Source organism: Plesiomonas sp. ZOR0011 (assembly GCF_000800945.1).
GTDB classification, from domain to species: Bacteria; Pseudomonadota; Gammaproteobacteria; order Enterobacterales; family CAMTGL01; genus Plesiomonas; species Plesiomonas shigelloides.
The window spans coordinates 115343-173013 of the sequence record NZ_JRKB01000035.1 but is presented as its reverse complement, the minus strand read 5'-3'; the positions used below and the strand labels follow the sequence as shown (position 1 = coordinate 173013).

The 57671-nt window shown below is 49.2% G+C and carries 50 protein-coding genes and 1 pseudogene (1 of these 51 cut by a window edge); 18 read left to right on the top strand and 33 right to left on the bottom strand.

The window, feature by feature from the left end; translation table 11 throughout:
• Positions 1-489: 489 nt before the first annotated feature.
• Both L975_RS07015 and L975_RS07010 read left to right on the top strand, forming a co-directional pair.
• Positions 490-1158, top strand: a complete 669-nt coding sequence (locus L975_RS07015; RefSeq protein ID WP_039046723.1) for a VWA domain-containing protein — start codon at positions 490-492, stop codon at positions 1156-1158.
• Positions 1155-2237 (top strand): hypothetical protein, encoded by a 1083-nt coding sequence (locus L975_RS07010; protein ID WP_052181321.1) that lies wholly within the window; start codon positions 1155-1157, stop codon positions 2235-2237. The genes L975_RS07015 and L975_RS07010 overlap by 4 nt, the downstream gene beginning before the upstream one ends.
• Before the next feature lie 150 nt (positions 2238-2387).
• On the opposite strand, the gene L975_RS07005 is transcribed toward L975_RS07010, so the two are convergent.
• From L975_RS07005 to L975_RS06985, 6 genes are all read right to left on the bottom strand, one after another.
• Positions 2388-2927 (bottom strand): DUF1097 domain-containing protein, encoded by a 540-nt coding sequence (locus L975_RS07005; protein WP_052181320.1) that lies wholly within the window; start codon positions 2925-2927, stop codon positions 2388-2390.
• Positions 2928-3097: 170 nt separating this feature from the next.
• Positions 3098-3640 carry a cell division protein ZapC gene (locus L975_RS07000; RefSeq protein ID WP_010863983.1) on the bottom strand — a complete coding sequence of 181 codons (543 nt, stop codon included), beginning with the start codon at positions 3638-3640 and terminating at the stop codon, positions 3098-3100.
• Between the two features lie 123 nt (positions 3641-3763).
• Complete coding sequence (gene pyrD / locus L975_RS06995; RefSeq protein ID WP_010863984.1) at positions 3764-4774, bottom strand: quinone-dependent dihydroorotate dehydrogenase; 1011 nt, start codon at positions 4772-4774, stop codon at positions 3764-3766.
• A 219-nt stretch (positions 4775-4993) separates the two neighbouring features.
• Complete coding sequence (locus tag L975_RS18710; protein ID WP_010863985.1) at positions 4994-5209, bottom strand: DUF2835 family protein; 216 nt, start codon at positions 5207-5209, stop codon at positions 4994-4996.
• An 85-nt stretch (positions 5210-5294) separates the two neighbouring features.
• Positions 5295-7901: an aminopeptidase N gene (pepN, locus tag L975_RS06990; RefSeq protein ID WP_369795319.1), complete on the bottom strand. Its 2607-nt coding sequence runs from the start codon at positions 7899-7901 to the stop codon at positions 5295-5297.
• A gap of 189 nt (positions 7902-8090) precedes the next feature.
• The gene (locus L975_RS06985) at positions 8091-8642 is read right to left on the bottom strand and encodes an NUDIX hydrolase (RefSeq protein ID WP_047707881.1); all 552 of its coding nucleotides are present in this window, start codon (positions 8640-8642) and stop codon (positions 8091-8093) included.
• Positions 8643-8867: 225 nt separating this feature from the next.
• Between L975_RS06985 and pncB the strand changes: the two genes are divergently transcribed.
• Both pncB and L975_RS06975 read left to right on the top strand, forming a co-directional pair.
• Entirely contained in the window at positions 8868-10073 is a 1206-nt protein-coding gene (pncB, locus tag L975_RS06980; protein WP_010863988.1) for a nicotinate phosphoribosyltransferase, read from the top strand.
• 141 nt (positions 10074-10214) lie between these two features.
• Entirely contained in the window at positions 10215-11558 is a 1344-nt protein-coding gene (locus tag L975_RS06975; RefSeq protein ID WP_047707879.1) for a DEAD/DEAH box helicase, read from the top strand.
• A 147-nt stretch (positions 11559-11705) separates the two neighbouring features.
• On the opposite strand, the gene pntB is transcribed toward L975_RS06975, so the two are convergent.
• The 6 genes from pntB to L975_RS06945 form a co-directional block, all read right to left on the bottom strand.
• Positions 11706-13082 (bottom strand): Re/Si-specific NAD(P)(+) transhydrogenase subunit beta, encoded by a 1377-nt coding sequence (gene pntB / locus L975_RS06970; protein WP_010863990.1) that lies wholly within the window; start codon positions 13080-13082, stop codon positions 11706-11708.
• A 10-nt stretch (positions 13083-13092) separates the two neighbouring features.
• Positions 13093-14628, bottom strand: a complete 1536-nt coding sequence (gene pntA, locus L975_RS06965) for a Re/Si-specific NAD(P)(+) transhydrogenase subunit alpha (protein ID WP_010863991.1) — start codon at positions 14626-14628, stop codon at positions 13093-13095.
• 434 nt (positions 14629-15062) lie between these two features.
• A complete protein-coding gene (locus L975_RS06960; protein ID WP_010863992.1) occupies positions 15063-15734 on the bottom strand; it encodes a hypothetical protein in 672 nt (223 codons plus the stop codon).
• A 391-nt stretch (positions 15735-16125) separates the two neighbouring features.
• The gene (gene prc / locus L975_RS06955) at positions 16126-18147 is read right to left on the bottom strand and encodes a carboxy terminal-processing peptidase (RefSeq protein ID WP_039046728.1); all 2022 of its coding nucleotides are present in this window, start codon (positions 18145-18147) and stop codon (positions 16126-16128) included.
• 20 nt (positions 18148-18167) lie between these two features.
• The gene (gene proQ / locus L975_RS06950) at positions 18168-18839 is read right to left on the bottom strand and encodes an RNA chaperone ProQ (RefSeq protein WP_010863994.1); all 672 of its coding nucleotides are present in this window, start codon (positions 18837-18839) and stop codon (positions 18168-18170) included.
• Positions 18840-18919: 80 nt separating this feature from the next.
• A complete protein-coding gene (locus L975_RS06945; protein WP_010863995.1) occupies positions 18920-19390 on the bottom strand; it encodes a GAF domain-containing protein in 471 nt (156 codons plus the stop codon).
• A 172-nt stretch (positions 19391-19562) separates the two neighbouring features.
• On the opposite strand from L975_RS06945, the gene yebS reads away from it, so the two are divergent.
• Complete coding sequence (yebS, locus tag L975_RS06940) at positions 19563-20801, top strand: membrane integrity lipid transport subunit YebS (protein ID WP_047707877.1); 1239 nt, start codon at positions 19563-19565, stop codon at positions 20799-20801.
• Positions 20773-23421 (top strand): PqiB family protein, encoded by a 2649-nt coding sequence (locus L975_RS06935; protein WP_156121120.1) that lies wholly within the window; start codon positions 20773-20775, stop codon positions 23419-23421. Before yebS ends, L975_RS06935 begins: the two co-directional genes overlap by 29 nt.
• Before the next feature lie 675 nt (positions 23422-24096).
• Here L975_RS06935 and L975_RS06930 read toward each other — a convergent pair.
• Positions 24097-24417 carry a phage holin, lambda family gene (locus L975_RS06930; RefSeq protein ID WP_039046575.1) on the bottom strand — a complete coding sequence of 107 codons (321 nt, stop codon included), beginning with the start codon at positions 24415-24417 and terminating at the stop codon, positions 24097-24099.
• Between the two features lie 637 nt (positions 24418-25054).
• Here L975_RS06930 and L975_RS18705 point away from each other — a divergent pair.
• Entirely contained in the window at positions 25055-25132 is a 78-nt protein-coding gene (locus L975_RS18705) for an IS1-like element transposase (RefSeq protein ID WP_369795318.1), read from the top strand.
• A gap of 986 nt (positions 25133-26118) precedes the next feature.
• Here the strand turns inward: L975_RS18705 and L975_RS18100 are convergent.
• The 4 genes from L975_RS18100 to L975_RS06915 form a co-directional block, all read right to left on the bottom strand.
• On the bottom strand, positions 26119-26541 hold the full coding sequence (locus L975_RS18100; RefSeq protein WP_039046578.1) for a DUF6201 family protein: 423 nt from the start codon (positions 26539-26541) through the stop codon (positions 26119-26121).
• A gap of 64 nt (positions 26542-26605) precedes the next feature.
• Complete coding sequence (locus L975_RS18095) at positions 26606-27025, bottom strand: DUF6201 family protein (protein ID WP_156121118.1); 420 nt, start codon at positions 27023-27025, stop codon at positions 26606-26608.
• Positions 27022-27888 (bottom strand): DUF6402 family protein, encoded by an 867-nt coding sequence (locus tag L975_RS06920; protein ID WP_039046579.1) that lies wholly within the window; start codon positions 27886-27888, stop codon positions 27022-27024. Before L975_RS06920 ends, L975_RS18095 begins: the two co-directional genes overlap by 4 nt.
• Entirely contained in the window at positions 27888-28412 is a 525-nt protein-coding gene (locus tag L975_RS06915; RefSeq protein ID WP_047707873.1) for a type VI secretion system PAAR protein, read from the bottom strand. The genes L975_RS06920 and L975_RS06915 overlap by 1 nt, the downstream gene beginning before the upstream one ends.
• A 600-nt stretch (positions 28413-29012) precedes the next feature.
• Here L975_RS06915 and L975_RS17920 point away from each other — a divergent pair.
• Positions 29013-29725: pseudogene (locus L975_RS17920) on the top strand (IS1 family transposase).
• Positions 29726-29778: 53 nt separating this feature from the next.
• Here the strand turns inward: L975_RS17920 and L975_RS06905 are convergent.
• Complete coding sequence (locus L975_RS06905) at positions 29779-30321, bottom strand: hypothetical protein (protein ID WP_039045678.1); 543 nt, start codon at positions 30319-30321, stop codon at positions 29779-29781.
• Between the two features lie 115 nt (positions 30322-30436).
• Positions 30437-31153, bottom strand: coding sequence for a hypothetical protein (locus tag L975_RS06900; protein WP_156121116.1), 717 nt, complete (start codon positions 31151-31153; stop codon positions 30437-30439).
• A gap of 465 nt (positions 31154-31618) precedes the next feature.
• Here L975_RS06900 and msrP point away from each other — a divergent pair, with 465 nt between their 5' ends.
• Positions 31619-32626, top strand: coding sequence for a protein-methionine-sulfoxide reductase catalytic subunit MsrP (gene msrP, locus L975_RS06895; protein WP_039045676.1), 1008 nt, complete (start codon positions 31619-31621; stop codon positions 32624-32626).
• A gap of 13 nt (positions 32627-32639) precedes the next feature.
• Positions 32640-33239 carry a sulfite oxidase heme-binding subunit YedZ gene (locus tag L975_RS06890; RefSeq protein WP_047707870.1) on the top strand — a complete coding sequence of 200 codons (600 nt, stop codon included), beginning with the start codon at positions 32640-32642 and terminating at the stop codon, positions 33237-33239.
• 299 nt (positions 33240-33538) lie between these two features.
• Here the strand turns inward: L975_RS06890 and L975_RS06885 are convergent, their stop codons facing one another.
• Positions 33539-34462, bottom strand: a complete 924-nt coding sequence (locus tag L975_RS06885) for a LysR family transcriptional regulator (RefSeq protein WP_218185571.1) — start codon at positions 34460-34462, stop codon at positions 33539-33541.
• Positions 34463-34544: 82 nt separating this feature from the next.
• On the opposite strand from L975_RS06885, the gene L975_RS06880 reads away from it, so the two are divergent.
• Positions 34545-35528: an MBL fold metallo-hydrolase gene (locus tag L975_RS06880; protein WP_047707866.1), complete on the top strand. Its 984-nt coding sequence runs from the start codon at positions 34545-34547 to the stop codon at positions 35526-35528.
• A 68-nt stretch (positions 35529-35596) separates the two neighbouring features.
• Here L975_RS06880 and L975_RS06875 read toward each other — a convergent pair whose 3' ends face one another.
• Together L975_RS06875 and L975_RS06870 are read right to left on the bottom strand one after the other, a co-directional pair.
• On the bottom strand, positions 35597-36097 hold the full coding sequence (locus L975_RS06875) for a GNAT family N-acetyltransferase (RefSeq protein ID WP_047707864.1): 501 nt from the start codon (positions 36095-36097) through the stop codon (positions 35597-35599).
• Positions 36098-36160: 63 nt separating this feature from the next.
• On the bottom strand, positions 36161-36538 hold the full coding sequence (locus L975_RS06870; protein WP_047707862.1) for a hypothetical protein: 378 nt from the start codon (positions 36536-36538) through the stop codon (positions 36161-36163).
• A gap of 524 nt (positions 36539-37062) precedes the next feature.
• Between L975_RS06870 and L975_RS06865 the strand changes: the two genes are divergently transcribed.
• Complete coding sequence (locus tag L975_RS06865) at positions 37063-37596, top strand: cytochrome b (protein WP_047707860.1); 534 nt, start codon at positions 37063-37065, stop codon at positions 37594-37596.
• Between the two features lie 172 nt (positions 37597-37768).
• Here the strand turns inward: L975_RS06865 and yciH are convergent, their stop codons facing one another.
• From yciH to hisC, 9 genes are all read right to left on the bottom strand, one after another.
• The gene (gene yciH / locus L975_RS06860) at positions 37769-38092 is read right to left on the bottom strand and encodes a stress response translation initiation inhibitor YciH (protein WP_047707858.1); all 324 of its coding nucleotides are present in this window, start codon (positions 38090-38092) and stop codon (positions 37769-37771) included.
• A gap of 41 nt (positions 38093-38133) precedes the next feature.
• Positions 38134-38841, bottom strand: coding sequence for an orotidine-5'-phosphate decarboxylase (gene pyrF / locus L975_RS06855; RefSeq protein ID WP_039045669.1), 708 nt, complete (start codon positions 38839-38841; stop codon positions 38134-38136).
• A 154-nt stretch (positions 38842-38995) separates the two neighbouring features.
• Positions 38996-40165: a lipopolysaccharide assembly protein LapB gene (lapB, locus tag L975_RS06850; RefSeq protein WP_039045668.1), complete on the bottom strand. Its 1170-nt coding sequence runs from the start codon at positions 40163-40165 to the stop codon at positions 38996-38998.
• Positions 40165-40479 carry a LapA family protein gene (locus tag L975_RS06845; protein WP_010864029.1) on the bottom strand — a complete coding sequence of 105 codons (315 nt, stop codon included), beginning with the start codon at positions 40477-40479 and terminating at the stop codon, positions 40165-40167. Before L975_RS06845 ends, lapB begins: the two co-directional genes overlap by 1 nt.
• A gap of 161 nt (positions 40480-40640) precedes the next feature.
• Complete coding sequence (gene ihfB / locus L975_RS06840; protein WP_010864030.1) at positions 40641-40928, bottom strand: integration host factor subunit beta; 288 nt, start codon at positions 40926-40928, stop codon at positions 40641-40643.
• Between the two features lie 67 nt (positions 40929-40995).
• Complete coding sequence (gene rpsA / locus L975_RS06835; protein WP_010864031.1) at positions 40996-42666, bottom strand: 30S ribosomal protein S1; 1671 nt, start codon at positions 42664-42666, stop codon at positions 40996-40998.
• Between the two features lie 150 nt (positions 42667-42816).
• Entirely contained in the window at positions 42817-43497 is a 681-nt protein-coding gene (cmk, locus tag L975_RS06830) for a (d)CMP kinase (RefSeq protein ID WP_039045667.1), read from the bottom strand.
• A gap of 307 nt (positions 43498-43804) precedes the next feature.
• A complete protein-coding gene (aroA, locus tag L975_RS06825; RefSeq protein ID WP_047707856.1) occupies positions 43805-45106 on the bottom strand; it encodes a 3-phosphoshikimate 1-carboxyvinyltransferase in 1302 nt (433 codons plus the stop codon).
• A gap of 92 nt (positions 45107-45198) precedes the next feature.
• Positions 45199-46302, bottom strand: coding sequence for a histidinol-phosphate transaminase (gene hisC, locus L975_RS06820; protein WP_047707854.1), 1104 nt, complete (start codon positions 46300-46302; stop codon positions 45199-45201).
• Between the two features lie 350 nt (positions 46303-46652).
• Between hisC and gndA the strand changes: the two genes are divergently transcribed.
• Complete coding sequence (gene gndA, locus L975_RS06815; protein ID WP_047707853.1) at positions 46653-48077, top strand: NADP-dependent phosphogluconate dehydrogenase; 1425 nt, start codon at positions 46653-46655, stop codon at positions 48075-48077.
• Positions 48078-48187: 110 nt separating this feature from the next.
• Here the strand turns inward: gndA and serC are convergent, their stop codons facing one another.
• Positions 48188-49276 carry a 3-phosphoserine/phosphohydroxythreonine transaminase gene (gene serC, locus L975_RS06810; RefSeq protein WP_047707851.1) on the bottom strand — a complete coding sequence of 363 codons (1089 nt, stop codon included), beginning with the start codon at positions 49274-49276 and terminating at the stop codon, positions 48188-48190.
• 290 nt (positions 49277-49566) lie between these two features.
• Here serC and hdeA point away from each other — a divergent pair, with 290 nt between their 5' ends.
• The gene (gene hdeA / locus L975_RS06800) at positions 49567-49986 is read left to right on the top strand and encodes an acid-activated periplasmic chaperone HdeA (RefSeq protein ID WP_010864037.1); all 420 of its coding nucleotides are present in this window, start codon (positions 49567-49569) and stop codon (positions 49984-49986) included.
• Between the two features lie 196 nt (positions 49987-50182).
• Here the strand turns inward: hdeA and gyrA are convergent, their stop codons facing one another.
• Positions 50183-52810: a DNA topoisomerase (ATP-hydrolyzing) subunit A gene (gene gyrA, locus L975_RS06795; protein ID WP_047707848.1), complete on the bottom strand. Its 2628-nt coding sequence runs from the start codon at positions 52808-52810 to the stop codon at positions 50183-50185.
• A 262-nt stretch (positions 52811-53072) separates the two neighbouring features.
• Here gyrA and ubiG point away from each other — a divergent pair, with 262 nt between their 5' ends.
• From ubiG to nrdB, 4 genes are all read left to right on the top strand, one after another.
• On the top strand, positions 53073-53786 hold the full coding sequence (gene ubiG, locus L975_RS06790) for a bifunctional 2-polyprenyl-6-hydroxyphenol methylase/3-demethylubiquinol 3-O-methyltransferase UbiG (protein ID WP_047707845.1): 714 nt from the start codon (positions 53073-53075) through the stop codon (positions 53784-53786).
• The gene (gph, locus tag L975_RS06785) at positions 53786-54448 is read left to right on the top strand and encodes a phosphoglycolate phosphatase (protein ID WP_047707843.1); all 663 of its coding nucleotides are present in this window, start codon (positions 53786-53788) and stop codon (positions 54446-54448) included. The genes ubiG and gph overlap by 1 nt, the downstream gene beginning before the upstream one ends.
• A gap of 507 nt (positions 54449-54955) precedes the next feature.
• Positions 54956-57241 (top strand): class 1a ribonucleoside-diphosphate reductase subunit alpha, encoded by a 2286-nt coding sequence (gene nrdA / locus L975_RS06780; protein WP_047707841.1) that lies wholly within the window; start codon positions 54956-54958, stop codon positions 57239-57241.
• Between the two features lie 68 nt (positions 57242-57309).
• Positions 57310-57671, top strand: the beginning of a protein-coding gene (gene nrdB, locus L975_RS06775) for a class Ia ribonucleoside-diphosphate reductase subunit beta (protein WP_010864042.1). 769 nt of this gene lie beyond the right edge of the window; 362 of the gene's 1131 nt are visible here — the first part of the coding sequence; it begins with the start codon at positions 57310-57312; its stop codon lies beyond the right edge, outside the window.

Below are 57671 nucleotides of genomic sequence, written 5' to 3'. Positions count from 1 at the left end.
GTGCCGACAGGGAACGCATTATAGGGAGGTGCCGAAAAGACGCAAGGGCTAAATCACATTTTTTATCGAAAAACGTATCAAGCGCGCAAACATTGAACTAAATCACAGTTTTGTGTATTTAATCACCGATTTATAGCCAATACCTCATACCTCTGGAGTCTCATTTCGCTCGAGGAGGACGATTCCCCATACGTTTTCTCGTTTTTCATCGCTCTTTCATCTTCTTTTAGCTTCCTTGATACCCTCTGCCATCTCTACACATACATAAAGTACACCGATAAAGACCCCCCAACTCAGAGTTAATGAGTGCTTAGACTCGGATGCATCACTCAACAACGGGAGTTTGTAATAAATGACTGGTTTATCGCAAAATCCTTCAGGATACGTTTAATAAATGGCGTAATCATGACGCTTATATCCAGCAATTACCGATCATTTCGCCTGCCGCGCTGCATGCGCTCTCAGGCCCGTTGAAAGAACACACCATCAATGACCAAGCCGCTACAGTCTTATTACGATCTGATTGATAACCCTTCGCACCGCTGCCCCTGCATCTTGGTGCTGGATACGTCCTACAGCATGTACGACATTGCTATCCGCGAACTAAATCAGGGGTTGCAGCAATTCATTCAAGCGGTGAAGCATGATGATTATGCGGGGCAATCAGTGGAAGTGGGCGTGGTGACGTTTGGTCATCGAGTGATCCCGCAACTACCGCTGACCCCCGTTCGACAAATTGAGAACGTAGATAACTTTATTGCCAGTGGTGATAGCCCGATGGGCGCCGCAGTACATGCCGGTTTGGATATCTTGGAAGCGCGTAAACGTGCCTATCAAAAAGCGGGAGTGGCTTACCACCAGCCGTGGCTGATTTTGATGACAGATGGCGTGCCTACTGATGAATGGCGCTCGGCAGCTGTACGTTGTCAGACTCTGGCCGATCAGAAAAAACTCTCGGTGTATTCGATTGCCATGGGCCCAGATGCGGATTTAAATGTGTTAACGCACTTTGGTGAGCGTAAACCGATGCGCCTACGCGGACTACGTTTTCGCGAGTTTTTCCAATGGCTGTCCGCCAGCATGGAGCGCCTGAGCCAATCCCATCCAGATATGCCAGATACCGAAGAAGTTGATACCTTAGGTTGGGAAGCGCTGTGAATCCGGGCGATAAAATTCTGGATATTCACGGCCATTTTCGCCGTTTAGGGGCATACATTGGCCGCGGCGGTGAAGGCACGGTATTTGCCCTGCAGCACCAGCCAGACATTCTCATCAAATGTTACCACGCTGGACGTAGAGCGCTGCCCGCTTACAGTAAAGAGCAACGAGCGAAAATCACCCAACAGATCAGCATGTCTGCTGCGCTACGTACGTTGCCGTTAGCCTGGCCGCGGGTACTGATTTTTGATGAGCTGCAAAACTGGCTGGGCTATGCCATGTACCATGCGCGTGGATTTCCGCTGGCCAAGCTGATTCATCCTAATTTGTATCATCAGCATGCGCCGGCACTCAATCGCATCGAGTTAGTGGGCTATCTGCTCAATCTACTGGCCACGCTGGATGCTTTGCATCAGCAAAATATTTTTGTCGGCGATCTAAATCCGCACAATTTGTTGTGCGACCCGCATATCGGCACAGTCACATTGCTCGATTGCGACAGTTTCCAAATCCCACATTCTGATGAGCAAGTTTTTGCCTGTACCGTTGGTCACCCAAGTCTGCTGCCGCCCGAATTTCGGGGGAAATCACTGAAAGAAACGCGACGCAATGCCGCCTCTGATTGCTACGCCGTGGCGATGATCACCTTTATGACGTTAATGATGGGGCGACACCCATTTGATCATCAAGGAGGGGAAAGCTTAGCGGATAATATGACGAAGGGCTTTTTCCCTTATGCGCGTTGTAACATTAGTGCCGATGGCCAGCACCATATTCCATTAGGTGAATGGTACTTATTGTGGCAAATGATCCCTGATACATTGCAGCAACTGTTTGAGCGCTGCTTTATTGAAGGCCTGCACCAGCCAGAAAAGCGCCCCACTCTGACTGAATTCCGGCAACATTTGCAGCATTACCACGGCCAGCTGGTCAATGGCGAGAAAGCACCATGTTTAGGGATCCCTCGGCGCATGGCGCTTGAGGCACCCTCTTCAAGCGAATCTAAGCCAGTCATGCTGCGCAGGGCCACACCCGAGCGAGATGTAGTAAGCCGAGTGGTTGAAAGCATCGTTATCTAAGCGATGTATAGCACTAAACAGGCAGCTATAAAGAAAACAATAAGTAGCATGCAAAACATCATGCTACTTAGTCTAATAAGCGTTATTTAAGATAAGCGATGTGCTATTTAGGGAAGGAAATGCACTCATAGCAGACGACTGCCATGGGCATCACGCAGACTGTACCGATTTCTCTGCACTTTTTTCTTCGACACCTTCTTGTATCGTCACGTGCTGTTCTGACTGCATATTTTTCTTCTGCACTAATTTGCCATGCAGCCAAACACCGCTGGCTTTCATGCTGTAACCAAATACCGCACCTAACACCAGCGATGGCACAACCACCTGCCATTGGCCGTTAGCTGCAAAAGTCGCACAGCAGCCAATGAATGTTCCTGGAATGAATTTCAGCCAGTTTTGCTTGGCTTGGATACACATAAAGAAAGAGACGACGGCGGTCAGCATATAACCGGCGATTTCCAGATGCGGAGTTAATGCGCTGCCATGCAGGATCACCATCGCCCAGAAAACACCGCTCAGATTAGTCAGCACGCTAAGCAGCAAGCCACGTACCCCATCGACTGGAGACGCAAAGTAGGTGGTGCAGCCGAGGAAACCCGCCCAACTGAGCAAACCGAGACTGACCGCAATCCAAGCCCAAAGACCAGAGAGAAGACCGGTAGTCAGTGCGATTGCCATAAGAATGCTCATACTTTTGCGCTCCGTAGTATAGAAGGAGCGAAGTATAAGGATCTGACTATTGTCAGATAAAGAGGTACATCAAACTTTTATGCAAATACTCAGCGTGAAAATCACCGCAAAGTGACTTACATCACACAATTTATGTATTTCACATACTCAGCCATGCTGATGAAACGCGATTAACCCGCACACGCATACGCCCCATAGGCCAGCGTAGAGGCTGGAGACAGGCGATCATTCATCACCTTAATCGGCTCGCCGAGAGCCAGAGGGCGATCATTGAGGATCATCTGTGGCTGGGCAACTAAGCACAAACTGGCGTTACCGCTATTTTCCACCACAAACAGCAATACTTTTTCTTCGCTATCAACCAATTGTACTTGAACCAATTCACCCATTTCCGGTGAATAACCATGATTGATTTGGGCAAAATACCAGCTCTTTGGCATTACCGGTTTTAAAAAGCGTTGCGCGGCAACGGCGTTTAAAACTAATTCTGCTTTCTGTGCTGATGTCAGTGGGCTAGCGTGTAAGCCATCCATATAATCATAATATTGCGCTGTATCTTCGACCGTAAATGCACAGCCAGAAAAAATATCCGCAATCAAAAAACGACCCGCGAGCCGGGAGCGAAATACCATTCCATTGGCAAGATCGAGCATTAAACGGTCAAACTCGGCGTCAAAATACCATTTCCAGCGATCGTCCGGCTTGATTTTCATTATCAGACCTAATGTATTTTATCAGTGTAGACAGTGTGTTTTATAAAACGGCAAGGTACAGGATAAATGTAAACCAGACAGGCGTTATTGCAAACCCCTGTCTGGCCTTTTATGCAGAAATAATCAGAGATGGGACACAATATCTTTAATTAAACGCGGACCATGATAAATAAAGCCAGAATAAATCTGCACCAGTGATGCTCCCGCAGCCATTTTCTCACGCGCGGCAATGGCTGAATCAATCCCGCCGACACCGATTATCGGTAACTGCCCTTTCAGCTCAGCGGATAATTTACGGATCACTTCAGTACTACGATGCTGTAACGGTCGGCCACTTAATCCACCCGCTTCTTCGGCATGCTTATATCCTTGCACCAAACTACGGTCTAACGTGGTGTTAGTGGCAATGACACCATCAATTTTATAGCGCACCAAGCTATCGGCAATTTGGATTAACTCTTCATCGGTTAAATCTGGTGCAATTTTCACCGCCACCGGTACATAACGGCCATGCTTTTTATGCAGCTCTTCTTGGCGCAATTTTACGCCTTGCAGCAAATCATCCAACGCTTCGCCATATTGTAATGTACGCAGGCCCGGCGTATTTGGAGAGGAAATATTGATCGCAATATAACCGGCATGCTCGTACACTTTATCCATACAAATCAGGTAATCATCTTTACCTTTCTCTACCGGTGTATCTTTGTTTTTACCAATATTGATGCCGATAATGCCATCGTATTTCGCCTGTTTTACATTCTCGACCAGATAATCGACACCCATATTATTAAAGCCCATCCGGTTGATGATCCCTTCGGCTTCCAAAATGCGGAATAGACGTGGCTTGTCATTACCCGGTTGCGGACGTGGCGTTACGGTACCGACTTCGATAAATCCAAATCCCATCGCACCCAATGCATCGAGGCAATCAGCGTTTTTATCCAGACCCGCGGCTAAACCCACTGGATTTTTAAAGCTCAAACCCATGCAGCTGACAGACTTATTGGGGATATTTTGACGGATGACGTATTCGAGGGGAGTGCCGGTGATCAGCTTAAGATTATGAATGGTTAAATCATGAGCGCGTTCTGGCTCAAATTGAAAAATGGCTTGTCGGGCTAAACGGTAAAGCATGATACCTCTCCTGATAAACACGCGGTCACGAATCCTGCGCATCAACGGGAGGGCTACACAGCAGAGGGAGAAAAAAGCAGTACCGGTCTGTGTGTTTCCTCACCCGGAACTGCGCAATCATCAAGCATAAACGAGCTGAATGCCCCGGTCAGAAACCGGAGTCGCATTATGGTCAAGTTGATCGGCTTTGTCATTGTGTTTCGTCAATTTTTGTCACTTTCAGCAGCGTTGCAGACTAACAATGCTGTTTTGCGCATTTATTTCCAGTCGAAAGCGACCATTAACACCGTTATGTAGCAAAAATGTACGAAAACGGGCCGCCGGTAAACTCAGCCGCTTTCCCTCTTCAGACCAGACCAAAATTTGCCGAGCTTGACCATGGTAGTGGTGTAAAAAGGTTTGATAATCAATTGAAAGGGAAAAATGGAAGATCATCGCAAACAATACGGCAGGTTGCCCTGCCGTATCCGGTTAAACAGACAAATATGCTGAAAAGTAGGATTTTATCCCCTCAGCAGGCTTAGCCTAAAGACTTGGTGATTTTTTCAAACAAATCACGTGCCAAATTGTCCAGTTTTTGTAAACGTAACAGCTGCTCGCGCATCAATTGCTGACGTTCGGCGTCATAACGCCCCAAGCGGATCAACGGCTCAATCAACCGTGATGCCACCTGAGGATTACGGCTATTCAACTCCACCAGCACATCGGTCAGGAAGCGATAACCCGAGCCATCTTTAGCATGGAAGGCCGATGGATTACCCGATGCAAAAGCACCAATCAGAGAGCGCGTACGGTTCGGATTCGCCAAGCTGAATGACGGATGCTGCATCAACGCTTTCACGTTTTCCAGCACATTGGCCGCCGGACTGGTTGCCTGCAACATGAACCACTTATCCATCACCAAGCCATCATGCTGCCATTTATCCGCAAAGTGCTGCATCAGGTTGTCACGGCATGGCAACTCGGCACTGACAGCGGCAGACAGCGCGGCCAGCGTATCGGTCATGTTATCGGCCTGCTCGTATTGACGACGCACCAGTGCGTCAGCCCCTTCAGCAAAGGCCAAATAACTGAGACAAGTATTACGCAGCGCACGACGAGCAATATCAGCATGCTCAACACGATATTCTGGCAAAACATGCGCTTGATACACAGCGCGCAGTTCATCGTTTAATTCCAACACCAGCTCATCACGAATAAATTCACGCACCGCGCGGATCGCATCCGGATCAATCAGATCGAACAATTCCGCCAGCTCGGTCTCTTTCGGCAATGTCAGGATCAAGGCCGCCAAGGCCGGATCGAGCTGCTCATCCAGCAATACTGCACGGAATGCATCCACTACCTCAATCGGCAACTCCAGCGCATTACCGGCCTGCCAGTTAGCGACATTCAAACGCACATATTTACCAATCAGCATTTGCGCCGCATCCCAACGTGCAAAGTCATTGCGAGCATGCGCCATCAGGAAAGTCAGTTGCTTATCGGTGTACGGGTAATCCAGTTTCACTGGCGCAGAAAACTCACGCAGCAGTGAGATAACTGGCGCTTGCGGCACCTTTTCAAAGACGAACGTTTGCTCCGGCTCAGTGACATTCAGCACCGAACTCACCGCCTGCCCCCCACTTTGCAGCGGGATCACCGCGCCATCTTCGGCATAAAGCTCAATATCTAGTGGAATATGCAAAGCCAGTTTTTCGGTTTGTTCTGGCGTTGGCGGCGTACTTTGGCGCACATGCAGACGATAAACCTGCTGCTTAGCATCATATTCATCACGCACCTGCAACTGCGGTGTACCGGCTTGGCTGTACCAACGGCGGAATTGGGTCAAATCGATACCCGAGGCATCTTCCATCGCTTTGACAAAATCTTCACAGGTTGCCGCACTGCCGTCATGACGCTCGAAATACAAGCGCATCCCCGCTTGAAACGCCTCTTCACCCAGCAAGGTGTGCATCATGCGAATGACTTCAGAGCCTTTCTCGTACACGGTCACGGTATAGAAGTTATTCATCTCGATAACTTTATCCGGACGGATCGGGTGGGCCATAGGGCTCGCATCTTCAGCGAACTGTGCACCCCGCATCACTCGCACATTATTGATGCGGTTAACCGCACGTGAGCCCAGATCAGAGCTGAACTCTTGATCGCGGAACACAGTCAGCCCTTCTTTTAGACTGAGCTGGAACCAGTCGCGACAGGTCACGCGGTTACCGGTCCAGTTGTGGAAATATTCATGCCCAATCACCCGTTCGATATCCAGATAATCGGTATCGGTAGCGGTTTCGGCTTTTGCCAGCACAAACTTGGAGTTAAAGACGTTCAGCCCTTTGTTCTCCATCGCGCCCATATTGAAGAAGTCCACCGCCACGATCATGTAGATATCCAGATCGTATTCCAGACCAAAACGGCGTTCATCCCAGCGCATCGATTGCTTCAAGGATTCCATCGCCCAATCGGCGCGATCCAGATTACCGCGATCGACATACAGCTCCAGCGCGACATCACGACCCGAGCGCGTGGTGAAAGTATCACGCAATACATCAAAATCGCCCGCCACCAGTGCGAACAGATACGACGGTTTCGGGAATGGATCAGACCACTGCATCCAGTGACGCCCATCCGCCAGCTCTCCGCTCGCCACACGGTTCCCGTTAGACAGCAGGTACGGATAACGCGCTTTATCGGCGGTGATTTTGGTCTGATAACGCGCCAACACATCTGGGCGGTCAAGGAAATAGGTGATGCGACGGAACCCTTCCGCTTCACACTGGGTGCACAGTGCCTCACCGGATTGATACAAGCCCGACAGCGCCGTATTTTTCGCTGGGCTAAAACGCGTGATGATGGTTAACTCACACTCCGCCGGCAAACCGTTGATGGTCAGACTATGGCTATCTTGCTGATAATCCGTCACTGGCTGGCCATTCACGGCCACGGAAACCAGCGTCAGCCCCTCACCGTTAAGTACCAACGGCTGGGCATGCTCACTCTGACGAACCAGATGGCTAACGGCAGTCACCACGGTATCATCGGCGGATAAATCAAAATCCAGCGCCACATCAGTAATGGTGTAATCTGGCGCGCGGTAATCCTTGCGATATTTAGCTTGCGGCTCGGTCTGCATTTGTTGCGTCATTATTCTTCTTCCCTCTGCAGTATTTAGGCTGTTTTCATCTTCAACACGCGCAGTAACTCATGTTGTGACTCGCACTCTCATTGAAATTAAAAGCGTGAGATTCATGCTGCGATAAACATATTGTGCGATGAATTACTTGCAGCCTGTCATAAAAATAAGGTTGTGGTCAAACACCGTTTATAAGCCAAAACGGCTTCGCTCCGCAGCCAGACATAAAATACCCATAATAGTATAACCATCGGTAATTATGCCGCTTTTCACCATCTGCAAAACATCATCAAACGGATAGCGCTCTACCGTAATATCTTCCGACTCTTCCAAAGTCTGTTCCGCTTGGCTTAAGCCAGTAGCCACAAACAGCGCACCGGTCTCATTGGTGATGGAATTCGAGACATGGAAACCCAACAGCAAAGGCTCAATGGCCTCCGCCAGTAGACCGGTCTCTTCTTGCAGTTCGCGGCGCGCGGTATCAAACCAGTTCTCACCGTGCGGACAACCGCCTTCCGGCAGCTCCAACGAGCTATTGCAGCCGGTTGCATAACGGGTTTGCCGCACCAAGGTGATAGAGCCATCCGCATGCAAAGGCACGATACCTACGCCACGGTTTTTGAACTCCACAACCCCGTACAGCGCCGGATTGCCGGCCGGATTAATGACCTGGTCTTCCCGCACCCGCATCCACGGGTTTTCATAAACAGTTTTGCTTTCAAGGGTTTGCCAAGAGGACATATCTTGCCGCCTGTCTTAATTCGTTTCGACTGAACACGAGGTCTATTGTATGCAAGCTGGCAGAGGATGGCGCAAAAATAAAGAATAAATACAGAGACAAAACATTACATACGGTATGTTTGTCTGCTTTGCAGTAAATAAACTTGACGGATGTCATACTGTTCTGAGGTATACTTGCCGCAGTGGTTAACAGCCAGTGTTTATAAAGGATATTGTACGGTAATTATGACTCAATCCGTAATCACGCCGATTTTGTCGTCACTGCTCGACACTGATGCTTATAAGCTGCATATGCAGCAAGCGGTTTACCTGCTCTACCCGGATACTCCGGTGGTAGCGGAGTTCCGCTGCCGTGGCGCGCACGCGCTGAGCCGCTATGCGCATGAAATTGCAGCCCAGATTGAGCTGATGGCCGATCTGTCGCTGAGCGACGAAGAATACCGGTACTTATCCGGCCTGCCGTTTTTCCGTGCCGACTACCTAAACTGGCTCAAGAATTATCGCTATAAGCCTGAGCAAGTCACCGTGAATGTGGTGCAAGGGCAACTGGCGCTGCATATTGAAGGCCCATGGCACGAAGTGATCATGTGGGAGGTTCCGCTGTTGGCCTTGATCAGTGAGATCAGCCAGCGTCACCGCTATCCACATATCACAACTGAGCAAGCGGTCAGTCATCTGCGTAACAAGCTGGCAATTTTTGAAGCCAACTCGGCAGATCTGAATATGGATCAGTTCCGTTTGGTCGACTTCGGTACTCGTCGCCGTTTCTCTGCCGATGTGCAACACGCCGTTATCAGTACATTGCAGCAAGAGTTCCCGGGCTTTTGTGGCACCAGTAACTACCACTTAGCGCGGCAGTTGAACCTGACTCCGGTCGGTACCCAAGCCCATGAATGGTTCCAAGCGCACCAGCAACTGAGTCCGGCGCTGGCACAAAGTCAGCGCGCCGCACTGGATGCATGGCTTAAGGTGTATCCAGACTCACTCGGCATTGCGCTGACAGACTGCATCACCATGGATGCGTTCTTGCGCGATTTCGATTTGCGTTTTGCCACCCGCTACCAAGGTTTGCGCCACGACTCTGGTGATGCCATCGCGTGGGGTGAAAAAGCCATTGCGCACTATCAAGCGCTTGGTATCGATCCGCAGAGCAAAACGCTGGTCTTTTCCGACAATCTGGATTTGGATAAAGCCTTGGGCTTGTATCGCCACTTCCACCATCGGATTAACATCACGTTCGGCATTGGTACTCGCCTGACTTGCGATATTCCAGGGGTTGAACCGCTGAACATTGTGATCAAATTGACTGAATGCAACGGTAAGCCCGTGGCCAAGCTGTCTGACAGCCCAGGGAAAACCATCTGTCAGGATCCACAATTTGTTGCCGATTTATGCAAGGCCTTCTCCCTACCACTGGCCTGCAACGGCTAAACTGACAGTAACCGCCTATCACAACAGGGAATATTCCTATTGCGATCAAGGCTACAGCTGCCGTATTCAGCATTATCGAATTAACATGGACGGAGCCTCTGCTCCGTCCTGTGTATAGAACATCTTTTCGGAGTAACAACCTTGCGTTTTGACGAGCTTTCTCTCGACTCACGTCTGATCAACACCATTAATAACCTCGGTTATGAACAACCAACCGAGATCCAGCAAATGTGTATTCCGGCCGCCATTACGGGGCGAGACATCATCGCGTCATCGCAAACCGGCTCCGGTAAGACCATGGCGTTTTTGCTGCCTATGATGCAACGCCTGCTGCGTGAGCGTGCCCGTCAAAAGCGCGATCCACGCGCGGTGATCCTCGCGCCAACCCGCGAACTGGCGCGTCAGGTTTATGCTCAACTGCGTTTTTTGCTGGCAGGTAAAAATCTCGATGCCGCACTGCTGCTGGGCGGCGAAAACTTTAACGACCAAATTCGTGCACTGCGTAAAAATCCACATATCATCATCGCGACACCGGGTCGTTTGGCGAACCATCTGAAAGAGCGCAGCATCTACCTGAACGGGGTAGAAATGCTGATTATGGATGAAGCTGACCGGATGCTGGATTTGGGTTTTGCTGAAGAGCTGAAAGCCATTAACCAATCGGCCGATCACCGCCATCGTCAGACGCTGATGTTCTCCGCGACCATTACGCCTGACGTGGAAGCGTTGGCATTTGCCGCGCTGAAAAACCCACGTCGTATTGCGGTGGGTGATGCGATGGCGCAGCATGCTGACATCACGCAGCGTTTCTATCTGGCCGATCATTTGGATCACAAGCAAGCCCTGCTCTCACACTTGCTGAGCAACGAAGAGTATCAACAGGTGATCATTTTCACCGCCACCCGCTCTGATACCGAGCGTCTGGCCGACATGCTCAATCAGCAAGGTCTCAAAGCCATTGGCCTGAGCGGTGAGCACAGCCAAAGTGCCCGTAACAAGATCATGGATGACTTCAGCCGTGGCTGTTACAAAGTGCTGGTAACCACCGATGTGGCCTCCCGAGGTCTGGATCTGCTGAATGTCTCTTTGGTGATCAACTTTGATATGCCAAAACAGCCGGAAGAGTACATCCACCGTATTGGTCGTACCGGTCGTGCAGGCAGCAAAGGCAATGCGGTATCGCTGGTCGGTCCGAAAGACTGGGAAAGCTATGAGCGCGTGAAAGCTGCGGTCAACCAACCGCTGGACTTCTCCATCATTGAAGGCCTGACCGGTAAGTTCCAAGGTTTACGTAAGAAAGTTGCCAAGCCGCAGATGAAGAAAACGGCTAAGCCAGCCAAAGCGTCAGATAATAAACCGGTGAAAGCCAAACCACGTGCGGCGCGTAAATTCACCGCCGGCACGGATGCGGGTATGACGATGATGAAGCGTAAGCCAAAACAGTTGATTGTTGAGCGCGCCGATCCGGATCTGCCAGAAGAGTAAGCCTTTTACTTTACTGACCGCACTTCCTGCGGAGATACAGTACAACGGCTACCGCGCGATGATAGAAACACATACAGAAAAGCCCCGCCAAATTGGCGGGGCTTTTTATTCGCTGCGAGCTACGCGATGATTTCTATCGGCAAGCGCTTATAGCGCGCGCAAAATAGCATCCACGCTGTCTTTGGCATCGCCAAACAGCATCTGGGTGTTTTCTTTGAAGAACAGTGGGTTTTGCACGCCGGCATAGCCGGTGTTCATGGAGCGCTTAAACGCCACCACGTTCTGTGCTTTCCACACTTCCAGAACCGGCATGCCCGCAATCGGACTGTTCGGATCTTCCAGCGCGGCAGGGTTCACGGTGTCATTGGCACCGATCACCAACACCACATCGGTATCAGGGAAGTCTTCGTTGATCTCATCCATTTCCAGCACGATGTCGTACGGCACTTTCGCTTCGGCCAGCAGAACGTTCATGTGTCCTGGCAAACGGCCGGCAACTGGGTGAATACCAAAACGCACCTGTACGCCTTTTTCACGCAGTTTCTGCGTGATTTCCGCGACTGGATACTGCGCTTGTGCAACCGCCATACCGTATCCCGGAGTAATGATAACTGAGCCTGCGCTCTTGATCAGCTCCGCCACTTCTTCAGCGGTCGTTTCACGGTACTCGCCCATCTCTTCATCACCACTGGAAACCGCACCATCGGTACCGAAACCACCGGCAATTACGCTGATGAAAGAGCGGTTCATCGCCTTACACATGATATAAGACAGAATCGCACCAGAAGAGCCAACCAGCGCACCGGTTACGATCAGCAGATCGTTCGCCAGCATGAAGCCCGCTGCGGCAGCTGCCCAACCGGAGTAGGAGTTCAGCATGGAAACCACCACCGGCATGTCAGCACCACCGATAGAAGCCACCAGATGCCAACCAAACGCCAGCGCAATCAGGGTCATCAGCACCAGAACGAACGTACCACCACCAGCGTTCAAGAACACCAACAGCAGCAGGAACGATACCACCAGCGCCGCCAGATTCAATTTATGGCGATGCGGCAGCATCAGCGGTTTAGAGCTGATTTTGCCACGCAGCTTACCAAACGCCACGATTGAACCGGTGAAGGTCACGGCACCAATGAAGATCCCCAAGAACACTTCGGTCAGGTGGATATTCAGCAGCACGCCTTCGGTCGCGCCGTGGTCAAAGTAGCTGTTAAAGCCCACCAGAACCGCCGCCAGACCCACGAAGCTGTGCAGTACCGCAACCAGCTCAGGCATCTCGGTCATTTCAACGCGCTGAGCCAGACGGATCCCGATCGCACCACCGATAATCATCGCCAGCAAAATCCAAGCAACACCGGCTGAGTGTGGACCTAAAATGGTTGCCACCAGCGCGATTGCCATACCGGTAATACCATACCAGTTACCGGCTTTAGCCGTTTCGTGCTTGGACAGACCGGCCAGACTCATAATAAACAGCACCGCAGCCACAATATAAGCTGCTTGTACCAATCCTTCAGACATGTGCTACCCCTCAGTCCCTTCTGAACATCTTCAGCATACGCTGGGTGACGGTGAAGCCACCGAAAATATTAATACTGGCGATCAATACCGCGATAAAGGCCAAGAACGACACAAAGCCATGTCCTTGCCCAATTTGCAGCAGCGCACCGACCACAATGATGCCGGAAATGGCGTTGGTAACAGACATCAGCGGGGTATGCAGAGCATGACTGACGTTCCACACCACGTAGTAACCTACGACGCAAGCCAGAACAAATACGGTGAAGTGAGACAAAAAGGCCGCTGGCGCCGCGTTAGCGATCCAACCAAACAGCACAATACCAGCAGCCATCAGACCGTATTTCTTGGCCGGAGACGCCGGTTTCTCTTCCACTTTCGCCGCTTGCGGTTTGGCAGCCGCTTGCTGTTGTGGTTGAGCCGAGACTTTGATCGCCGGAGGTGGCCAAGTGACATCCCCCTCTTTAATCACAGTCACGCCGCGCAGCACCACATCCTCGAAATCGATATTGATGGTGCCATCTTTTTCTTTGCACAGCAGCTTAAGCAGGTTAACCAAGTTGGTACCGTACAGCTGAGAAGACTGTGTCGGCAGACGGCTTGGTAAATCGGTATAACCGATAATCTTGACCTGATTGTCAGTGACAACCACTTTGTCTGCTTCGGTCAGCTCACAGTTACCGCCGGTCGCCGCAGCCAGATCCACAATCACGCTGCCTGGCTTCATGCTGGCTACCATTTCGGTCGTGATCAGTTTTGGTGCTGGACGGCCAGGGATCAGCGCCGTGGTAATAATGATGTCCACTTCTTTGGCTTGCGCCGCAAACAGCGCCATCTCAGCTTTAATGAAAGCTTCTGACATCACTTTGGCGTAACCATCGCCACTGCCCGCTTCTTCTTCAAAATCCAGCTCGAGGAACTCAGCCCCCATACTCTGAACTTGTTCTTTTACTTCCGGACGGGTGTCAAACGCACGCACAATCGCGCCCAGACTGCCCGCAGCACCGATAGCAGCCAAACCGGCCACACCAGCACCAATGACCATCACCTTGGCTGGCGGTACTTTACCCGCGGCGGTGATCTGACCGGTGAAGAATGAACCGAACTCATGCGCGGCTTCAACCACGGCACGATAACCGGCAATGTTAGCCATCGAGCTTAACGCATCCAGTGATTGGGCGCGGGAGATACGTGGTACCGCATCCATCGCCATCACATTGATTTTACGCTCAGCCAGTTTGGCCATCAGCTCCGCATTCTGGGCTGGCCAGATAAAGCTGATTAACGATGCACCTTCTTTCAGCAGAGGAATTTCCGCATCCTCAGGCGCATTCACTTTTAAAATAATGTCAGCGTTCCAGACATCCGAAGTCGGGACAACTTGCGCGCCGGCAGCAACATAGGCTGCATCATCAAAGCTAGCAAGGTGACCGGCTCCCTGTTCAATGACAACACTGAACCCCAATTTCAGCAGTTGTTCCACCGTTTTCGGTGTGGCAGCTACCCGCGATTCATTCGCAAGTCGTTCCTTTGGTACACCAATCTGCATAGTTATTCCTTCAATTGGCATCAGTTAGCGAAAAAAATAATCCGCACCAGTGCCTGAGTCCTGTCACTGGTGTTGTACGCTATCACATCCCCGAAAGGGATTGCCTGCGTTGCTGCAGTTACCCACAGCTCCCCTGCATAGATGTGTCCTCCTTAACCCATAACAACAATAACGTCAGCAATGACAAATAAAATTTCTGAAAGATTATTGCGCAAAAGCTGTAACCACAACGCAACGTCATTCAAAATTTAGAAAATAAACTACTGAAATTATCCGAAGGGATCTACTAATAACAGGTCGAATCAGAAGTTACTGATTAAATTCACAACGAAATGGGGGAAAAGCAACAAAAAAGTGGGCAAATACTCGGCAGTTACATCTTCTGTGCCGGTATCTGACCACTTAGAGAAAAGGAATAAGCACTTTCTTGCAGGTTAGCGTTTAACAAGTTCTATGTGACTATCGAACAAGTTATCGTTCAAAATCAGTTCATTATTTTGCTGTGAGATGTTCAATGACTGACGGCCATTCGGGTAAAACAGCACGACTTCGTGATTTTCATAAATATACAAACCACGGTTTGTCTGTAATTTTCCATCTTTTCCCACACTCTGCGCTTCAAACTGAAAGTCCGGCAGGAAGTTGACTTCAAAGCTATGCAAATGGGAGGTCACATCACTGCCCGTGATTTCTGCACTACGCCAAGCGCCGAGCAATTCCGCTGGCGGCAGTTTTGAAAACATCACATTGCCCATCACAAACTGATTTTGACTCAGTTGGAATTGCAGCATCTGCGGTTGATCCCCTTGCGGATACAACGTCAGGTATTCACTGGTAATGTCATACCGCCCCTGCCAGACATCATGGTTACCGTCATCACGTTGCAGCACAAAGATAAAATGGTTTTTCGAATCAAAGCGAATCGACATCATACGATAGCTAAATTCGCCCAGTGGGATGGCTTGATTGTCTGGCGCACGCCAGATCCAGTCACCGACGATGTACGGCTCGTCAAATGAGTTGAGAGATTGATCCAGCTCGGCCCGAGCCGGTACAGAAAAACTCATACTGGCACACAGCATCAACATCATCAGTGATCGGAGCATAAGCCCTCCGGTAAGCGCATGGCTGCATAATAGAGACCCTGATATATTGACGTTAGTCACAGATAACTTTTTTCACCGTGCATATTAAAGATATTTTTTGCGAAGGCGGTTTCACCGAGCCGCGCTCATGTCTTTTTCCGCCCTCATCACGTCATCACGTCATCACGTCATCACGTCATCACGCAGCAAATCACACTCATTGGGCGAACAACGGCGAATCAGGCCGCAAGCAAAGATAAGGCTGGGGGAATGGGAAAAAAACAGAAAAGAAAAACGCCGGATAGCACCGGCGTTTTCGGGTTTACAGCACAACTCTCATCTCTGGCCAGATTAGAGACTTGTCTCTCTACTGGCGGATGTGTCTGTCGGCTTATCTCGTTTGTCTGACGACTTAGGATTTTGCCGGTTGCGCCTTGGCTTGATCTTTAGCCAGATCCAGCGTGATCTTCACGGTTTCATCCATGTACGGATCCGGATCTTCATAATCTTTCGGGATCGCATCCAAGGTCTTGACCGCCGGTTTACCCGCACGTGCCAAACGCTCATTTACACGCTTGAGTCGCAGGGCATCTTCTTCCTGATTTTCTTTCTGCCGCTCAGCCAGATTCAGCGAGATCTTATTCTCTTTGGCTTTCAGCGCCTTATATTGGGCAATATCAGCCTGAATATAGCCAAATTCTGGATCTTTGGTGATACGCGACTGATGCTGCTTGGTCAGCTCAGGGACAAACTGCGTTGGCGTACCCGATTTGTCATACGGAGCTGGCTCAATGCTATCCCACGGCAAGGCGTTATCTTCAAACGCTTCGCCTGTGTCCGCCGGATCAACACCGGTAGGCATCACGATATCTGGGATCACCCCTTTGTGCTGAGTACTGCCACCATTAATTCGGTAGAACTTCTGGATGGTGTACTGCACATGACCAAGCGGTTTATCAAACAGATCGTAGATATGGTTCAGTGAACGGTGCTGCTGCACAGTCCCTTTACCAAAGGTCTGCTCACCGACGATCAATGCGCGGCCATAATCTTGCATCGCAGCAGCAAAGATTTCTGATGCCGATGCACTAAAACGGTCAACCAATACGGTAAGTGGGCCGTCATAGTAAGAAACGCCATCAGTGTCCGCATTGACCTTAATACGGCCATAGCTGTCACGCACCTGCACCACTGGGCCTTGTGGGATAAACAAGCCACTGAGCGCAGTCGCTTCGGTCAGTGCGCCACCGCCGTTACCACGCAGGTCAATGACGATGCCGGATACTTTCTGATCGCGCAGCTCTTGCAGGCGCGCTTTCACATCTTCACTCAAGCCCACGTAGAAGCTTGGGATCTCCAGTACACCGATTTTCTGTCCGTTAACTTCTTTGACGGACGCTTTCGCAGCGCGGTCTTCTAAGCGAATTTTATCGCGTACCAGCACTACTTCACGGGCTTTGCTGTCTTTACCCGCAGGCAAAATCTGCAGACGGACTTTGCTGCCTTTCGGGCCTTTAATGAGATCGACCACGTCATCTAAACGCCAGCCAATCACATCCACCATCTCTTTGCCTTCTTGACCGACCCCAATAATGCGATCGCCCACGGCAATATTCTTGCTGGACGAGGCAGGGCCTCCGGCCACCAGCGAACGGATCACGGTGTAGTCATCATCGGCTTGCAGCACCGCACCAATGCCTTCCAACGACAAGTTCATCTCGTTGTTAAACTGCTCGGCATTACGTGGGGACAGATAGCTGGTATGCGGATCGATTTCGCGTGAGAAAGCATTCATGAACAGTGAGAACACGTCTTCACTGTTGGTTTGCGCCAAACGGCGGATGGCAAAGTTATAACGCTTGGTCAGCGTTTCCTGAATGGCAGGCCAATCTTTACCGGCCAGCTTCAGACTTAGTGCATCAAATTTGACCTTTTCGTACCACAGCTTATCCAGCTCGGCTGTGGTGGTTGGCCACGGCGCTTTGGAGCGGTCAAGATCATAGGTCTCGTTGCTGGTAAAGGTCATTGGTTTGTCGAGCAAAGACAACGCATAGGCGTAGCGCTCATAGCGGCGTTTTTGCGACAAATTAAACAGCGCATACGCAGTATCTAGCTTTCCCTCTTTAAGTTCTTTATCGAGGTTATCGCGCTGTTTGGAAAATTGGTCGATGTCTGATTTAAGGAATACGTTGTGGTTGTAATCCAGCATTTTCAGGTAACGATCGAAGATCTTTTCTGAAAATTCGCTATTGAGATCAAACTGACGATAGTGGGAACGGGTGAAACGGGCTGTAATGCGCTTTTCCGCAGTGGGATGCTGCATTTCAGGGCCAAGCTGGGGAATGCTGCTCAACGGATACTTAGGCTCAGCAGCGTGCGCCCAGCAGGCCAGCATAAAGCTGGCCGCTAATGTTACTCGAAACAAATTTTTCATGCCTTGCTTCTGTCTCCGCCTCAGGCGAGCAAATGCTCAGCCCGAACAATCATTGCCAAACCGGAGGCCAGCTGGACACGTGCACCGTCTTTGGCTACTTCCAAAACAGTGGCATCCATCAGACCTTTACCGGCACGCACTTTAATCGCCTGACCCACGCTGAGTTGGGCAATTTCGACGCTTTGTACTGGTGTTTCGCTGATTTGCTTCTTCGGCTCTGCCGCAGAGACAGTACGTGAAGATTTGGCTTTACGCGCGGTAGCTGCACGCGCCGGGGTACGCGCTTCGGTGCGCTTCTCCTGACGTGGACGGCGAGGCGCTTTATCACCTTCTTCTTTCTTTGCAGCTGCACGCTTGGCTTTCACCCGTGCTTTCGCTTCTTCCAGTTGCTGGCGGGCATGATCGATATGCTGTTGATCCAGCTCACCGCAAGCATTGCCGTCTAAGTCAATGCGGCTTGCGCCCGCTTTGACACCATGCAGATAGCGCCAACTGGAGGTATATTGACGCAGAGCTGAACGCAGCTGAGTTTTGCTTACTCGAGCATCTTCACCTAAACGTTCTACTACGTCTTGGAAGATACCAATTTTCAGAGGGCGCGCTTCACCTTCGAGGGTAAAGCATTGAGGGAAACACTCTGCCAGATATGCAATAACTTCTTTGCTGCTGGTCAGCTTCTGTTGATTTTCCATGAAAAGTCCTGAATTACTACTTTTACGCCGACAGGCGCAGGCATGAACAGGCTGTATTATAGTGACCTGCTCCATAAAAGCTACGCATCAGCGTCTAAGAGTAGGCCTAAATCAATCACTATTTTTTCTAAGCCCTGTTGATCCTCTGCACTGAACCGTCCTAATGAGGGGCTGTCAATATCCAAAACCCCACAATACTGCCCGTTAACTTTTAATGGGATCACAATTTCGGAACGACTGCGGCTATCACACGCAATGTGTCCGTCAAAGGTATGCACATCGTCTACCCGCAACGTTTTTTGCTCGGCCAGAGCCGTTCCGCATACGCCTTTCCCTACTGGAATACGGGTACAGGCGATTTCCCCTTGAAACGGCCCTAAGACCAACTGCTCGCCGTCCAATAGATAGAAGCCAACCCAGTTGATGTCATCCAGCCGGCTGTTTAACAATGCGCCGGCATTCGCCAAAATCGCGATCAGGTTAGTTTCCCCGTGCAGTAATGCACTCATATCCCGCTGTAATTCAGCGTAAAACGCGCTCTTTTCTGACATTGTAGACCTTTGTTAACAACACGTAACGTATAATGCTACGTTATACGAAAATTTATCTGTTAATCAATCCGTAATCGCCTTTTTATGTATCTGTACGCTGCCGACTGACCTACGCAATATTCTTTGACAAATCATCGCCAGCGGGCGGTTGACTCGGTTAAACTAGTCAGCCATGCCAAAACATCATTTATCTCAGCTACGCGTGGCCCGCTGTGGCTATTGCGATTGCCTGCTGCAGATTCCGCCGTTGATGCGCAATCAAAATGCAGAATGTCCACGCTGTATGTCGGTCACCGCATACGGGCGGGATTGGTCATTGAACCGGTTAGCGGCGATTGCACTGGCGGCGTTGATTCTGATGCCGCTGGCCTGTACCGAACCGCTACTCAAAATCAATTTGTTCGGGGTCAACATCAATGCCTCCTTATGGGAAGGCTTATGGCAAATGGCTTGGCAAGGTTTTCCGGTTACTGCCACCTTAGTGCTGCTATGCGCAGTTGCCGCGCCCGCGCTGTTTGCCGGAGGAATTTTCTATCTCTGGATTGCACGGCGTTTTCGCTGGTCTTTACGCCCTTGCCTGCTGATCTTAGAAAAGCTCAAAGAGTGGGTGATGCTGGATGTCTATCTGCTGGCGCTCGGGGTAACCGCATTCAAAATTCGTGATTACGCGCTACTCAATGGTGGATTTGGCTTAATTCCGCTGTTTTTGCTCACCCTGCTGATGACGCTGCTGATGATCCACTTTAATCCAGCGCAGCTTTGGCAGCGTTACTATCCGATACCAGTTCCCTCATCCAACACGCCGCCAGAGCAAATTTTGCACTGCCCACACTGCCATTATTCTGGGCAGCCGAACGTGGCAGGGCGTTGCCCGCGCTGTTTGATGAAAATGCGTGCACGTTATCAGCAGAGCCTGCAAAAAACTTGGGCGGCGGTGCTGGCGGCCATTGTGATGCTGTTACCAGCAAACTTGCTGCCTATCTCTATTTTGTATGTGCGTGGCGTGCGTGCAGAAGACACCATCATGTCGGGGATTTTATCACTGGTTCAAAACAACAACGTGCCGATTGCCATTATTGTGTTTGTCGCCAGTATTTTGGTGCCGCTAGTAAAAATTGTGGTGATGCTGGCGCTACTGATTTCAGTACAGTTTCGCATTGGCTGGCGGCGACGCTGGCAATTGAATCTCTTTCGTTTTGTTTCAATCATCGGCCGCTGGTCAATGTTGGATCTGTTTGTTCTGGCATTGATGATGTCACTGGTCGATAGGGATCAGATCCTGTCATTTACTCTGGGGCCGGCGGCGTTCTTTTTCTGCGCCGCCGTTTATCTGACCATGCTGGCTGCAGAATGGTTTGATACGCGTTTAATCTGGGATGTCCATGCCAAACCAACAACCTCACGCACCTGAACAGCCGCCGGTCGCGGCAAAAATCAAAACCAAACGCCGGATTTCACCGTTTTGGATATTACCTGTGATTGCGGTGGCGATCGCCCTGAGTCTGGTGTACTACACGCTACGCGAGCAAGGTGAACAGATTTCAATTCACTTTAACTCGGCCACCGGTATCGTGCCGAACCGTACCCCCATTCGCTTCCAAGGGTTAGAAGTGGGGATGGTGCGTAAAGTCTCATTGGGCCCTAACCTGCAAGGCGTAACGGTTACAGCCGATATTTACAGCCAAGCGGTGGATACGCTGCGCCAAGGAACACAGTTCTGGTTAGTCACCCCGAAAGCCTCACTGGCCGGGATTTCTGGGCTGGATGCGTTGGTATCGGGTAACTACATCAATATGCTGCCGGGCGAAGGCGCGAGTGTCAGTCATTTCTCGGCGTTAAGTGCGCCACCGCGTTATCGTGAATCGACCGGTGATTTGCTGGTGCACTTGCGCAGTGATGATTTAGGGTCTCTCTCGACCGGCTCGCAAGTCTACTACCGCAAAATACCGGTGGGGACAGTGAATGATTATCGCATCGCGCCGGATAACGAAGGCGTGTTGATCGATATTTTGATTGAGCAGCGGTTCGCCAATTTGGTCAAAACCACCTCCCGCTTCTGGAACACCAGTGGCGTACAAGCCGATGTCAGTTTATCCGGCGCCAGCATCAAGTTAGAAAGCCTCAATGCGCTGATCAACGGGGCCATTGCGTTTGACTCGCCAGCCGATGCACCGCAGGCCTCCGATGATGCGTCCTATCCGCTGTATCCCGATTTAGCGGCTAGCCAGCGCGGGATCAGTGTGCACCTATCCTTCCCAAATGCTGGGGGATTAAAAGCCGGTAGCACGCCATTGATGTATCAGGGCTTGAAAGTCGGCCTACTGACTAACCTGGACCTACAAGATGTCAACAGCGTGGCGGGAACCTTGGTGGTAGACCCCTCCATCAAAGATTTGCTGCGCTCTGGCACGCATATCAAATTGCAGCGCCCAAGTTTTTCCCTTAGCAATCCCGCTGGCGTGAGCACCTTGTTAACCGGTCCAACCCTGCAACTGATGCCTGGGGAAGGTGCACCGCAACGGCGTTTCACGGTTGTGGATGATAGCCAGCTGCTGCAACAAACCGAAAATTCACTGCAATTTACGCTGCTGGCTCCGCAGTCATTTGGCGTGGATGTCAATCAACCCGTGTGGCTGAACGGGATCAATATCGGTCAGATTATTACGCGTGAGCTAACGCCAGAAGGCGTGCTGTTTTCCGTGGCGATAGAGCCGCGTTATCGGCATTTGATCCACGCAGATAGCCGCTTTGCCGCGGCCAGCCGAGTTGATGTTCAAGTGGGTTTGGATGGCGTGGAGGTCAAAGGCGCCTCAGCACAGGAGTTTTTACAAGGCGGCATCAATGTGATAGCCGGCGGTAAAGGCACGCCGAAGAGCCGCTACACCCTGTATGGCGATCTGAAAAGTGCGCGCGCCGGTATTGATTACGCTGATTTAAAACCGACCCTGACATTGCAAGCCAGTGAGCTGCCCGATATCCAGCAAGGCTCGGTGGTTTTGTATCGTAAATTCCCAATTGGTCAGTTGCTTTCTATCAAACCAACCGCCAAAGGCGAATTCAATGTTGCGGTATTTATCGACCCGCAGTACCGCTATCTGCTGACACCACAGAGCATTTTCTGGGCCGAGGGCGGCGCCAAGGTTGAGATTGGGGCCGGAGGCGTATCGGTACAAGCCACCCCGCTGTCGCGCGCACTTAAAGGTGCGATCAGCATGGATAACGTATCGGAAGCCAGTGTCGGTAAGGGTGAGCTACGCCGCTTGTATCCATCAGAACAGGCGGCCAAAGCCATTGGTCGCCAGATCACCCTTTTAACCGATGATGCTTCTAAGATCAGCAAAAATATGCCGATTCGCTATCTGGGGATCACCGTCGGACAAGTGATTAATACCGAGCTGACCCGTGATAACAACCATGTCGCCGTGCAGGCGATTTTGTATCCTAAATATGATGCGCAGTTTGCCCGGAATGCCAGCCGTTTTACGCTAGTTACACCGGAGATCAATACCACCGGGATTTACAATATCGAGAGCATTCTGACGCCATACATCAGCGCAGAGCCGGGCAATGGTAATCCGAGCCGCGAGTTTGAGTTGTTACCGCCCAGCATTGTGTCATCGCGTTATCTGGATGGCTTGACGCTTACGCTGGATGCACCGAATGTTGGTTCGTTGATTGTCGGCACACCTATCCTGTATCGCGGTATGGAGATTGGCATCGTGACCGGCTTTAATCTGGGCAAACTGGCCGATCGCGTACATGTGCAGGTACGTATTAACCGCCGCTATCAGAACCTGATTCGTCAAAATAGCGTATTCTGGCTCAGCTCCGGTTATAACGTTGATTTTGGTTTGTTCTCAGGTGTCGCCAGCTCCGGAACCCTGAATCAGCTGCTGCGTGGCGGTATTTCCGTGGCAACGCCACCGAGCGCGCCGCTAAAACCTATGGCCAAAGCCCGTGCGCATTTCTTGCTTAACCAAAAGATGCCGGAACACGCCGATAGTTGGCAAACCGCAATCCCGGTTGAATAGCCACGAGGCTACTGAGCGGGTTATGAGCGATGAATACAGAGTGTGAGAGAAGCGCTCACACCTAGGGAACAAAGAGGAATAGGATACGCCGCGCTAACGCTTAGCTATGCACGAGATATGGCATTTTGACAATTTTATGCGAAATCGGATGCATAGCTGGATTTATTACGCATCTCCACTACGCTTAGAAGCATGGATACCGCAACGGTTCTCCTGTTTTAATCAGTTAGCGCACGGCTCTGCAAAGAGCCATTCCCCTGGGCCAGATACAGGAATCGTGTCTGGCCTCTTTTTTATTTATTTGATTTTAAAAGAAAATTTGGCAATTTTTCTTATGCAGTAAGAATTTCGAGTGATTTTAAGCTTCTGATTAATAAAGAGAAAAAATTAGTTTTGGAGAAGGAATTATTCATATCAGTGAAACTTAATTCACTTTAAGACGTTATTTTGCATAAAAACAGCCAAAATTTTTGTCCGTAACGACCTCATAATCTGAAATTAAAAATTAATTTAAAATCATTAGGTTACAATAAACGGTCTTTCCTCTCTGACATTAGTGACTCCACCTTATCTTGCAGTGTTTCCCGCATTGCGACCAACTCTTGAATTGCACCTGTGCTTGACGATGCACTCCTCGCAGGTTTTCAAGGCTATGTTTGCCTAGATAAAACGACATCACTCCTCCTTAGGTACGTGCTTATTGAGGATCCGCAAAGCAACGATCTGCAGCTGCTTCACGCCGATAAAGCCCACCATGCCGCCAATAAACGCTGCCGCATCGACCGGTATGCCGAACCACTTCATTCCCGAGACAAAGGAAAGAGAAAGGGCGCCACATAGCGCCCCTTCTAAAATCATCGTTCGTTTGGTACCGCCACCGTAGAGAACACGGATAGCCGCAATGGTGAAGGCTAGACAAAAGGAATAGATAGTTGGTGAGTTCTGGTACGCCCATGCACATAGCATTGCCCAAATGCTGGGGTCTTTTTCCGGCATATAGCCCTCCTGAGCGTCATGGCAACGAGTCAGAGCTAACCAGTCGCATACAAAAAAGCCACCAGCACAAAAAGGCTGATGGCCGAAATTTGGGTACAAAAAAACCCGCTCGAGGCGGGTTTATGTCTATTGGATGCAGTAATCCACTATAGGATTTCGATATTAAATCTGCCGCAAAATGAAATCAAACCGTACTTGGTGCGATAACAAGTGCCAATAATCATTTGCCAGATGCTACATCCAGTTTTCACGTACATAGGTGTTAAACGCATTCACACCAAAACCAGGCTAAACACGCCAGCCAGCAATATGAATACTATCGCTCCGACCAGCCAGAACACCTCAGTAACATCAAGAATGGCATCCAAGGCATTATCAATAGTCGATTTTCTGCATCCCATGCAAATATCTCCTAACTACATCCAACCTGATAAGCTCATCCACCATACCATCCATGAATACTCCACTCTGTAACGTTCAATTTGTAACGTGAGATAATCCACGAAATGAGCGTTATGCCATACCTCACAAGTAATGCATTTGTGAGCAAACAGCTTAAACATAGCAGCCTGGATATATCAAAAATAAAGGTGGTAACTCTAAATTAGTCTTGTATTATTTGTTTTTTGGATAAGAAGTGGCAATGAACGGCTCCGGATGCTGTGACACCGCCCGAGCCCTTGGCACCAGTCTTAATACCGCCCACCCCATCTAAAAAATGAGACCGAAACAGCTGGTGCAATACGTTTAGCTTGGTTATGGATTCCAAAGTGAGTAGAGCAATTTTCCTCTCAAAATCAGAAGAAACACAAGGTAATATCATCGATGGGTATCTGACGAGCAATCATTGACACTAACTTACAATCAATACCAAGAAAGCTATTGCAACTGGTTATAAAGTCTTTATTTGGAGCTATTAAATAATGGTGGGTAGACTTTTAGTTATATTACTAAGTTTTTTCTCTTGCGTGGCCAATGCTAAGTTTAGCCCGTACATTGGTTATTGGTCTGTCAATTGCGGTGGGTTTGGTGGCAATGTAATCGTGTCTGATATGGGTGAGGTCAGAGTAAATATTAATGATAACAACCTATTAATTTCTGCGAAATTAATGGAGTTAACAAAAAACTCTTCTGAGCTGTTTTTTTCGATATATTGGAGTCAAGAAATGAAAAGATCGATTGGTCATCTATTTCCCTAGATAAACCAATTGCTAAATTGACTGTGAATGATGGAGTTCTTGTCGTTAATTGGTTTGGTTTTTTTGACATGAAGAAGAAAGAGTATGTGTGGAACACACAGCCTGATTTTATAGTGGGCAAAAAGAACAATAAAAACACCATCATGAAAAAGTGTATTTTTTAGTGAGCTCTAAGGATTTATAACTTTACAGATATAGAGTTATTCCTGTTCAGCGACTTCTGATTTACTGTTCTTTTCATGCTTCATGTGCAGCGTGGTATAGAAGATGTAGAGCTTCGGATTACGGGTATTCGAATAGTCGATAGTCGCCTGAGAAAAAAGTTTTCCCATTTACTGAATGGCTCTGACTGAAGACAAACTTAGCCATATCAGTGATTTTACTCTTCAACTTAGACTTATCTTATTCACTAACACCGTCGTACGTTTGGTCAATCGGCTGATTGTAGTCCTTGGACTTGAAAGCCTGCGTAACGTAGTCATTAGTCAGCTGATGGAGGAATTCAGTGAAATACACCGAACAGCAAACTCCACCACCGCTTATGTGTCGTGCTGATGCTGAATTCACCATCGTATTCATCATCAAGTACAAGGAAGCTATCCTTATCAAGACCTGTTGCTTCGCCAGGAAAGATAAAACCAGCATTACTCCATGGCCAATAGCATGCAAATGGGGATGATTGCCCTATATAATCTCCATTGGAGCCGTACAAAACAAAATACTTCGGCGCCCATTCCTTAGCAAAAAGACAATATATACCTATAGGATTAACTGGATATACAGACTTCAAATAAACCTTATATTTACCATCATCTGACTCAATGCTCACTGGAGGCTTTTCATCAAGAAAGTTCAGTGACACATGCGCGAGCAGCAACCAATAAGTCACAACTAGGCCACCAAAACACGAGGCTAACTTCCTCACAAACAAACTCCCTCTTAACTAAGTGGTAGATTTAGGCTGAAATGAAATTTTCACAACTCATCCATCAATAAAATAAACCAAACCACCAACTCCACCATCGTTTATTCTTAATTCCGATATTTAGCTCGCCATTATTACTATCATCAAGAACAACAAATCCGTCATCCCCATAGGCTTTCGCTTCATTAGGAAATAGAAAATAGCCAGCAGTCCAGTGGCCATAACATGAAAAAGGTGATGATTGCCCTATGTAATTATTTTCAGCATCATACAAGGAGAAATATATTGGTGACTCTGTAGTTAAAAAGCAGTACCAACCTATAGGGTTAACTGGATACATATCATTTATAGTGACTCTATACTGCCCGTCTTCTGAAAACCTGACTATTTCAGGGGGAGAGTCTAAAAAATTCAAAGAAACATGAGCAAGCGTGAACCAATACATTGCACACAGAAAAAATACAATTACAGATAAAATTTTCACAAGTAAATTATCCGTTGATTAGGAAGTGGATTTAACCAGAGGACATCTGAGAATACAATAAAATCGCCTCCCGCATTATGTTTATCTTGCCAGTTACGAAAATCACTATTGTAGATCGGCACAAATCCACTCCATTCACGAGCTAATATCCCAAATAAAGCTGAGCCATACGAAGCAAGGTATGCTGTAGTCCCTGCTTTGGTTAGCACTCCATTCTTACTCCATACACCAAGAGGCTCAGATATGTATTTTCCCTCATCAACAAAATCGTATGTGTCTTTGAGGTATACACCAACCCTATCTACAAAAAAGGCTGGCCGCCCATGATGAGCCCCAGAATAGCCGCTTACCGCAAATTTCAAACTTGCATTACCAATAGCTCCATACCAATCATCAATTGTATCCAATAACCCACCAACCCCGATCGTATTCACCTGCGCGGTTGCATCCAGCACCCTAGCACTATCACTCATTCCAAGAGGTATACGCATGTTTGCAGAATAACCAGCACGTATCAATCTTTGACGTAACAGTTTTATTCCCGCAGTTGAATTCCATGCTTTCATTTTCTCCTGCAGCTTACCTTGGATGTATGGCAGTGCCCACGCCATTTTAACTATCGTATCGTTAACTCGATCTTCTGGTATCAGCCTTGCATCACCAGTAATAAACTTATCTTTTATATCCTTCGTAAATTTAAATGCAGGAGTAATGCTAAACCAGTGCCTCATTAACTGAGGTGCAACCTTCCAGCCCATTTTATCCATTGCATCAGGAATTTGATCTAGGTGGAAAATGTCGACCTTAACATCCTGACCTTTTGTATTAACACTTGGCGATAACTTTGTACTAGCAACAGTCATTATCTAAGTCCTATTTTTGTTTGAAAAACATAATCAAGTGTCAGGTTATCTTCAGTCTCACCTTTTACTTTTGATGTTTTACCATTTGCATCAACCATCCCCTCAACTAATCCCTTTGAAGAAGTCATGCCATAAGCCAAATGTTCAAATGGAGCGTCGGTCTCACAATCCATTATGCAAAAGTGCTCATCAAACAAGCTAGCAAGATTTAATGGAGTGGCTACCGATGGGGCCATGTCACCAATAATCACCGAACTACCGCCGATAATGACTCCGCCACACCAAACTTTACTCCCCGTTAATGCCGCAGGCTTACCGTTAAAAAAAACGGTCGTTGAACCCGTAGTTATCGCGCGATCATGGGGCGGACTGCCGGGTTTAGCATGTGGTTCTAGCGCATCACCCACTCTGGCTGCGGGCTTACTGTCAATGATGATATCTTGCGAACCTTCGATTATAAGCGTTGGAGGGAATCCGTCATGGTCGGTACCAATATCTCCTATCGTGGCGGCTTTTTTAGACATTGCCCTTCCTCATTAGCTCCAATTTACGGCTATTATAAGCCGCACGATTTTCCCTATGAAAATTGGCGGCCACTCTCAGTGCCCTATACTTCTTCTGCGCGATCTTCGCTGCAGCTATAATGGCTATAACTACTCTCGCGACATACCTAGATTCATAGCATTGCGAGCACCTTAAGCAAAACTTACGCCATATAAAAATTCGTTTATAAACAATACTTTAATCAACCCCTCTTATGCAGAGTTCAACCGAGCAAGAACCTGCTTAAAACAGATCAAATATGTTGCAATTATTGCTCAAAAGGATAAATACACTGAGTTCTGAGCAAGTTATTGCTCAGAGTGGTTGAAGTGACTGGAATGACTCATACCAATTATCCACCAGCTTTTACCGGCAAGTATCCAAGGCTGAATGTTGAGTGTTAAAAACAAAAAAAGGCCCTCAAGCCGGGAGAAGCTCAAAGGCTGCAAAACCACGGGATCTTGGAGAGAAAGAACGTGGAGCTAAATTGCGTTTTACTTAATCAGGTTAGGAAATATAGGGTCATGTATTCAACTTGGAGATTGCCTGATAACCTGCTTGTTTTTCTCAGAGAGTTCATAATGGCTAAGGTCGATATGAAGTGCCCACTTTGTCAGCAAATAGAACCCGTGAAAAGCATGGGTTGGGAACCACCGTACTTCAACGTTACCGCAGTCAAGCTTGTTGCCGTAGCTTTTAACTCGAATATGAATACCGAGCCTGCCAGCAGGGCATAAAAGCACAGCTTATTGAGCTTGCAATGAATAATGCAGGGATACGAGATACTGCGCATGTACTAACCATTAGTCTCAATGTTGTTGTACGAACATTAAAAACTCTCGCCACGATGAATAACATCATCTCCGATGGCTCATGCTGATGTGGCGCTTATCTGTGAGCTTGACGAACAATGGAACTTTATCGGTAGTAAGGCGCGACGGCACTGGTTTTGGTACGTGCACAACACAAAAACAAGTGGTGTACTAACCTACAACTTTTGGTCCACGAACCGATTCAACCAGCAGTGAATTACTGGCTCTTCTCACTCCCTTTAACAACTCCCTTTAACATCGGTATGCTAACCACAGATGAATGGGGCTTCTATTCTAGAGAGTTTCCTAAAGAGAAGCACTTGACCGGCAAGATCTTTACTCAGCGTATTGAGCGCAACAATCTAACTCTAAGAACTCGAATCGAGCGTCTAGCTAGTAGAAGCATCTGCATCTCCCGCTCTGCTAAACTTCATGAAAAAGCCATTGGAGCTTTTATCGAAAATACATATTCTACTAATTAATTGGATACATCACCCTAAACATTTAGCGAGTTTCTTCACTAATTCTTAACTCTCTAATGGACATAAGCCTCATAGCAATATGGCTCGCCATTTTTATCTAACTTCCTTTTAGAAAGAAATTTAATGGTTACAATCTTATTGAGTTTCCACATATGAAAAGGTCGTTCTTGCGTACAGGTGTATGTAACTAAATTCACTTTATCAATGAATGTAATTTCAAGCACGTCGTATCCATCATCCTTAGAGCCGCCATCGCCCAACATAGCATTGTCGGCATCCAAAACGATAATCTCTTTGTATGGCCCAATGTATATATTGCTTTGAGCTTTATCATATAATCGGTAAGAGGACAGCTGCACGGTAGTCGTTCTTAGTTTGGGTTCAGATAGAACTATCTCAATCCCGACGTTACCTATAACCTCTTTTGGCGATGGCTTATATACCTCAACCATGGTTTCATCTTTCATTAGGCTCGCAAAATCACTGGCTGACCATACTTGTTTATTAAATGCTCCCATCCCATTACCCTTGAACATGAACTCGGCACATAAGAGCAACACCATAAAAATAATTGCTATCCACATTTTCTTTTTCATGACCATGTTCCATCAGACTTATACTTTAAGACTACACTAAAACCACATGCTGCCTTAAAAAGTCGGCTCACTGCGGATTTATAGCCACCAGCAATTACTCCACAAATGTCATCCATTACCTGTTAACCTTAATTTTTTCTGACACCTCATGAATCTGGTAGTTTGGCGTGCGTACTCTCACATCTTTATAAATCTGCTTAAAATTATAATATGCGCAATGAACCAACATATGATTGCAGATATCACTATCTCGGCCGAAAATTTCTATTGAGAAACCCTTACTATCAACCATTAACTCCCCGCAGCCTTCGGTAAATAGCATGCCAATATGCCGATGTTTTTCTCGTACATCGACAAATCGTAGACCGCCCCAACATGCCAAAGCCAAAATAGCAGGAAGAGGTCCATATAAACCGTAAAGTGAATAACCCATAAACGGAAGCGCTATTGATAATGCAATGACAACATAGCCAAGCGATTTTTGCATTAAATCTTTTCTAATGAAATAAATCCCTTTATCTGTCATTGAGTAATGTATTAGTTCAGTATCATCGAGAAAGTAGCAAAGGCAACCTAAAAGGATACCGTTTCCGTACAAAACGAGAATAGTAATAAGACCTGCGCCTAGCCAATCAAAGATAGCACCCAAAATCATTAATAAAAGAGCAAGACTCAATGCAAGCACACCTCGATGCGGTCTTGGTATCTCTGCAATCCAAGCATGGATAACCGGTTCATTTTGTAGAGTGAGATATTCATTATTAGCATAACTGCCGGTATGAGATCCATTAACACCTAAATTACTCGGAATCACTTCTTCAGTTTCTTTCATTCGCATTATCACTTACTCATCATCCGTAATACCTATCATATCGTACTCGTTACCTCACGCTTTAATTATATAAAAATCTAGGTGACCCATCACTATCGCATTAACAGAATCAACACATGCGCTCACACCAATGAGTCAGATACTTCGCCATACTTTTCCCGTGGTGACGTTTAGCATCTAAAATTGCCGAACATACTCAACATTGATACGCATGGTATTATTTTTGAGACGAACAGTGCACCATCAAAAATTTAGCTGAGATAGATTACTTACAAAACACTATCAGCTGATCATACTATTGCGAACGTGGCTATACAGCGTTTTACACCTCGCTTACCGTGTAAGCCGTGACGTGAAGAGTGGCGGGTTTGCTGCAGTGGCACTGGATATGTCACTCGATTCTGCGACGTGAAACGTACACGCACATCACTTTGAGCCATCACCAAAACATGAAGGAATGTCAGGATGCCGAAACGTAAATTTTGGGGCGTAAAAGAAAACGATGTCACGCCTGAGCACATTTTTAAGCAACGCCGAGATATCCTAATTAAACTTGGGATCACCGCGCTCACCGCTCCGCTAGCCACAAACGCACAAGCCAGCGTTTTAGATCTCCTTTCCGGTAAGGAGAAAGCGAATTCAGATAACCGCTTACCACTAGAATATACTCGTGCTAAAGACACATTATTAAAAGATATGCTCACGCCAGAAGATAAGATTCTGACTTACAATAACTTTTATGAATTTGGAACATCCAAAACAGATCCAGCGGAATTGGCGACTAACTTCAAAACATCGCCCTGGGAGCTACAAATCGATGGATTAGTTGATAACCCCATAAAGCTTTATCATGAAGACATCTTGAGCAAATTCGATATTGAAGAAAGAATTTACCGGCTACGCTGTGTAGAGGCGTGGTCAATGAATATCCCTTGGCTCGGTTTTCCGTTATCTGAGCTGCTTAAACTTGCACAACCAAAATCAACCGCCAAGTATGTCGCATTTCAAACGCTCTATGCACCCGAACAAATGCCTGGACAACGTAATGGCTACCTCGGTGGCGGCATAGACTACCCCTACACCGAAGGATTACGTCTTGACGAAGCCCTGCATCCGCTGACCATTATGTCTGTCGGGTTGTATGGAAAAACGCTATCACCACAAAATGGAGCACCAATTCGCCTTATCGTCCCCTGGAAGTATGGGTTTAAGAGCATCAAATCCGTGGTAAAAATCACATTAACTGATAAGCAACCCACCACATCATGGAATAAATTAGCTCCACATGAATACGGCTTTTATGCCAATGTAAATCCGAATGTAGACCATCCACGCTGGAGCCAAGCCAGTGAGCGCTTCATTGGTAAAGGTGGCCTATTCAGCAGCCAACGAAAAAAGACATTATTGTTTAATGGCTATGCCGAGCAGGTTGCTCATCTGTATCAAGGCATGGATCTACGGGAATATTTTTGATGAGACTGTTTTGATGAAACTGCAGAAAAAAACGCTCTCTATCATCACGCACGGCATATCGGTGCTCGTGTTTTGCTATCTATTTTATTTACTCACTATTGGTGGATTTGGTTCCGATCCGATAAAAGAATTGGAGCACTTCACCGGGAAAGTAGCCATTAACTACATTTTCATTATCATCCTTATTCCAATTATATCGAAAGTAATCCATTGGCCTAATTTATTCACTCAATTAAAAGCACTAGGACTCTATTGCTTTACATGGGCGACACTCCACCTATCTATCTATATTACTTTTGACCTTGGGTTCGACATTGCGCTGTTTTTTAATGAGTTAACCGCTAGACTATACTTAGCCATCGGTAGTATCTGCTGGCTAATTCTATTACTGATGGCGTTAACGTCATCGAAAAAAGCGCAGCGTATACTTGGCAAGTACTGGGGCTATCTTCATAAACTCATTTATATCGCCACCATATTGACACCAATTCACTATATCATGGCTGTTAAATCAGGAAAAACTGAGGCTTACATATATCTTACTATTGCGTTATTGGTATGCACGTACAAAGTTATATCCGAATATAAATTAAAAGAACGAAGTCAAGCCTAAAGCCTATTGGCTAGGCTAAAGTGAATTATCGCCACCACAACAACCACAACAAGAAGGTGAAAAGTCAGTTTTACTCGTTATCGCTGCAACATCCATGATCTCTCCTCGCTTAACGATGGATGACGCAAAAGGCCATACTTGATGATCCATGCCGACGGCGGTGAACTCCTAACTTGAGGAATCATCCCCTAAGTGGTAGCACATTCTCATCCTGCAGTCGTTTGGCTGCAGGATAGTTCGCTCATACTGCGCGAGGGCTCTGTAGCCTAACCATCCAGCCGGCAACGATCTCTTTTAGTCTATAAAAAACACGTTTGTAGATATTCACCAAGTGCGCGAACTTTAGGCACACCACGTCGCTCGACAGGATATAGAAAGCACAATGTCTTCGACGGAATAACAAACTCTGACAGCAAACAACGCAGCGTTCCTCTCGCCAAATCTTGCTTTACCGATGATAGTGGCTGCAAACTGATCCCCGCCCCATGTAGTGTAGCTTCTTTTAATGCAGGCCAGCTATTTACCGTCAGACGGCTACGCGGATAATGCTGAAACTGTGCAGTCCCTTTTTGAAAATGCCAGCACTCAATACCAGACCAATTGCCATGCAAACACGCATGGGCTTGAAGATCATCAGGATGAAGCGGCGTGCCATAGTGGTCAAGATAAGACGGTGCAGCACACAAGCAAAACTGCTGCTCCACAAGAGGCAGAGAAATCAGGTGCGAGTCTGATTCAGTGGGAACACGAATAACAACGTCAAAACCTTCTTCCACCGCATCAATCTGACGATTAGACAAATATAGCTCTACACTGATATCGCGATATTGCTCTAAAAATGCGGTAAGCAAAGGCATTAACTGGTGCTGACCAAAACTCAACGGCGCGGCCAAGCGCAATTTTCCTCTCGGGGTTGCCATCAATGCCTGAGTCAGATTTTTAGTGCCTTCCACTTCCGCTAATAGCACCTTGCATCGCTCATAAAAAATCAGTCCCGCTTCGGTCATACTCTGCTGGCGCGTCGTCTTACTCACTAAACGCGCCCCAATCCACGACTCTAGCATACGAATATGGCGACCAACCATCTGCGCACTCATACCGAGTCTGTCTGCCGCTGCCGCATAAGAGCCTTCATCCATGGCCAAAAGAAAAACTTCCATACTCCGTAATTTATCCATCTCTCCGCTCAATCCGATTCGAAACCATAAGGTTTGAATATACAAACCAAAGACACATTTATCACAAAATATTTTTGAGTGACACTTCAGCTTTCTAGTGCGGAGAGAGAAATAGCAGGAACACGTCATGAAGAAATATTGGTGCAAAATCGTCGTCGGAACCGCCTTATCCTGTATAGCGACGATAGCTTGGGCAGAGCAACCACAGCCATCGGCAGACTCAACTTTCCGTGTCACCCTACTCGGTACAGGAACGCCGCAACCACAGGCTTACCGAGGCGGATATAGCACACTGATTGAAGCCGGACAGCAAAAGCTCGTTTTCGATTTCGGACGCGATGCGGCGACACGACTGTGGCAAATGCATATCCCACTTGGTCAGGTGAATGCATTTTTTCTGACTCATTTTCATTCTGATCACACCGTTGGCCTTGCCGACTTGTGGTTAACCGGCTGGCTACAGCCCCCTTATGGTAGACGGACACAACCCATGGCGCTGTATGGTCCAAAGGGGATAGCGACTCTCGCCAGCGGGCTACAGCAGGCTTATGCCACAGACATCGGTATTCGTCATAAAGATGAAGGCACACCTTTAGACGGAGTGAAAATCGATGCCATAACCATTCAACCGGGTAAGGTATACGATAAAGGTGGCGTTCAGGTGATCGCGTTTAATAATGACCATGGTGTGAATATCAAGCCGTCTTTTGGCTATAAGATCATCTATAAAGGCCATACGGTGGTCCTTTCTGGCGATACTCGGTATAGCCATGAAGTCGTCAAACAAGCGCAGCATGCTGACCTGCTTGTCCATTGTGTGTCACTCACATCCGCAGAAGCACTGCGTGAGCATCCCGCCTATAAAGCGGTTGCAGGCCATCTGTCATCACCACAAGATGCTGCGCGTGTATTTGCGGAGTCAAAACCCAAATTGGCCGTCTTTAGTCATATTGGGCTCAACGGCAATGTCTCAGAAAAGGATATCGCCAATATTGTTGAGCAGCGCTATTCAGGCCCATTTGTAATTGGTGAAGACCTCATGCATTTTGATATTCCAACACAGTCCTCCAACGGATCCATTGCTATTTGGAAAACGGCAGCACATGAATAGGCTCAATATGGCAGCGTCTATTGCTGCCATATTCGGCAAGTCGTAATGACATGGCGTTGAGCTCGCAATTACTCAACAGAGCGCTTTTCCATCAGAAAGTTGGTAAGCACTTGTCCGTTAATGGCGACCTGCTGCTCTTTGACGACGCGAAATCCAAAACGCTCAAAAAAGGGCTTGGCCGTAATGCTAACATGCGAGTAAAAGCGAGTAATACCTCGCTGATGGCCAATAGCCAGAATATGTGCCATCAATGCCCGCCCAACACCTTGTCGCTGGTGCTGAGAATGGCAAAAGAAATGATCAATGTACCCATCGTCCTGTAGATCAGCAAAACCGACTGCTTTCCCCTCTAGCTCCACGATAAAAGGGGGCATTGCATCAATACGTGTTTGCCAAACGTCCCGATCCAAACTGGCCGGAGCCCACGCACACAGTTGAGCTTGTGTATAGTCGGCGCTATTTACCGCATGAATAGTGTCATGCTTCAGTTGCCACAAACTCTTCGCATCACTTGGCGCATACATCCGTATTTTCATGACGCTCACCGCTCTCCATAATTTCAGCGACATAAGCCTTGCGGCGTTGATTTACTCTGAACACTACCATTATCAAATTTTGATTATAAACGGATGCTAGCGGCACGTTGCGTTCCCTAACACCATTTCTACATGATGATGGCCATTGTAAGCTGAGGTAAGTTCGCCCACGCAGGTCAGTGCTTTACCCATCGATTGCTGCCTTAGCTTTTCATTATCGGCAAATTCAGCCAAGCTCAACTGAATACGTTGGATACCGTCAGCATCCGGTTGGTATTCCATCTCTTCATCCCCGCCAGAGACACACACCGCCTGCGGTAATTTAAGCAGCAGTGCCGTCTCACTCGACTCAGCATCTTCCAGCGCAAATGTTTGACTATATAGAGTACCGCTAAACTCTGGTTTCGCATAAGAGATGCACTGACTAGCCCAACATCCCTGAGAAAACGCCATTAACAATGCAATACGCTTCATGTACACCCTTGTTGAATTTTATACTTTCACTGACTGCATGCCATGATTAAACCGCAGTCATTGCCCAAAGCAAATAACTCACTTTACCTAACATACTAAAGACCACAACAACAGACTTAACGTCATAGCCAACAATTACTGCTCAGCGCCGAATTCCATGCCGTATTTATTATTATGCTGATTTATTATTGAGTCAGCCTAAATAAGCTGATGTTGGGATAATTTCAGCTCATCTCACCATCACGGAGCATCACATTTATTTACAATCTAGCGGGGTAAATCATTACATTGCTTAGTGAGTAACGCCCTGCTCTTCCGCTATAGTCTTAGAGCTATCGACATTTCTGTTGTATTTACTCTTCCTTTACTCCGCCAGCCTTTGGGCTGGTCTTTTTTTCGCACCATGCATGCAGCAGAAAATGCGCAGAGTATAAACAGCAGCATTCATAGTCTTAATTCATATCAGCCGCTAGGTTACGATATGTTAATCTCAAAAATATCTTGGATAACACCGAACTGCCATTATGACTCGTTTTAGTAAATCTCAAATTGCGCTGCACTGGCTGACCTTGTTGCTGATCTTACTTGCTTATCTCTCAATTGAGTTTCGTGGGGTGTTTGTAAAAAACTCACCGGCCTATTTGCTGATGCGCGAAATCCACTATAACTGCGGCGTGCTAGTCTGGGCGCTGATGCTAGTACGCGTCGTATTGCGCCATTTACTGCCCGATCCCGCTATCATCCCCACACCACCACGCTGGCAACATCTGGCTGCGAAGTTGATGTATCTGGCCCTTTACCTGTGGTTTATCGCCCTGCCGGTTCTTGGTGTATTGCTAATGGCCTATGGGGATAAGAGCTGGTCTTTCCTCGGCTTTCCGATTACACCGTGGGTCACGCCAGATCCGGCCACAAAATCATTTCTCAAGGAATGGCATGAAACATTGGCCAATATTGGCTATGCGCTCATCGGGCTGCATGCTACGGCTGCGCTCTATCATCATTACATCATCAAAGATAATGCCTTGCTGCTCATGATGCCGAAAAAGAAATCATAAGATAGGGAACTGCGGAGTACTGCAATCACACTGCGCACAATACCAGCCAACATACGCTAAAAACCTAAAACAAAGTCCGCCGATTGGCGGACTTTACTCTTATTACTGCAATACACACTGAAATCGCGTCTCCGCGTCTTATCGCTGCATCACAATGGCATGCGGTTAAGCATCAGCCTCCGGCCAATTTCACCTTCATGCCTTTGGCTTCCAGCAGCTGTTTGATCAGATCCCGCTTATCGCCTTGGATTTCAATCATGCCGTCTTTCAACGTACCGCCACAGCCACACTTTTTCTTTAACTCAGCAACCAGCTTAGACAGCTCGGCATCCGGCAAATCAACCCCCGTGATCACACATACGCCTTTACCTTTACGGCCGCTGGTTTGGCGCTGAATACGCACCACCCCATCCCCTTTCGGGCGGCTAACCACGGGAGCCTCTTCTTTAATTCGCCCCGTTTCGGTCGAATACACCAGACGAGAATTATCATTCATACTTCAGTTGCTCCTGTCCGGATAGCAAAAACAAAGCGCTATTATGCCAGAGACAGACGGATATTCCGCAATGTCTGTGCCGGATCCGCAGATTGAGTAACCGGACGACCAATCACCATATAATCTACGCCAGCAGCCACCGCCTGTTTCGGAGTCATGATCCGGCGCTGATCGCCCACGTCACTGCCTTCCGGGCGGATCCCAGGGGTGATCAGTTTAAACTCTTGGCCACATGTGGCTTTAAGCAGACTGGCTTCATGTGCCGAGCACACCACACCATCAAGACCGGCGCGCGCCGTCAATTGCGCTAAACGTTGCACGTGCTCTGCAGGCGACACTGAAATCCCAATACCCGCCAGATCCGAGGCTTCCATGCTCGTCAATACCGTGACAGCAATCAGCAGTGGCGCATCTTTGCCATAAGGCTGCAACGCTTCACGCGCCGCCACCATCATGCGCTCGCCACCACTGGCGTGCACATTGACCATCCACACACCCAGCTCTGCTGCCGCGGCAACGGCATGCGCACAGGTGTTCGGGATGTCATGAAACTTCAGATCCAAGAACACATCAAAGCCACGCTGCTGCAGCGCACGCACGAAGTCCGGACCAAACAAGGTAAACATCTCTTTACCGACTTTCAGGCGGCAATCGTTCGGATCGATACGGTCGACAAATGCCAACGCCGCATTTTGATCCGCATAATCCAGAGCAACAATAATGTTTTTTTCAGTCACATCGGAGAGCATGTTTTATCCTTTTTCCCATCAATCACACTAGCAAGCCCTGCGTATACCGTGCTCAGTAGACGCAGATAAAAAAACAGCAGCCCATACAGGCTGCTGTAAATAAAAATAACGACCGGCCAACATATGACCGGACATGCGATAAGCGTGAACGCACTTACTCACCATCCAACCCTCGGATTGGTTTCACGGTCGCCCAACTGCGACAAGATGGACAGTGCCAATACAGTGCATGCGAGGTAAAACCACACTTACGGCAACGGTAGCGCGGTTTAGTGCTAATTTGTTCGGCCACCATCCGCTGCAACGACGACAAACTCTCTTTAGCTCGGCCATCTTCAGCCTCAGCCAAGTGATACTGCATCAGACGATGGAATAAACGCATCGTTGGATGGCGCATCAACTCACGGTTGATATAGGTTTGAGCAACCTCAAGGCCTTCTTTTTGCTCTAGCATGTCGGCCAACATTAACTCGGCCATCGCGCCGGCATTAGCATCGGTACAACGCATTAAGAAACTTTGCAGCAGATCTGGTCGGTCAATGGCCTGATAACACTCTTTCAGCATCGGCAGCGCTTCGGGGATAAAATCGATATCCTGCTCCAAAATGCGCTCCAGCTCATTGGCTGCTTTTTGCCACTGCTCGCTCGACATCCACAACCGCCCCAACATCAAAGAGACGCGGGCACAATTACGATCGGCTTGGCCGGCTTTTTTCAGCAGCGCAAAGGCTTTATCGCAATCATTGTCGGCCATCGCCTGCAGCGTCAGCTCACAATAAAAATGGGCAATATCGGTATTAAGGCGCGTTTTACCCAGCTTAATCAGTTTTTCGGCTACGGTAATGGCTTTCGCCCATTCACGGGTAGCCTGATAGATAGTCAGCAGCTGCTGCAGCGCTGACTCACGAAAATCCGGTTCGTCCACCAATTGACTGAACATATCTTCGGCGCGGTCATATAAGCCAGCCGCCAGATAGTCCTTACCCAACTGCTGCATCGCCAGCAAACGTTGGTCGAAAGTCAACGTGGCATTTTCCACCAAGGCTTGGTGAATACGAATAGCTCGGTCAACTTCACCGCGCGAGCGAAACAGATTACCGAGTGTGAGGTGTGCTTCTACCGTACCACTGTCTTCCTTGAGCATATCAAGAAACAGATCAACGGCTTTATCCTGCTGATTGGAAAGCAGGAAGTTAACGCCGGCAACATACTCGCGCGAAAGACGGTTAACTTCCTGTTGTTCATCTTGCCGAGCACTTCTGCGCCCCATATACCAGCCATAGGCAGCGGCTATTGGCAGCAACAGAAACAACAGCTCAAGCATTACTTGTCCTTATGTTCTGGCTCGGTCGTCGCCACAGTGGTGGAAGCAGCTTGCTGATCCAACTGTTGTTGCTGACGTTTAATCTGACGATGAGCACGGCTGAGGTTAAAACGTACACGGATATAAAACAGGCCGCAAATGATCCAGCCCAGAACAAAACCGGTGCCAAATAGCATAGCCAATAAGGAAGAAAGGCGGAACTGTCCTTCAGCCAATAAATAGTTAAAAGTCACCAGTTCTTCATTTTGGGCACCCAGTGTGACCCCTATGATGAAGACAACCAGCGCAGCTAAAAAACCTAAGAGATATTTCACATCAGTATCCTCTGTGCGGTCACAAATTCATGTGAATTATGCCAAAAAATAGGGTATCACAGCCACTGCGCGATATCGCGCATGATCTCAAAAATACACCTTTCGCACAAAAGAAAACGGCATCCCGAAGGATGCCGTTTATTATTTATCCGTATTGCGCCTTACTGAGCGTAAATATTAACCCGCTCACGTAATTCTTTGCCGGGTTTAAAGTGCGGAACCTGTTTACCTTCGAGTTCAACTTTCTCTCCGGTTTTCGGGTTACGCCCGACACGCGGCGCGCGATAGTGCAGCGAGAAACTGCCAAAGCCACGGATTTCGATACGTTCGCCGTTAGCGAGTGTATCACCCATATGATCCAACATCTCTTTGATCGCATCCTCAACCACTTTGGCAGAAAGATGAGATTGCTGAGTAGTAAGTCTTTCAATTAATTCAGACTTCGTCATAGGCCCTCCGAGGGTGGCTTATTCGCTTTACCATCAGGCGGTCAGCTGACCGCCTGAGTACGGTTAATTATTCGCCTTTAGCTGCTTTGAATGCTTCAGCCATAGCGTTACCGAACGCAGCATCATCTTGCTTGTTCAGAGTAGCCATTGCTTCGCTTTCTTCAGCCTGGTCTTTAGCGCGAACAGACAGGTTTACAACGCGGTTCTTACGGTCAACACCGGTGAACTTCGCTTCAACTTCGTCGCCAACGCTCAGAACCAGAGTAGCGTCTTCTACGCGGTCACGAGATGCTTCAGAAGCACGCAGGTAGCCTTCAACGCCGTCAGTCAGTTCAACAGTAGCGCCTTTTGCATCAACTGCAGTTACTTTACCAGTAACGATAGCACCTTTCTTGTAAACAGACATGAAGTTGTTGAACGGATCTTCTTCCAGTTGCTTAACGCCCAGAGAGATACGCTCGCGCTCTGCATCAACTTGCAGAACTACTGCTGCGATTTCGTCGCCTTTCTTGAATTCACGAACTGCTTCTTCGCCTGCTACGTTCCAGGAGATGTCAGACAGGTGAACCAGGCCGTCGATGCCGCCTTCCAGACCGATGAAGATACCGAAGTCAGTGATTGACTTGATCTTACCTTCTACGCGATCGCCCTTAGCGTGGGTTTCTGCGAACAGCTGCCATGGGTTAGATTTGCACTGCTTCAGACCCAGGGAGATACGACGACGCTCTTCGTCGATGTCCAGAACCATAACTTCAACAACATCACCCACGTTAACAACTTTAGATGGGTGGATGTTCTTGTTGGTCCAATCCATTTCGGATACGTGTACCAGACCTTCAACGCCTTCTTCGATTTCTACGAAGCAGCCGTAATCAGTCAGGTTGGTCACACGACCAGTCAGGCGAGTACCTTCTGGGTAACGCTTAGCGATAGCTACCCATGGATCTTCACCCAGCTGCTTCAGGCCCAGAGAAACACGAGTACGCTCGCGGTCGAACTTCAGCACTTTAACAGTGATTTCGTCGCCAACGTTCACGATTTCGCTTGGATGCTTAACGCGCTTCCACGCCATATCAGTGATGTGCAGCAGGCCGTCAACACCGCCCAGATCAACGAATGCACCGTAGTCAGTCAGGTTCTTAACGATACCCTTAACTTCCATGCCTTCTTGCAGGTTTTCCAGCAGCTGATCGCGCTCTTGGCTGTTTTCAGATTCGATAACGGCACGGCGAGAAACAACAACGTTGTTACGCTTCTGGTCCAGCTTGATTACTTTGAACTCAAGCTCTTTGTATTCCAGGTGAGTAGTGTCACGAACTGGACGAACGTCTACCAGAGAACCTGGCAGGAACGCACGGATACCGTTCAGTTCTACAGTGAAACCACCTTTCACCTTGCCGTTGATCACACCGATAACGGTAGCAGCTTCTTCGTATGCTTTTTCCAGCATCAGCCAAGCTTCGTGGCGCTTAGCTTTCTCACGAGACAGCTGAGTTTCACCGAAGCCGTCTTCTACTGCGTCCAGTGCTACGTCAACTTCGTCACCGACGTTGATTTCCAGCTCACCCTGGGCGTTCTTGAACTGTTCTGCTGGAATAGCAGATTCTGACTTCAGGCCAGCATCAACCAGAACGATGCCGTTCTGAATAGCGATAACAGTACCACGAACGATAGAACCTGGACGAGTTTCCAGTTCTTTCAGGGACTCTTCAAAGAGTTGAGCAAAAGATTCAGTCATGTTTATTAATCTTCACTAATGAAAGATAACTACCATCTAGCATCCGGCTAAATGGGGTTGCTTCAAAATAGCTCGCCGCATCCATGCAGTTTGCTTCTGTATCTAGCCAATAATAACAAAAAAATGCGGCGCGATGCCAAAGATTCTGCCTTAAAAGTGCAAGGTTTCTTTGATATGGTGCATCGCGGCGGCAATCACTTGCTCAATTGGCATTTCAGTCGAATCCAGTACCAGTGCGTCTGGTGCCGCTTTCAGCGGTGCGACAGCGCGGTTGCGATCGCGATAGTCACGTTCGCGGATCTCGGCCAAAAGGTGTTCAAAGTTAACATCAAACCCTTTGCCCTGCAACTGCAACATACGGCGGTTGGCACGCTCTTCAGCACTGGCGTCAAGAAATATTTTCACCGGCGCATCTGGGAAGACCACGGTTCCCATGTCACGACCATCGGCAATCAGGCCTGGCGCGGCGCGAAACGCACGCTGGCGGCGCAGTAACGCTTCGCGCACACGTGGAAAGGCCGCGGCACGGGAGGCGGTATTACCCACAGTTTCAGTGCGGATATCGTTCGAGACATCCTCACCTTCTAAGATCACGCGGATCTGGCCATCAACCGATTTGAACTGCACATCTAAGTGCGCCGCCAATGGAACTAGCGCCTCTTCAGACTCGATATCCACATGATGATGCAGTGCGGCCATCGCCAACACGCGATAAATTGCGCCGGAATCGAGCAGATGCCAGCCCAGTTGCTCAGCCAGTGCCTTACACAGCGTGCCTTTACCTGCACCGCTTGGCCCGTCGACTGTGATCACCGGGGTTGTGTCTGACATAGCATCCTCCGTTAAGTATAAGTGGGGTAGCACAGAGCAGGAAGTTCTGCCCTGTCTGACTCTGCGCGCAATTATACGGGAAAAGCGCCGTCAACCGAATGCTTTCTCTGTACCGAATGTAAATAACACGCCATGCCACATTACAGGGTGCGGTTGCCCCTATGGCAACAAAACATCAAACCATACAAACGACTACAGAAAAAAGAAAACCGCGTCAGTGCGCTGCCTAAGTCAGCAGGCAAGCACCGCGCGGTCAGTGGTAGGCTAGTGATGTTACAGCGCTGAATAAGCCACTGGCGAAATGCAATTAATCTGCTTGCACCAACATTTGTAGCCGAGTGAAGTAGTCAGGGAAGGTTTTCGAGGTACAACCCGGGTCTAAAATCGTGACCGGTGTATCCGACAACGCCACCAGCGAAAAACACATCGCCATACGGTGATCGTTATAAGTTGCAATCTCGGCATGCTGCAAGTGCGTCGGAGGAACAATACGAATGTAATCGTGCCCCTCTTCCACTTCAGCCCCCACTTTACGCAGCTCTGCGGCCATTGCAGCCAGTCGATCGGTTTCTTTTACCCGCCAGTTGTAAACATTACGGATACAGGTTTCGCCATCGGCAAACAGCGCCGCAGTAGCAATGGTCATGGCTGCATCCGGAATATGGTTCAAATCCAGATCCACGCCGTTTAAGCTGCCACGCTCACACTCGACATAATCATCGGCCCAGCGAATATGCGCGCCCATTTTTTCCAGCACATCGGCAAAACGTACATCGCCTTGCACACTGCGTCGGCCAATACCGGTCACCCGCACTGTGCCGCCACGAATGGCTGCCGCCGCCAGAAAATAGGAAGCCGACGAGGCATCGCCTTCGACCAGATAATCCCCCGGCGATACATACTGCTGCTGACCACGGATATGGAACACTTGATAATTTTCGTGGCGCACCTGCACACCGAAAACCGCCATGATATGCAGCGTGATATCGATATACGGCTTAGACACCAGCTCACCGCGAATATGCAGCTCGGTATCGCCGCTAAAAAGTGGTGCAGCCATTAAAAAGGCGGTCAGGAACTGACTGGAGACCGAACCATCAATCTCTACTCGTCCACCTTGCAAGGTATTGCCTTGGATCAGTAGCGGTGGATAGTGTTCTTGTTCCAGATAAGTGATGTTAGCGCCAGCTTGGCGGAGCGCATCCACCAGATGGCCAATAGGGCGCTCTTTCATGCGCGGCTCACCGGTTAGGATCACTTCACCGCGCCCTGCGCACAGCGCTGCGGTCAACGGGCGCATAGCAGTGCCTGCGTTACCCAAAAACAGTGTCAGTGGGCTGTTGTCTGGCGATGTAGGAACAGTAAACACCTGCCCTAATCCATCCACTTCACACACTGTGCGATCAGCGGAGAGACGATAAGAAACACCCAGCGCGCTGAGGGCATTGAGCATATGCCGCACATCATCGCTATCGAGCAAATTGGTCAATCGGGTGGTGCCGCGAGCCAGTGCGGCCAGTAATAAGGCGCGGTTAGATACACTTTTTGAACCGGGCAAATTGACCGTGCCGTTTACACGTTGAATCGGTTGTAACGTCAGCGATTCCATAGCAATTACTCTGCTCTCCTGCGGTTATTTTTCTGGCTACGTAGGCCTAATACATAGTAAGCCGAATATATAGTGGGCCGAATACATGAAAATTAGCGAAATAAGACTTCGTCTAAGGCATCCATAAAGCGCTGGTTTTCCTGCGCCAGACCGATGCTGACCCGCAAGTGATCAGGCATACCGTAACCAGCAATTGGACGGACAATCACGCCGCGAGCCAGTAATTGTTGGTATACCGGCCCAGCCGGACGCCCCATATCAATGGTGAGGAAGTTACCGGAAGACGGAATGTACGCCAAGCCGCGCGCCTGACAGTACTCCGTTAGCTGCGCCATACCTCGGCGATTAGTCTCAACGGCAGCAGCCAGATACTCGGCATCATCCAATACCGTTTGTGCCGCCAACAAGGCTAAGGTATTGCAGTTAAACGGCTGACGCAGGCGATTCATTAAACCAGCCACCCGCGGATCGGATACCGAGTACCCAACGCGCAACCCAGCCAAACCATACGCTTTAGAGAAGGTGCGGCAAACGACCAGATTCGGGAAACGCTTCACCCACGCAAATGAGGGCGAGCGCAGGCTCGGCTCAACATACTCGGTATAGGCTTCATCCAGCACCACCATGACATGCGCTGGCACTTGCTGTAAGAAGGCATCTAACGCTTCAGCGCTTAAAAACGTACCGGTTGGATTATTGGGGTTGGCAATAAAAATAAGCTTAGTACGCTCAGTGATCGCCGCAGCCATCGCGGTCAAATCGTGTCCCCACTCGGAGGCTGGAACCACCACAGCTTTGGCATTCAGCGCCTGCACCACGAGAGGATAAACGATAAAGGCATGCTCGGCATAAATGACTTCGTCTTGCTCGCTGACAAACACGCGCGCAATCAACTCCAGCAAATCATTGGAGCCATTACCCAGTGTCAGCTGCGCTTCATCCACGCCAAAACGCTCCGCCAGTGCTTGCTTGAGATAAAAACCGTTAGCATCGGGATAACGGGTCAGTCCGGACAATTCGGCGGTTAATGCCTGCTGTACGCTGGCGGCTAACCCGAGCGGGTTTTCATTCGAGGCCAGCTTCACAATGTTACTGATCCCAAGCTCCCGCTCCAGCTCTTCCACCGGCTTGCCCGCCTGATACGGCGACAATGCGCGAATCCCAAGATTTGCCAGTGCGGTAAAATCACATCCCATTACGTCTCTCCTTGTGTCCGGACTATCAATCCTGCCTGTGCTTATCACTTTGTTATATCGGGTTCTCCGCAAACTGGCGAGCATAATTGTGTCTATCCGGTTACACGTCCGGCCACTGCCTGCGGTTGCTGACGCTGCGTCTTAGTTGCTGGTGACGGGTCACACAAGAGGATTGATAGGTTATCTATATGATTGTTATAGGCAAAACCGATTTGTCTCATTTATTAACTTATTGAGAATAGATAGCAATTACATTTTGTGATATTGATCAATTATCGACGGTTGCGTGTGCATAGGCATGCAGACCTGTTAGGTACAGGATAGGTACGGAATACGAGGCAAACGATAAAATGAATCAACAACAAGTAGGCGTGATCGGCATGGCCGTCATGGGCAGTAATCTGGCACGTAATCTGGCCAGCCGCGGCTTTTCCGTCGCCGTGTTCAATCGCTCTTATCAGAAAACCCAAGAAGTCGTCACCTCACATCCGGAAGCGGGGCTGGTGCCTTATGCTTCACTGGCCGACTTTGTCGCGGCGCTAGAGCGCCCACGCAAAATCATTTTGATGGTAAAAGCAGGCGAAGCGACCGATGACACCATCGCCGGTTTGCTGCCTTTACTGACCGCTGGCGATATCCTGATTGACGGCGGTAATACCTATTTTAAAGATACCGAGCGCCGTGCGGCGGAGCTCGCTGAGCACGGGATCAACTTCATTGGCACCGGCATTTCCGGTGGTGAAGAAGGCGCGCTGCGCGGCCCATCTATCATGCCAAGTGGCGATAAAGAGGCCTACCAGCACGTTGCACCAATCTTAGGCAAAATTGCCGCCCAATATGAAGGCGAACCGTGCGTGACATACATCGGCACCGGTGGCTCAGGTCACTATGTGAAGATGGTGCACAATGGCATCGAATACGGCGACATGCAGCTGATCGCCGAAGCTTACGCGCTGCTCAAATACGGCGTCGGGCTTAATAATGAGCAGATGGCCGATATTTTCACTGAGTGGAATAAAGGTGAGCTTAACAGCTATCTGATTGAGATCACGGCGGATATTCTACGCAAAAAAGACAGCCTGACTGGCGAGTATCTGATTGATGTCATTTTGGATGCCGCGGGCAATAAAGGCACCGGTAAGTGGACCAGCCAAAGTGCCTTGGATTTAGGTACGCCGCTGAGCCTGATCACCGAATCGGTTTTTGCCCGTTATATTTCTGCGCTGAAAGAAGAGCGCGTGAAAGCCAGCCGCATTCTGACCGGTCCTGTCGCGCCACAGTTAAGCGGGAAAACTGACGATCTGATTGAGCAAATCCGTCAAGGTTTGTACCTGAGTAAGATCATCTCCTACGCACAAGGCTTTGCGCAGTTGGATGCAGCCTCCCGTGAATACGGCTGGGATCTGCAACTGGGTGAGATCGCCAAAATCTTCCGAGCAGGCTGTATTATTCGTGCACAGTTCCTGCAGAAAATCAGCGAAGCCTATGAGGGCAACCTGAAGCCAGAAAACCTGCTGTTAGCACCATACTTCCAGCAAGCAGCTGAACGCTATCAAGCGTCGTTGCGCAATATCACCGCGCAGGCGATTTTACACGGCGTCGCGGCTCCTACCTTCTCGGCCGCGATTGCGTACTATGATAGCTACCGCAGCGCAGTGTTACCGGCCAACCTGATTCAGGCCCAGCGTGATTACTTTGGCGCGCACACTTATAAGCGTTTAGATCGTGAAGGGATTTACCACACTTCCGATTGGAACGTGGCTGACACAGAGTAAAGATCGCACACTAAGCACGTAGACTTTCTTGGGTTTGAGAACAAAAAAAGCGCTGTTACACAGCGCTTTTTTATTATCGGTTATACTCGCTAGCAAGTAACGGCGAGCTATTAACCACGATGGCGCTGAGCAAAGTCATCCATAAAGGCGACTAATGCCTGCACACCTTCAACGGGCATGGCATTGTAGATAGACGCGCGCATACCACCAACGATGCGGTGACCTTTCAGCGCATGCAGACCAGCAGCAAATGACTCTTCCAAGAACACTTTATCCAGCTCGGCAGATGGCAACGTGAACGGCACGTTCATCCATGAGCGGTTATCAGGGTGTACGTCATTGTGGTAAAAATCAGACTGATCGATATAGCCGTACAGCAATTCGGCTTTGGCCTGATTGCGTTTAGCCATCGCAGACAAACCGCCCTGCTCTTTGAGCCAGCGGAACACCAGACCGGACAGATACCATGCGAATGTTGGCGGTGTGTTGTACATGGAATCGTTATCGGCCAGCACTTTGTAGCCCAGCACCGATGGCAGCACGTCGCGCGCCCGATCCAGTAAATCATCACGCACAATCACCAAGGTCAAACCGGATGGCCCGATGTTTTTCTGCGCGCCAGCATAAATCACGCCGTAACGGCTCACATCAATCGGACGCGATAAAATCGTAGATGACATATCGGCCACCACAATTTTGTCGCCAAAATCCGGCTCTTCATGGATTTCCAGACCATCGATGGTTTCGTTCGGGCAGTAATGCACAAACGCGGCATCATCCGACAATGTCCATTCACGCATCGGCTTCACCGCACGCAAACCGTCACGACGCTCGGTGATATCAATCACATTGGGCTGGCAGTATTTACCGGCTTCTTTGATGGCACTGTGCGCCCAGTAACCACCATCCAGATAATCGGCGCGGGTCTTATCCCCCAGCAGATTCAATGGCACCGCCGCAAACTGAGCGCGCGCGCCACCTTGGCAGAACAGCACCTTGTAGTTATCTGGAATTGCCAACAAATCACGCAGATCTTGCTCCGCCTGCGCCGCCACCGCCATAAACTGCTTACTGCGGTGACTGATTTCCATCACCGAGGTTCCCAGATCATGCCAATTCAGCAGCTCTTTCTGAGCAATCTGCAATACGTCGGCGGGCAGCATGGCCGGGCCGGCACTGAAATTAAACACCTGTTGCATATTACGCGCATTCCCCGTGTTAGTTTCAACGTTCCCTATACGATTGAGCGGTTGTATCACTCAGCCAATCTTCATGCAAATGGTTTAAAGGTGCGCAGAGCTGGGCTTAGCCGCATGACTGCGCAGATAACGCACGAGCATGCTAACTATGACGATAGGTCAGTTCTACTTTCGCGCATCGCCGATGTAGAGATTTCTACTATAGTGTTAGAGGTTACACAGGCCTCGTCACTGAGAATGTTGTCCAGCGAGGTGGTTATCGTCATTACCGCTTGCTTTGAGGATACAATATGAAACGTACTGTGTTATTCACCCTGCTGGCTCTGACTCTTTCCGCCGGTGCATCTGCGTCTGATACCTTGTCTGATGCGGCCAGCAGCGCCGCCGGCACGGTGGAAAATGCGGCCAACTCTGTGGCTGATGCAGCTAAATCCATGAAAGCGAAACTGTCGCCATCAATGCCTGCTAAACCTATCGCCGAATGGACCTGTGCAGAATTTTTAGCTGTCGATGAATCGTTCCGTCCGAGCGCGGTGTATTTTGCCGAGGGCTTTAATCAAAAAGATAAGCCCGAAGGGGCGATGATTGATATCGCTGGGGTAGAAAAAGCCATTCCCTTCCTGATTGAAGATTGCAGCAAAAATCCGCAAGAAAAATTGCTGAAACAAGCCGAGAAAACCCGCGCCGCGCACGCTGCCGCTGGCCATTAACGATCCCAGCATGCTATGCCTCAACACCGAAAAGTGAAAACTGCAAATCCAGAAAAGCAAAAGGCATCCGTAAAGGATGCCTTTTTTCACTCGAAACACTTCTTAACTCGACGCTGTTTTTAACTCAAAACAGTGAGGAACGACGAGGGTACTGGGCGAGCGGCAACAGGTTACCGCCCCCCATTACGAGTATTGATTACTCTTCGCCTGGCTCGTCTTGTGCAGACTCGCTAGCAGCTTGCTCGTCGCCCTGTTCTGACAGTTCAACACCCTCTTCGGTGCTCTCCTCGTCATCATCGGCATCCAAGATACGCTGCAAACCAACCACTTGCTCTTCTTCGCTGGTGCGAATCAAGGTCACGCCTTGGGTGTTACGACCCACCACGCTCACTTCTTTCACACGTGTGCGAACCAGCGTACCGGCATTGGTGATAATCATGATCTGATCATTTTCCTCAACCTGCACTGCGCCCACAACCAGACCATTACGCTCGCTGACCTTGATGGAGATAACCCCTTGGGTCGCACGGGACTTGGTCGGGTACTCAGCAGACGCTGTACGCTTACCGTAACCGTTGGCGGTGACAGTCAGGATCTCACCATCGCCTTTTGGCACGATCAGAGAAACGACTTTGTCTTGCTCGCTCAGCTTGATGCCGCGCACACCGGTCGCGGTACGGCCCATTGGGCGCACTTGATCTTCGGCGAAACGCACCACTTTACCTTCAGCGGAGAACAGCATCACTTCGTCATTACCGTGAGTCAGATCCACACCAATCAGGGTGTCGTCATCATTCAGGTTAACGGCGATGATACCGGCGCTACGCGGACGGCTAAAGTCAGTCAGTGGCGTCTTCTTCACGGTACCGTTGGCGGTAGCCATGAAGATGTACTGATCATCCGCATACTCACGAACCGGCAGGATCGCGGTAATACGCTCGTTTTCTTCCAGCGGCAGCAAGTTCACAATCGGACGACCACGGGCACCTCGGCTGGCCAATGGCAGCTGATATACCTTCAGCCAGTACAAGCGACCACGAGACGAGAAGCACAAAATGGTGTCGTGGGTGTTAGCCACCAGCAGACGTTCAATGAAGTCTTCTTCCTTCATCTTAGTCGCGGACTTGCCTTTACCACCACGGCGCTGCGCTTCGTACTCAGTCAGCGGCTGATACTTCACATAACCTTCGTGCGACAGTGTAACCACCACATCTTCCTGATTGATCAGGTCTTCGATGTTGATGTCAGCACTGTTGGCAGTGATTTCAGTACGGCGCTGATCGCCAAACTGCGCGCGAATGCTGGTCAGCTCTTCGCAGATCACTTCCATCAGACGCTCTGGGCTTTGCAGGATATGCAACAGCTCAGCGATTTGTGCCAGCAGCTCTTTGTACTCGTCCAGCAGCTTCTCGTGCTCCAGACCTGTCAGCTTGTGCAGACGCAAATCCAAAATAGCCTGCGCTTGTTGCTCAGTCAGGAAGTACTGGTTTTCACGGATACCAAACTCAGCCTCCAGCCAGTCAGGACGGGCAGCATCAACACCAGCCGCTTCCAACATGACGGACACATGGCCCAGATCCCAACCACGCGCGACCAAACCGGCTTTCGCTTCAGATGGTGTCGGTGCACGGCGGATCAGCTCGATGATTTCATCGATGTTCGCCAATGCTACTGCCAGACCTTCCAAGATATGAGCACGATCACGGGCTTTACGCAGTTCATACACGGTACGACGTGTCACCACTTCACGGCGGTGCAGCACGAACGCTTCCAGCATGTCTTTGAGGTTCAGCAGCTTCGGTTGGCCTTGGCTCAAGGCTACCATGTTGATACCAAACGTAGTTTGCAGCTGGGTTTGTGAGTACAGATTGTTCAGTACCACTTCACCGACCGCATCACGTTTGATCTCAATCACAATGCGCATGCCGTCTTTGTCAGACTCATCACGCAGGGCGCTGATCCCTTCAACTTTCTTGTCTTTTACCAGCTCGGCGATCTTTTCGATCAGGCGCGCTTTGTTCACCTGATACGGGATCTCGTGCACGATGATGGATTCGCGGCCGTTTTTCTCGTCCACTTCCACTTCAGCGCGAGCGCGCAGGTACACTTTACCGCGACCGGTACGATAAGCATCTTCAATCCCACGACGGCCATTGATGATTGCTGCCGTCGGGAAATCCGGACCCGGAATATGGGTCATCAGCTCATCAATGGTGATCTCTGGGTTTTCGATGTAGGCCAAACAGCCGTCGATCACTTCGCCCAAATTGTGCGGTGGGATGTTGGTTGCCATACCTACGGCGATACCAGAGGAGCCGTTTACCAGCAGGTTCGGGATCTTGGTCGGCAATACAGCCGGGATCTGCTCGCTGCCGTCGTAGTTAGGCACATAATCAACGGTTTCTTTGTCCAGATCGGCCAGCAGTTCGTGGGCGATCTTGGCCATGCGCACTTCGGTGTAACGCATCGCTGCGGCGGAGTCGCCGTCGATGGAACCGAAGTTCCCCTGTCCGTCGACCAGCATATAACGCAGTGAGAAAGGCTGCGCCATACGTACGATGGTGTCGTAAACCGCGCTATCACCGTGTGGGTGATATTTACCGATTACGTCACCGACCACACGGGCCGATTTCTTATATGGTTTGTTCCAGTCATTACCGAGTACGCTCATGGCGTACAAGACACGGCGGTGAACCGGCTTAAGGCCGTCACGCACATCTGGTAAGGCGCGTCCGACAATCACGGACATTGCATAGTCCAGATAGGAGCTTTTCAGCTCTTCTTCGATATTGACCGGCGTGATTTCTTTGGCTAGGTCGCTCATGGCGCCACATTCCCTCAGCTAATTGTCGTCTGACCGGATGAAAAAGGTGTAAGACTATACCATAAAAGCAAAGTTTACGCCCAGCGTATCAAAAACAAGACGCCGAACCGGATCGCACAACGCATTTTCAGCGCCGATAAAAAAATCCTATCCAACCGTCAACACAACCTGCAACGAACGAAGGTCAGCAAAGATACAGCTTGTCGTCTGAATTAGGTATAATCAGCGCAATTATTGTCGTATGAATGGATGCTGTGTAGCCATGCAAAAAACGCTGAACGTCGATCATCAGGAAATTGCTAAATTTGAAGCGGTTGCCTCAACCTGGTGGGATCTGGAAGGGGAATTCAAACCCTTACACCGTATTAATCCGTTGCGCCTTGAGTACATTCTCGACCGCGCCGGTGGTGTATTTGGCAAGCAAGTGCTGGATGTCGGCTGTGGCGGCGGTATTTTGTCGGAAAGTTTGGCCCGCGAAGGCGCTAACGTCACCGGTTTAGACATGGGCAGTGAGCCGCTGCAAGTGGCACGTCTGCATGCACTAGAAAGTGGCGTGCAAGTCAACTATCTGCAGCAAACCGTGGAAGAGCATGCCGAGGCGCACAGCGGCCAGTATGATGTGGTCACCTGCATGGAAATGCTGGAGCATGTGCCCGATCCAGAATCTATCATTCAAGCCTGTGCGCGCTTGGTCAAACCCGGCGGCCATGTCTTTTTCTCGACCTTAAACCGGAACCCGAAATCCTTCTTGCTGGCGATTGTCGGCGCAGAATATCTGCTGCGCATGGTGCCAAAAGGTACGCATGACTTTAATAAGTTCATTCGCCCGTCTGAACTGCTGGGTTGGATTGATAATACCGGCCTGCGCGAACAAGACCTGATGGGGATCACCTTCAACCCGCTGCTGAATCAGTTCTCGTTACGCCCAGATATCGATGTGAACTATATGGTACACACCATTCGCGAGGATCTGTGATGCATTGGGATGCGGTACTCTTTGATCTCGACGGCACCTTATTAGATACCGCCGCGGACATGGCGGCCGCAGCCAATCATGTCTTGCAACACTATGGCTATAGCCCGCTGAACGCAGCGCAAATTCAAGCCAATACCAGCCAAGGCGTGCACGGATTGCTGCACGCTGGCTTTGCTGGGTCATTGCCCGATGATATGACGGTATTGCGCGCGCGCTTTCTGGCGTACTACCACGCCAATGTCTGCCGTGATACCCGCTTATATCCTGGCGTCACGGCGCTGTTACAGCAGATCGCGCAAAGTGGTTGCCCGTGGGGAATTGTCACCAATAAGCCTACGGCACTGACGCAAGCGCTGCTGCCTTTCTTCCCTGTATTGGCGCAGCCTGCCGTATTAGTGTGCGCAGATACCTTAGCGCAGCGTAAACCGCACCCCGCCCCGATGCATCATGCCTGCGCGCAGTTAGGGTTATCGGAATCACGCACTCTATATCTGGGTGATGCCCGTACCGATATTCAAGCGGCGCAAGCCGCTGGTATGCCGAGTGCCGTAGCAGGATGGGGTTACATCAGCCCAGATATTGATACCCGCGATTGGGGCGCCGATGGCGTTTTTGCTTCCGTTACCGAGTTTATGCACTGGTTGGCAACGCATCGCGTCTAACAAAACCAACACCTTATAACAAACCGATAAAATTTGATCTGGCTCATGTTTCGCCCGTTTGCATAATTCCTGTGCGAACAGCACCAGATCAAAAAATTTTTTCTCTGTTGCTTTTTTCACCGGCAAAAATGCTTGCATTTTCGAGAGGCGCAATAGGTGTATTGCACGCAAGTTAGTAAACACTAACATTACCTCTTTCCACACTGGGTTATCCACAACTCAGAGGCATTTTGTGCACTTGCATCTGCGGCCATACCTCACTATCTTGTTATCCATTCCAAGCGAACACCCAATATGTTGTGGCACATGTCAGACTCACACACTACAGTGTAATGAGCGATGACGAGTGCCATTTATCCATATTTGCCTGTCCGGCACCCTGTTTCCAACGCCCTGATGGTTAACGGTTCGATGGTAAACAGGCGCGCTGCTCTGACGCAGGACGCGCAGACAGACGTTGGTGTTCGACTATTACCTTTTCTACTACATTGGCTGAACTGAAGAACTATGAATCAATCTCTGCTGGTAACGAAACGCGACGGACGTAAAGAGCGCATCGATCTGGATAAAATCCACCGGGTCATCACATGGGCTGCGGAAGGTCTTCACAATGTGTCAGTATCGCAGGTTGAATTACGTTCCCACATTCAGTTTTATGACGGGATCCGCACCTCTGATATTCACGAAACCATTATCAAGGCCGCCGCTGACCTGATCTCCCGTGAATCACCGGATTATCAGTATCTGGCCGCTCGCTTAGCCATTTTCCACCTGCGCAAAAAGGCCTATGGCCAGTTTGAGCCACCAAAGCTGCTGGATCATGTGCGCAAAATGGTTGAGCTCGGCAAATACGATGCTCATCTGCTGCAAGACTATAGTGAAGAAGAATTTGCGCAGATGGACGAGTTCCTCGATCACTGGCGTGATATGAACTTCTCCTACGCGGCCGTGAAGCAGCTGGAAGGCAAATATCTGGTTCAAAATCGCGTGACCGGTGAGATCTACGAAAGCGCCCAGTTCCTGTACATTCTGGTGGCTGCCTGCCTGTTTGCCGGTTATCCGCGCGAGACACGTTTAGATTACGTGCGCCGTTTTTATGATGCGATTTCGACTTTCAAGATTTCGCTGCCAACCCCGATTATGTCGGGTGTGCGTACCCCTACTCGTCAGTTCAGCTCTTGTGTACTGATCGAATGTGGTGACAGCTTAGATTCCATCAACGCCACCTCCAGTGCGATTGTGAAATACGTCTCTCAGCGCGCCGGTATCGGCATCAACGCCGGTCGTATCCGTGCGCTGGGTAGCGAAATCCGTGGCGGCGAAGCGTTCCACACCGGCTGTATTCCGTTCTACAAGCATTTCCAGACGGCGGTGAAGTCCTGCTCACAAGGCGGCGTGCGCGGTGGTGCGGCTACGCTGTTCTATCCGCTGTGGCATCTGGAAGTCGAAGATCTGCTGGTGCTGAAAAACAACCGCGGCGTGGAAGAAAACCGCGTGCGTCATATGGATTACGGCGTGCAGATCAACAAACTGATGTATCAGCGCCTGATCAAAGGCGAGAATATCACGCTGTTCAGCCCATCCGATGTACCGGGTCTGTACGATGCGTTTTTCATGGATCAGGCCAAGTTTGAAGAGCTGTACGTTAAGTACGAGCAAGATCCGTCTATCCGTAAAAAAACGATCAAAGCGCTGGAGCTGTTCTCGCTGATGATGCAAGAGCGCGCTTCAACGGGCCGTATCTACATTCAGAACGTGGATCACTGCAACACTCACAGCCCGTTTGACCCAATGGTAGCGCCGGTGCGCCAGTCAAACCTGTGCTTGGAAATCGCGCTGCCAACGCGTCCACTGGATGAAGTGAACGATGCCAACGGTGAGATTGCGCTCTGCACCCTGTCGGCCTTCAACTTAGGTGCAATCGAGCACTTAGATGAGTTGGAAGAGCTGGCTGAACTGGCCATCCGCGCACTGGATTCCCTGCTCGATTATCAGGATTACCCAATCCCCGCCGCGCAGCGTGGCGCAATGGGACGTCGTACTCTGGGGATTGGTGTGATCAACTTTGCCTACTATCTGGCGAAGCACGGTGTGCGTTACTCCGATGGCAGCGCCAACAACCTGACGCACCGTACGTTTGAAGCGATGCAGTATTATCTGCTGAAAGCCTCTAACAAGCTGGCACAAGAGCAAGGTGCTTGCCCGTGGTTCAATGAAACCACCTATGCGCAGGGTATTTTGCCAATTGATACCTATAAAAAGGATCTGGATCAGCTGACCCAAGAGCCGCTGCATTACGATTGGGAAACTCTGCGTCGTGATATTCAGCAGCACGGTCTGCGTAACTCAACCGTTTCGGCACTGATGCCATCAGAAACCTCATCCCAGATCTCTAATGCCACCAACGGTATTGAGCCACCGCGCGGCCATATCAGCGTGAAAGCGTCGAAAGATGGGATCCTCAAGCAGGTGGTACCGGAATACGAACAACTGAAAGATGCCTACGAGCTGCTGTGGGATATTCCGAATAACGACGGTTACCTGCATATCGTGGGGATCATCCAGAAGTTTATCGATCAGTCGATTTCGGCCAATACCAACTACGATCCGGCGCGCTTCCCAGGCCAGAAGGTGCCAATGAAGCAATTGCTCAAAGATCTGCTGACTGCCTATAAATACGGTGTCAAAACCCTGTATTATCAGAACACCCGTGACGGTGCCGACGATTTACAGGATGATCTGTCCGTAGCCGCCGCTGATGATGGCTGCGAAAGCGGCGCCTGCAAGATTTAATTGCGCTCTCTGCCGCCGGTGCGAGTAATAAGCATCGGCGGTTGTTTCCGTACAAAGGTATTTTTCTCATGGCTTACACCACTTTCAGTCAACACAAAAACAATCAGCTGCTGGAACCGATGTTTTTCGGTCAGCCGGTTAACGTGGCCCGCTACGATCAGCAAAAGCACGAGATTTTCGAGCGTCTGATTGAAAAGCAGCTGTCGTTCTTCTGGCGTCCAGAAGAAGTGGATGTGTCCCGTGACCGCATCGATTATCAGGCTCTGCCCGATCACGAAAAACATATCTTCATCAGCAACCTGAAATATCAGACGCTGCTGGACTCCATTCAAGGCCGTAGCCCGAACGTGGCACTGTTGCCGCTGGTTTCTATCCCTGAGCTGGAAACCTGGATCGAGACATGGTCATTCTCTGAGACCATTCACTCTCG

What these genes read in the sequence shown, in the direction of transcription:
- L975_RS07015 (WP_039046723.1), top strand. Translation starts at nt 490, where the DNA reads ATGACCAAGCCGCTACAGTCTTATTACGATCTGATTGATAACCCTTCG.
- L975_RS07005 (WP_052181320.1), bottom strand. Translation starts at nt 2,927, where the DNA reads ATGAGCATTCTTATGGCAATCGCACTGACTACCGGTCTTCTCTCTGGT.
- L975_RS07000 (WP_010863983.1), bottom strand. Translation starts at nt 3,640, where the DNA reads ATGAAAATCAAGCCGGACGATCGCTGGAAATGGTATTTTGACGCCGAG.
- pyrD (WP_010863984.1), bottom strand. Translation starts at nt 4,774, where the DNA reads ATGCTTTACCGTTTAGCCCGACAAGCCATTTTTCAATTTGAGCCAGAA.
- L975_RS18710 (WP_010863985.1), bottom strand. Translation starts at nt 5,209, where the DNA reads ATGATCTTCCATTTTTCCCTTTCAATTGATTATCAAACCTTTTTACAC.
- pepN (WP_369795319.1), bottom strand. Translation starts at nt 7,901, where the DNA reads ATGCAGACCGAGCCGCAAGCTAAATATCGCAAGGATTACCGCGCGCCA.
- L975_RS06985 (WP_047707881.1), bottom strand. Translation starts at nt 8,642, where the DNA reads ATGTCCTCTTGGCAAACCCTTGAAAGCAAAACTGTTTATGAAAACCCG.
- pncB (WP_010863988.1), top strand. Translation starts at nt 8,868, where the DNA reads ATGACTCAATCCGTAATCACGCCGATTTTGTCGTCACTGCTCGACACT.
- pntB (WP_010863990.1), bottom strand. Translation starts at nt 13,082, where the DNA reads ATGTCTGAAGGATTGGTACAAGCAGCTTATATTGTGGCTGCGGTGCTG.
- pntA (WP_010863991.1), bottom strand. Translation starts at nt 14,628, where the DNA reads ATGCAGATTGGTGTACCAAAGGAACGACTTGCGAATGAATCGCGGGTA.
- L975_RS06960 (WP_010863992.1), bottom strand. Translation starts at nt 15,734, where the DNA reads ATGCTCCGATCACTGATGATGTTGATGCTGTGTGCCAGTATGAGTTTT.
- prc (WP_039046728.1), bottom strand. Translation starts at nt 18,147, where the DNA reads ATGAAAAATTTGTTTCGAGTAACATTAGCGGCCAGCTTTATGCTGGCC.
- proQ (WP_010863994.1), bottom strand. Translation starts at nt 18,839, where the DNA reads ATGGAAAATCAACAGAAGCTGACCAGCAGCAAAGAAGTTATTGCATAT.
- L975_RS06945 (WP_010863995.1), bottom strand. Translation starts at nt 19,390, where the DNA reads ATGTCAGAAAAGAGCGCGTTTTACGCTGAATTACAGCGGGATATGAGT.
- yebS (WP_047707877.1), top strand. Translation starts at nt 19,563, where the DNA reads ATGCCAAAACATCATTTATCTCAGCTACGCGTGGCCCGCTGTGGCTAT.
- L975_RS06935 (WP_156121120.1), top strand. Translation starts at nt 20,773, where the DNA reads ATGCCAAACCAACAACCTCACGCACCTGAACAGCCGCCGGTCGCGGCA.
- L975_RS06930 (WP_039046575.1), bottom strand. Translation starts at nt 24,417, where the DNA reads ATGCCGGAAAAAGACCCCAGCATTTGGGCAATGCTATGTGCATGGGCG.
- L975_RS06920 (WP_039046579.1), bottom strand. Translation starts at nt 27,888, where the DNA reads ATGACTGTTGCTAGTACAAAGTTATCGCCAAGTGTTAATACAAAAGGT.
- L975_RS06915 (WP_047707873.1), bottom strand. Translation starts at nt 28,412, where the DNA reads ATGTCTAAAAAAGCCGCCACGATAGGAGATATTGGTACCGACCATGAC.
- L975_RS06905 (WP_039045678.1), bottom strand. Translation starts at nt 30,321, where the DNA reads ATGAAAAAGAAAATGTGGATAGCAATTATTTTTATGGTGTTGCTCTTA.
- L975_RS06900 (WP_156121116.1), bottom strand. Translation starts at nt 31,153, where the DNA reads ATGAAAGAAACTGAAGAAGTGATTCCGAGTAATTTAGGTGTTAATGGA.
- msrP (WP_039045676.1), top strand. Translation starts at nt 31,619, where the DNA reads ATGCCGAAACGTAAATTTTGGGGCGTAAAAGAAAACGATGTCACGCCT.
- L975_RS06890 (WP_047707870.1), top strand. Translation starts at nt 32,640, where the DNA reads ATGAAACTGCAGAAAAAAACGCTCTCTATCATCACGCACGGCATATCG.
- L975_RS06880 (WP_047707866.1), top strand. Translation starts at nt 34,545, where the DNA reads ATGAAGAAATATTGGTGCAAAATCGTCGTCGGAACCGCCTTATCCTGT.
- L975_RS06875 (WP_047707864.1), bottom strand. Translation starts at nt 36,097, where the DNA reads ATGTCGCTGAAATTATGGAGAGCGGTGAGCGTCATGAAAATACGGATG.
- L975_RS06870 (WP_047707862.1), bottom strand. Translation starts at nt 36,538, where the DNA reads ATGAAGCGTATTGCATTGTTAATGGCGTTTTCTCAGGGATGTTGGGCT.
- L975_RS06865 (WP_047707860.1), top strand. Translation starts at nt 37,063, where the DNA reads ATGACTCGTTTTAGTAAATCTCAAATTGCGCTGCACTGGCTGACCTTG.
- yciH (WP_047707858.1), bottom strand. Translation starts at nt 38,092, where the DNA reads ATGAATGATAATTCTCGTCTGGTGTATTCGACCGAAACGGGGCGAATT.
- pyrF (WP_039045669.1), bottom strand. Translation starts at nt 38,841, where the DNA reads ATGCTCTCCGATGTGACTGAAAAAAACATTATTGTTGCTCTGGATTAT.
- lapB (WP_039045668.1), bottom strand. Translation starts at nt 40,165, where the DNA reads ATGCTTGAGCTGTTGTTTCTGTTGCTGCCAATAGCCGCTGCCTATGGC.
- ihfB (WP_010864030.1), bottom strand. Translation starts at nt 40,928, where the DNA reads ATGACGAAGTCTGAATTAATTGAAAGACTTACTACTCAGCAATCTCAT.
- rpsA (WP_010864031.1), bottom strand. Translation starts at nt 42,666, where the DNA reads ATGACTGAATCTTTTGCTCAACTCTTTGAAGAGTCCCTGAAAGAACTG.
- cmk (WP_039045667.1), bottom strand. Translation starts at nt 43,497, where the DNA reads ATGTCAGACACAACCCCGGTGATCACAGTCGACGGGCCAAGCGGTGCA.
- aroA (WP_047707856.1), bottom strand. Translation starts at nt 45,106, where the DNA reads ATGGAATCGCTGACGTTACAACCGATTCAACGTGTAAACGGCACGGTC.
- hisC (WP_047707854.1), bottom strand. Translation starts at nt 46,302, where the DNA reads ATGGGATGTGATTTTACCGCACTGGCAAATCTTGGGATTCGCGCATTG.
- gndA (WP_047707853.1), top strand. Translation starts at nt 46,653, where the DNA reads ATGAATCAACAACAAGTAGGCGTGATCGGCATGGCCGTCATGGGCAGT.
- serC (WP_047707851.1), bottom strand. Translation starts at nt 49,276, where the DNA reads ATGCAACAGGTGTTTAATTTCAGTGCCGGCCCGGCCATGCTGCCCGCC.
- hdeA (WP_010864037.1), top strand. Translation starts at nt 49,567, where the DNA reads ATGAAACGTACTGTGTTATTCACCCTGCTGGCTCTGACTCTTTCCGCC.
- gyrA (WP_047707848.1), bottom strand. Translation starts at nt 52,810, where the DNA reads ATGAGCGACCTAGCCAAAGAAATCACGCCGGTCAATATCGAAGAAGAG.
- ubiG (WP_047707845.1), top strand. Translation starts at nt 53,073, where the DNA reads ATGCAAAAAACGCTGAACGTCGATCATCAGGAAATTGCTAAATTTGAA.
- gph (WP_047707843.1), top strand. Translation starts at nt 53,786, where the DNA reads ATGCATTGGGATGCGGTACTCTTTGATCTCGACGGCACCTTATTAGAT.
- nrdA (WP_047707841.1), top strand. Translation starts at nt 54,956, where the DNA reads ATGAATCAATCTCTGCTGGTAACGAAACGCGACGGACGTAAAGAGCGC.